Here is a 57671-nt window from a genome sequence, read left to right as displayed (position 1 = left end):
TCCGTATCACGCGGCTGCGGATCGTATACGCCTTCCAACGTCGTCGATTCGAAGAAGGAAACACCGTTGAGATACACATCGCCAAGATGTTTGTCCGGGTCCTTGCCGAACTTGGGCATTTCCAGCCAGTCACCGAAAATCGGGGTCGCGAATGGATTGAAATCCCCGAACATCGTATTATCAAGCACCACCGTCCATACATGCGGATGATCGGCCAATTCCGTCCAGCCCTGCACGCATTCCGAGCCTTTGATAACCGGCCGTGCTTCGCCTTCGGCTCCGCAGTAGGTGATGCGCTCATGTTCACTCAGACCGCCGCGTTTCGGATCGACTTGTTCGCGGTATGCGCCTTCATGCACGATTACCGTATCGCCCGGAGAGGCCATCTGCGCGGCCTTGGAAATCGTGGCGAACGGATGCTCCGCGTCGCCGCACGCAGCATCGTTGCCGGTTGGTTTGACATGGTATTCAAACTTCATTGCTGCATCTCCTTATCCAATATCGGATGTGGGAATACAAAGTCTTTCTCCTTTGGCGACATGCACGAACACACATCTTCATGTTTCGTAAATGCTTTAGCATTTCAGTCAAAGCATTGCTTGATTATATGACTTGACTTTCAAGAAAGTCAAATCACTTAACTAAATACTTAAATTTTTTGTTACGAAAGTTCTATATGCAAATATTTACGAAACTTTCGAATAGATTTAAGTATTCCAAAAGCAGGAAATTACAGGCTTCCGCCCAAACACGATTAACTGCGAAAACTATTTACGCTGTCCCCGGCAATAGCGTTATCATCGATGCTTCATTGGCCGACAAACTGACACTGTACTGGGGAGAGCTCTCTCACTGCGCCACTCGCACGCCCGGTTCCGTGACCGCCATCGCCGTGTTCCACAACGTCAAAGCGCGCCGTTGTTCATCACGCAGCCTTGGCCAATCGCAATCGGGTTCCAAAGTATAGTTCGGCAATTGGGCGAATATGAATGGTAGTTCCGGACGCTTGAGTAGCGCACGTCACTCCTGGATCAGCGACATCAACAGCTGCGCATAGCCATAAGACGCATGGGCGTTGGACTCCCTCTGACTCCGCCATAATGAAGGACCTCCGAGCGAATCGGAGGTCCTTTTTGTTTTCAACGCTTTCGTTCGTCAAAAGGCCATCGTCAGCAAACCGTCAACGTGCCAATCGTTCCGCGGCGGAGGCGATCGCCGCATCACTGGCCGTAGCCGAGAATCGCAGGTATTCCGGCGCTCCGTAGAACTCGCCGGGGCTGGCGACGATGCCGATTTCGGCAAGCTGGCGCAGATCCTCCCAGCAGTCGCCGGACTTGGCTTTCACCCACACGTACAACGCGCCTTGCGGCATGTCGGTGCAGTATCCGTATGCGCGCAGAGCACTCACCAGCATGCCCAGACGCTCCTGGTAACGGGAATGCTGGGTCTTGACCGCGTCGAAGTCACGCAGCCCGGCGGCCATCGCAGCCTGCACCGGTCCGGGAATGATCTGCCCGATCTGTTTGCGGTATGCCGCCATCGGCCCGATCAGCGATCGATCGCCAGCGATAAGCGCCGTACGATACCCGGCCATGTTGCTTTGCTTGCTCAGCGAATACAGCACCAATACGCCTTCGGCGGACCCGCCACACACATCGGCGCGCAAGGCGCACGGCGTGGAGGCAAGCGTATCCGCATCCGCTTCCGCAACGTCGTCTTCCCATTGCATCAACGCATAGCATTCATCGGACAGCACCACGGCACCAATCGCGCGCGCGGCACGCACAATACCGGCCATCTGTTCCGCGGACAGCACCTCACCGGTCGGATTGCACGGCGAATTGACCCAAACGGCCTTGACGCCCGGCACATCCTTCCAGGAATCCGCATCCGCCACGTCGTCGACCTTCAGCGTTTGCGCGCCGGCCAACTGCGTGCCGATCTCGTACGTCGGATACGACACCTTCGGCTGCACGACGACATCGCCTTCGCCGAAATGCAGCAGCGACGCCATCAACGCGACGCCTTCCTTGGAACCGACCGTCGGCACCGCATCGGCGCCGATCGCACGCAAATCGACATTGCGGGCGGCCGCGAACCACTCGTGAATGGCGTCACGCAAATCGGCGGTACCTGCCGTAACGGGATATCCGTACGCGTTCGGGTCGTTCGACGAGACCGCGAGCGCCTTACGCACCGAATCGGGAACGGGGTCGACGGGAGAACCGACGGACAGGTCGACCATGCCACCGAACGCGGCTTTCGCCGTACGTTTGTACGACGCGATGCGGGACCAGTCGTACGGCGATGAAAATTCATGAAAACCCATCCGTAAGGCTCCTTTTCAAGCGGAAATCACAACCATGTTCCAGCATACGGCAATCGACGTGCCGGCACATGCAACCGTTCCATACAAAAACCGGTTTGCCGCTGACGTGTGCAAACGTCAGCGGCAAACCGGTTAAAATCGACCGCGAATATTCCGCTTTACGCGCAATATGGAAGGCGGACGCATCAGCAAGACATGCTCACTGGTTCTGCGGCGGCAGGGCCGCGACCTGTTCCGGATCCTTGCCGATCGGACCGGCGGCGGAAGCGCCACCCAAATCGCCCACCTCGGCGAAGAAGTTGACAGCGGCATCCTTGTACCAAGCCCACTCCTCCGGCAGATCATCCTCGTAGAAGATGGCCTCGGTCGGGCACACCGGCTCGCAGGCGCCGCAATCGACGCATTCGTTCGGATTGATGTACAGGGAACGGGAGCCCTCGTAGATGCAATCGACCGGACATTCGTCCACGCAGGCCTTGTCCTTGACATCCACACACGGCTGGGCGACGACATATGGCATGGTTACCTCCTCAACAACACGTACCGTTCCAGATTACTCTTGCTTGGCAACTTCGAGTTCGCCAGTGCCGAGCCGGGCGTGGCGGTATCCGTAGCCGAAATAGATGGCGAAGCCGACGATGAGCCAGACCACGAAACGGATCCAGGTGAGCACGCTCAGATTGACCATCAGCCAGAGGTTGGCGATTGCGATCAGGATCGGCACCCACGGGTTGCCCGGGATCTTGAAGGAGCGTTCCAAATCGGGACGCTTCTTGCGCATGATCGGAATGGAGATGGCGACAAGCGTGAACGCAGAAAGCGTGCCGATATTCACCATGTCGGACAGGATGCCGACATTGCAGCAGGCCGCGATCAACGCCATGACCACACCGACGATGATCTGCAGACGCACCGGGGTGCCATGCTTGCCGGTATGGCTCAGACCGCGAGGCAGCAGGCCGTCACGGCTCATGGCGAACACCACTCGCGTCAGGCCCAGCAGCAGCACCATGACCACGGTGGCCATGCCGATGACGATGCCGAGGCTGATGATCTTCGCAGCCCAGTCGGCGCCAACCATCTTGAACGCGACGGCCAACGACGGGTCCTCCTGCTTGGCGAGGTCCTTGTAGGAGACCATGCCGGTGGTGACGATGGCCACGAGGGTGTACAGCACGATGATCAGTCCCATGCCCACGCCGATGCCCAGCGGAACGTTCTTCTTGGGGTTGACGGTCTCTTCGGAGGCGGTGGCCACGACGTCAAAGCCGAGGAACGCGAAGAACACCAAGGCGGCACCGGAGATGATGCCCGTCACGCCGTAGATGCTGGGCGACATACCGGTGGCCCACTGCCACAGAGGCTGCTCCATGACGGCGGAGAGGCCGGAGCCGTCGGTGGAGGCGGCCGGCTCGCTCGGCGGAATGAACGGGGTGAAGTTCTCTGCTTTGACGTAGAAGAAGCCGACGACCACGATGAACACCACGATGGCGATTTTCAGGATGGTGAGAGCACCGTCCACCCTCGCGCCGATTTTGGTGCCGAGTACCAGCAGCGTGGTGAAGAATGCGACGATGATGATCGGGGCCAGATCGAAGTTGAACGAGCCGATGGAGATATTGGTATTGATGTTCCAGCCGATCAGCTCGAAGAACTGGTTCAGGTACACTCCCCAGTATTTGGAGACGACCGAGCCGGCCATGAGCATCTCAAGAATCAGATCCCAGCCGATCACCCATGCCACGATCTCACCGACGGTGGTATAGGTGAAGGTGTATGCGGAGCCGGCCACCGGAATCATGGAGGCGAATTCGGCGTAGCACATCACGGCCGCGCCGCACACCACGCCAGCGATCAGGAAGCTCAGGACCACCGCAGGTCCGGCGTGGAAGGCGGCCGCCTGCGCGCCGATGGAGAAGATGCCTGCGCCCACGGCAACGGCCACACCCATGATGGCAAGATCCCACCAGGTCAGATCGCGTTTGAGCGCATGGCCGGACTCACCTGTTTCAGCCAGCGTCTGTTCGACGGATTTCTTGCGAAATACGTTCATGTCTCGTCCTTCTCTTCTTTCCGCCCGCGCGGTTTCACGCTCCACCTTCTAGAGCACAAGGCGCAAGTATAAGTCGTTTTCGTCACATTGACGGCGTGCGTGACGCTATTTAAGATTCATGCCGATGACGACCGGCTCGGGCACCAGTCGGATGCCGAACGCGGCCTCGACGCCGTCCTGCACGGTTTTGGCGAGGCGGGCGATATCTTCGGCTGATGCTCCCCCACGATTGGTCAACGCCAACGTATGCAGCGTGGACAGGCCAGCCGGAGCGTTTTCGTTGATTTTGAACCCCTTATGGAAGCCGGCATGGTCGATGAGCCAGGCCGCGGAAGTCTTGAAGCCCTGCCCGCCGCCCGGCAATGCCGCGTCGAAGCGCGGCGCGTCTTCGGGAAGCGTCTCGGCCTGCTGTGGCGTGAGAATCGGGTTCATGAAGAAGCTGCCGCAGCTATGGCGGTTGAAGTCCGGACCGTCATCGCCGTTCTGCTTGGATTGCGATTCAAGAGCGACATCGACCAGATTCGTCTTCTTGGTGCCCTGCATGGCCGGCGACGCATAGCGATGCGCGTCTTCCAGCATGCCTTTAGCCGCACGCACCTTCAGCACCGCGTTGCGGATGTCCGCGGTGTTCATGCGATCGCCCACGGCGACGTCCAACGCCTTGGCGAGCTGACCGTAACCGACCACGCCCGTATCGCTGTGCCGCAACGCGAACGTGACGGACAGCACCACGTATCGCGGCGTCGGGAAAAATTCCGCGGCCGGAGTCGCCGGAGCGCTGTACATGCTGGCTTTCAGCGCGCTCATGCGGTAGCCGAAGGCGAGCTGATCGTTGCGCAACGCCTTTACCGCACGTTCCTTGCGATCCCAAACCTCGACGCTGTCGACGCTGGTGGCGACCTCCTGACCGTACGCGCCGATGTTCTGCACTACCGATGCGCCGACAGTGCCGGGGATGCCGGACAGGCCTTCCACGCCCTCCAGGCCAAGGCAGACGCAATAATCGACGAAATCATCCCAATTGCAACCCGCTTCGACGTTGACGCGCACGACACGCCCATCGTCCTTCGGAGAAGACGTTCCATCCAGTACGTTGATGGAACGTCGCGCGTCGCGAACCACCACTCCGTCGAAGGGAGCGTCGTCCACGAGCATATTGGATCCGCCGCCAATCACGCACAGCGGCTTTCCTTTGGAGTCCGCGTCCTCGACTGCTTCGATGACGCCGTCACGTGTGGTCGGCTCCAGGAAAACGGCGATATGCCCGCCGACGCCGATGGTGGTGAGATCTGCAAAACTTGTCATAACGCTCCAGAGTAACAAAAAACCCGACCAAATTGGTCGGGTTCCGAAAGCTTGTTTCCGTTCAGCGGGTTTCGCGATGCACGGTCTGCTTGCCGCAGCGGGAGCAGAACTTCTTGAGCTCAAGACGATCCGGCGTGTTACGGCGGTTCTTCGTCGTGATGTAGTTACGCTCCTTGCACTCGGTGCATGCCAGCGTGATGCCCGGACGAATGTCGGCGCTCTTGCTTGCCATCTAGTTCACCTCTTGTGGTTCGTTGCTATACCGACATGCCGTCGGCCTTTGTAGCGAGAAAGAGACTCGAACTCTTGACCTTACGATTATGAGTCGTACGCTCTAGCCAGCTGAGCTATCCCGCCATGAGAGCCTCGAGTGAGAATCGGACTCACGACCTCTTCCTTACCAAGGAAGTGCTCTACCACTGAGCTATCGAGGCGTGGCGGATAGTGGATTCGAACCACTGAAGCACGAGGCGACTGATTTACAGTCAGTTCCCTTTGACCGCTTGGGAAATCCGCCGTGCTGCCTGTTTGGTTGAACCCCAACCGGCAACCCGTTTAGTATGGCACAAACCGGTCGACTTATGCAAATACGGCGTGTCGCGACGGTCAGAATCGACGCAAATCGTTGAAATTCCAACGATTCTTGCGAATCAGCGCCAAATCGGCATCCAACAGTGCTAGACAGCGCCAAACAACGAAGAAACCCCGCCTCCCACATCTTGCGAATCGCAAATATGTGGAAAACGGGGTTTCGACGGCTACGCGCCGCTCTCAGCCGAGGATGGCCAGGATGTCGCGGGCGGAAACGATGAGGTAGTCCTCACCCTGATAGTGCACCTCGGTGCCGCCGTACTTGGAGTACAGGACCTTGTCGCCGACCTTGACGTCGACCGGAATGCGCTCGCCGGCGTCATTACGACGACCCGGGCCAACAGCCAGGACTTCACCCTGCTGCGGCTTCTCCTTGGCGTTGTCCGGAATGAACAGACCGGATGCGGTCTGGGTCTCGGCTTCCGCCTGCTTGACGATGATCTTGTCTTCCAACGGTGTGAGTGAGATCGACACTGTGGACCTCCTCTTTCTTAAGAGAAATCGATACTTACCGCGCCGGGACCCGCTAGCAAGAGGCTGACGATCACTTACGGCGTCGTCCTTTTCGCGCTGAGACTTATCCTAGCGCGATTATTAGCACTCTGCCAACTCGAGTGCTAACGCTGTGAGAGAAATTATGGAAAAAGCCCAGAACCATTAAGGTTCCAGGCTTCGCAAACAAATGTCCAAGCGTTTCGTCAGGCGCTGCGACGGGCCAGAATCGCCTCGAGACCGGTTCCTAGGGAATCGGAGGTGGCATCCGGAGCGTCCACGTCGGCACGAACCTCGGCATCATGGAATCCCGAGACATCCACCGCCTTGAGATGCACACCTTCCTCCACACGGACGGCGGCCTCATCGGAATCCATGGCGCTGATCGCGCCGCTCGGTACAATCAAAGGCTCAGCTTCAGCCCCGCCATCCGAGACGGGTACGGCTTTGGCGACCTGCTTGGTGGATTTGATCTCCATGCTTTCCGGAGCGTCTTCGGAGATGTCGTTTCCGTCGCGCGGCGCTCCCAGCGAGAAGGAAATCAGATCCTGGGAGGCATTGGTCCGAACAACTGCGGAAGCCCCATCCGAATCCTCGCGTTCATCATGGATGGACAGTCCCACTTCCCCGTCCGTGGCCGATGAATCCTCCCTCTCAGCAGCATGCTGCGCATCGGCCTGAGAAGCGGCGCTCTCCCTACGCTTCAACATCGCGGCGTCACGATCGGCCTTGCCTTGGTCAATCGCCTGGCGAATCTCGCCGGCGGACACCACATCGGTCTTCACCTGCTCGTCATCGACGTTCCGTCGACCTGCGGACGACTCCCGTTCATCGAGCCTGGCGCGCTCCGCCTGTTCCTTCTGCGCACGACTGCGCTCGGCGGCGGCACGCTTCCTCATCCTGGAACGGTATCTGGAAACCTTCCGCTCCCATGCGACGGCCTGTTTGGACGCCCTGATGCCCAACGCCAGCACCACCGCCAGCAAAGCCGCGGGAATCAGCGCGAACAGCGGATTGAAATGCAACGCAAACGCGCATACCAGCACGACGACCGTAATCGTCAGCAAAGAAAGCACGATCATCCGCCTACGACGGATGGCGGCGCGTCGAAGAGCCCGGACCTGCGCGATCCGCTCCTCGGACATTCCACCCGCATGCGCCTGCGTGGACTGCATCAAAACCCCTTTCGCTTTCGCGACGGTATCATCGGAAAACCGTGTCCCGCTATCGGCATCAACCAGATGCAGCGACGGCGAAAAGCGGTCCTCGCGATGTTCGATCACCCTCTTCATGCCCTTGACTGTCCGTCTCGGAAGCCATACGGCCATAAGGATGACAACGATCGCAAGCACGACCACCGTGCTTAACGATTCATAACCCATATGTCACAAGAATAAGTGACATTCCGACAATCACGGCGACGAACCACCGGCGTGTCGGATTCTGAGCGTCAGCTGAATGGAATGGCGGACATCAGCCGCGCGGTGAAGCCGTTGGGCGCATCCTCCGCCATCAACACATAGCTTTCATGATCCCGCCACTGTCCGTTGACGTACATATACGCGCGACGTCTCCCCTCGTACGTCGCGCCGAGCTTGATCGCGACGTTCCGGGAACGCTCGTTCTCAGGCAGCATGTCGATTTCCATACGATGCAGATGGGGTCCCGTCGCATCGAACATCGCCCAATCCGCCATCAACGCGACAGCCATCGGCGCGTAGCCCCGTCCCGCGCACCGCTCATCCACCCAATAGCCGACCACACCGGAACGCATCGCGCCATAGCAGATCGCGCCCAACGACACTTGCCCGACAATCCGGCCATGATGCTCGATGGCGAACACGGCCCCACTGCCGTCACGTTCGTTGCGGCGCAGCCGCCGCATCCATTCCTTATACGAGATGGGCTTGCCATGCATCGGATCATTCGACTCCCATGGCTTGAGCCAGGCGTCGTTGCGCCACCGGACCTCGTTCCACTCGTCATAATCGGCCGACGTCAACGGGCGCAGACTCACTGGAACACGCATGCTGTGCGATTGGATGAACTCCGGCATATCGAAGGCATCCGCCCCCGGATGATGCAACATACCGCTTAAGGATTGAAAGAACGTCACCCATCCATTGTGCCCCACCCATGTCCCATCACCATTCCCACGCAACAGACCCGTGATACAACAAGGGTCATGGATACGCAAGGAAAAGCCATCAAGCCCGAGGACGCGGAATCACAGCGGGCGCTGAAGCAGCAATGGCGCCGAACCGCTCTGGCAAGGCGTAAAAGAACATCCATCGAACAGAGGCGGGAGGCGGGCCGGCTGCTCGCCATGCGCGCGCGGGAAGCGGCATTGGTCCGCCCCGGATCGACGGTCGCCGCCTTCGTCTCCATGGGCAGTGAGATCCCGATGACGCCCCTGCTGGAAACACTGTTCGACATGGACTGCCGTGTGCTGGTGCCGCGTCTGGGCGCCGGCATGGATATCGGCTGGAGCGAGTTGGACGGCATCGACGGTCTGCGGGAACAGCGCAACGCGGACGGCTCCGTCAACACGCACCGCCCGCAGGAGCCGGACAATGCCGCCGACGGGCCCGAGGCGCTTGCGGAGGCCGAGCTGGTCATCGTGCCGGCGTTCGCCGTGGACGAACATGGTTTTCGATTGGGACGCGGCGGCGGATGGTACGACCGCGCCCTGACGCACCGCAACGCGACGGCCCGCGTCATAGCCGTATGTTGGCCTTGGGAGCCAACGGACACGACGGTGCCGCACGAACCACACGACATCCCCGTCGACGGCACGCTCACCCCGGACGGCTACCACATCGTCCGCGGATAGGACGGTTACGGGACGGTCTCAGGGAACGTACTAGGATATGTCCCGTTAAGAAATTTGGGATTGCGCGCAAAGCGAGGACATCATGCCTACTTACCATTACCGTTGCAAGAGCTGCGATTACGATTTCACCAAGCAGCAGTCGTTCACCGACGATCCGATTACCGTATGCCCGGAATGCGGCAAGGAACAGGTCCGCAAGGTCTATTCCGCGGTTCCGATCGAGTTCAAGGGATCGGGTTTCTACCACACCGACAAATCCAAGTGATTCGGCAGGCGCGGAATCGGAAGCGACACGCCGGAGCCTGTGGATAACCCGCATTCTCCGACCACAACCCCTGATCCGGCTTGCGCCCTTTGCAAACATCAGGTCATCATCAGCGCATGATGACCTTTTTTCATGCCTTGATGGAACGGCCGCGACAGAATACCGGCAGCACGGCACGGACAAGGGGCCGTTCCACACGGAAAACGGAGCCGAACAGGAGCCGCCGAACCACGCGCGGAACCAGTGCAACGCCCAACGGCAGGCGACGCAGCACACGGCTGCATCGTGTCCTGGCCTCGGTCTGCGCCGGATTGGCTGTATTTGCGGCGCTACAAAGCGTGCGCCTGTCCTTCGCCATGCAACCCGTCGTGGTCACGACACAGGCCATCGCCAAAGGAGACTCCATCGAACGCGGAACAGTGGAGTTACGTAGCATTCCGTTCGATGACTCGCTGCACGGCGCCATCCATACCATCGACGACGCCGTCGGATCAATCGCGCAGGTGGATATCGGGAAAAACGAGGTTGTGATGACACCGATGGCACGCGCCTCACCCACCGTGCCGCAAGGGCATACCAGCGTGGAAGTGCGTCTGGCGAGCGCCACCGACGGTCTGCTTCCGGGCGATAGGGTGACGCTTTCCGGCGCCATGGCAGCCGGTTTAGGTATGACGGACGATTCCAACGCGTCCGGAGACCCGCCAGCAACGAAATTGAGCACACTCAGCTCCAACGCGTTGCTGACCGCCAAACCTTCGAAAGACGCTCAGGGCAATGCCATCGCGGTGTTCGCAATGCCTCCCGAAGAAGCGGCGATCGTGCTGCAGGCCCAGTCGTACAGCGCCATCATAGCGACCATCAACCGGCGTTCATGAGGGAATCCAGCGCGGCGAATTCAGCGGCCGCGTTCGGAGAAAACAGCCCAATGCGGTGGAAGCTCGCCGAGGATGCGCTTGTCGTCGTCCACCTCGCGCTGGCGTTCCGTAAGCGTGTCCGAAGGCTCAAGCTTGACACCATCGGCGTCGAACAGCTCCGTGCCTCGACGTACCACGCGCCTATGCACGCGCGCGGTACGTCGCGTGGGCGAATAACCAGGCTGCCCGGAAACGGCAGGTCCCGACGATTCGGATCCGGTCTCACCGGAAACAGACTGGACGCTCACTTGTCCTCCTGATACAAATCACCCAAGCGGGCCACGATGCGATCGACTTCCCTGTCGGGATTCACGAACGCGCCGACACTCCATACCGTCATCACCGACCAACCCAACGACTCGATGTCCTGCAGCAGCACGCGATGGCGCTCCCTGGTGGACTGCAATCCCATGAACTGCGCCTCATCGGTCAGCACGGCCAAGGCGAACGGCTTGCCCTTCAGTCCGACCACCAACGGCAGTTTGACGCCATTGTCGAAACCATAATCGACAGCCACATCCAAACCACGCTCGCGAATCCGCTGGGCGAGATCGTTGAACAGCACGTTCTCGCCGGATTCCTTGACCGCGGGGCGGACCACCGCATTGGCGTCAAGCTGCTCGGCCCAGCGCAGCACGGTTTTGAGCATCTTCGGCCCGTCCTGATGTAGACGGCTGTCGTCCATGTCTTCGGACGTGAACGCGGATACGATGTCCAGATGGCGATCGGGCACGGCCAAGGCGTCGAGCAGCATGCCGCGGCCGCCGTCGGATTCCACCGCGCCAAACTGTTGCAGCAGCCTGCCATGCGTGGTCTTGGCGTAGCACATAGCAAGAATGGCGTCTGTGGCGTGCGCGCCGGCCACGTCGTCGATGTCCACGATGCGCACGTGGCGCAGGAACATGCCCATGGCCTTGTCCTTGTTGGCAAGCGACTTGAGCTCAGCCCCCAACCGCATACGGAACGTATGGGTCAGCGCGACCACGGTGAGCACGTACGATGCGGGAACGATGGTGAATCCGGCCGCACGCTGGCCGATGATCCTCACCACCTCGTCGATCTCCTGCTGGCTCGATTCCACCAGACCGGAATTGATGACCGGAACGCCGTTGGCATCCGGCACGAAATGGTACAGCACCTCGCCCTGGGAGCCCTCGCGGGCCACATCGCACGTCACGCTGCCGTATCCTTCCGACTCGAGGAAGGCATTGAGCCTCGGCGCGCGACGGACCGGACGGTCTTCTATCTTCACGCTCGGCAGCAGCGAAATCAGCCTCCGCATGCCATCGGACGTGACGGTCTTGCGATGTGCGACCACCACGACCTGTTTGGCCCTGCTGATGATGCTGAGCAGCTCGATGGATGGGATATGCGCCGCCGCGTCGATGATGACGACGTCGGCGAGCGGGGCCACGTCAGTGACGGCGGCGAGCGTGGCCGGAGTCGCCACCAGAATCGGCTTTGCCGCGGCCAGAATCTGCGGATGCTCCCTGCGCAATCGGCTCAGCGGCACATTGCGGGAGCCCGCAAGCATGGTGTGCAGCAGATTGGCCTCCTGGGTGCGGGAGAACAGCATGTCGCACAGACGACGAATGGACTCCTGGGCGATCATCGGACCGACGGAACGCACATGCTCCACATCCACCTGCGTGAAGCGGTCGGCCGCCGCCTGCAAGGCGGAGCCGTCCTGATTGGAGATGATGGCGGAGGACTTCACGATGTCCTCGAACGCGGTGGTCCACCACGCCAGCTGCAGCTCTCCGCCGACGGCCTCATTCGGCACGCCGCGGTTGTTGAGGTCAGCCACGAGCTCGTCCAGACCGGCCGAATGGAACTCACGTTCCAGACGGGCACGTTCCGGCAAGGTGTCCAGCGCCTGCTTGTCGTCGTACAGCGCCTTCAGACGCTCCTCGACCTGATTGAAATCGACGGTTTCCAGATTTCCGCCCTGAGGGGTGGTCGACAGCACCATGTCCAACGAGGTCATGTCATTGGACAGCCTCTCTTGGGTATCGATGATGTCATCAAGCTTAGCGGGCAGCACCGGCCAACCGCCATGCGGCACGAACAGGTGCCACTGCTCGGCCTGCTTGGCGACCACGAGCAACGCCTCGTGCAGGTTCTCCACCTGCGCTCCGACACGCAACATCGCCTTGGCTTCCTTGATGTGCCGGCGGCGATCCCAGAATCCCATGGAACTGCCTTCGGCCTTGCGCTGGGACTTCGGTTTGGTGGCCTCGATCATGGAGTCGATGTCCCGCTCGAAGATCTCCGGCTGGAACACGTCAAGCACTCGGCGCAGGTTCTTGAGCACCATGACCTGCCGCCCCCATTCCTGCGCGGTCGTGGGAATGGGGAAACCACAGGTCTGCACGGTGCTGGCCACCTGTTCGCGTGTTGCGGGCAGCACCTTGCGTAGCAACTCGACCACGCGCTGGTACGCGCTGACCGCCTCATCCTCGGAATACAGCGATGCCTTGTACCAAGCGGTGTCCTGTTCGCCTATGGTGTATTCGCCGAGCTCGCCCGCACGGTACAGCTTCTGCGCCCACTCCTCCATCTTGTCAGCGATGGAATGGGCCGCCTTCTTGTCGAGGCGCACGTGCGTGGTCGGATGTGTGGGCAGCACCGCGATCTGGGCGAGGTTCTGGATGGTCTGGTAGGCGGATACGCCCCATTCCTGGTTGATGCCGTGAAGGTCGCCCAAGTATCTGGCCAGACGCGAACGCACGCCGACAAGCTCATCAGCTATCTGGTCAAAACGTGAGGTCGCGACGCCCGATTGGAAGCCGACGGCCGTGATCAGCTGCCTGTCGATCGCGGCATTGGCACCGTCATCGGCGATGTCCAGCAGCTGTCCGCTCATTTCGTTCGCTGCAATCGTCTGCATGAAACGACGTTTCTGATCGGTGACGCACGGCACGTACAGCACGGAATGACCCGCCATCACGCAACGGGAGGCGATTGCGGCCGACTGCTCGGCGGTGTTGTTGCAGGCCGCGCTGTCGACGAAGACCGAATGGCCATCGGCGGCAAGCTGCGCCGCATAACGGACGGTGTTGTCGACATCGCCGATCTCGTACTCACCGTGCGGGTCGGCATCGAATGGACTGTACGGCGGAATCTGGGATCCCTCCAACGACTCCATCGCCGACTCGTCTCCGGCGAGTGCATCCAGCACGGTGTTGCCGGTCGGTCCCTGCGCCAGCTGGTCGATGATCTGCTGGCTCTCCACCAGCATCTGCGACGAGGGATCCATGAAGCAGCCAAGTATGATGTGCCGCTCGATCTCGAAATCGGGGAACACCGTGGACGCGCGCGCCGTGATGGCGGAGAACACCGCCGAGGTCTCCGGCGTTCCGCTCTCATAGTTCGAACCGTCGAACAGCTTGCTCTCGTCCAGCACCACGTTGTTCTCACGCATCGCCGCGACAAAGGCGGCGTTCAAACGCACCCGGCCGGTGAACGCAATGACGGTGCCATCCTCTACGGTGCGCCCTTCCTTGCGTACCTCGACCGGATACATGAGCACCGGCATCTGGTTGCCCTTCCACAGGGCGACTCCGACCACCAGCGAAAGCTCGCCGACACCGCTGATGCGGTTCTTCGTCTCCTGGTCGTCGAGCACGCGTTCCACACGTCTCCCGGCGGCACGCAGCATGCCGTTGTCACGGAATAACGAATCCAGCGTGACGTGGCCGCTGGCGAACAGTTGCGCGATTCCCGAAGGATGCGCATGCGTCAGGTCAAGCTGGGCTCCCAGCTGGGTCACATCCTCGAGCGGGGATGGCGAAAGTCCGAGACGGTATTCCTCGCGCCATCCGCGGATACGATCCAATGCAGTGGTCGTCTCTTTGGTTTCGCTCATTGCAAACTCACTTCCCTACTGCCTTGCGATATTCCTCATATCCCGGGTTATGCGACAGCGCCGCGTCGATGTCCTGATTGCCCAATGCGCTCAGCCAGGCGTACAAATCGTCATACAGGGACGGGTTCATGGCCAGGAACGGCAGCAATTCCGGATGCCGTGCCATTTGGAACTGCACGGTGAAGTCATCGGTACGTTTGGCGTCATCGGAAGTCAGTCCGTCGACTTCAATGGTCTGCTCCTGCTTGGTGAGCCCGCCTTTGGAAACGCGATCAAATACCGAACCTGGTTCGAAGATGGGCTTGAACGCCGTGGTCTCGTCCTGCGCGGGCTGGGATTGCACAGCTTGGGGACGGAAGCGTTCGTCATCGTCGGTCCGTGTTTCCGCAGCCTCGACAGGAGCGACGTCCACCGGTTCCTGCGATTGCACGGCCGGTTGCCACACATCGGCGTCGGATGGCTCGGCTTCCGGCGTGCTCGGCTGGTCGTCGGTGGATTCGTCCGGCTTCCGCTCGCCCTCATCCGTATCAGGTCTGGTCGGCAATGCGACCGTCGCCGGGGTCTTCGGACGGGCTCCGAACAGCATGTCCACGGGAATCGTGTCATGTTTGGCATCGTTACGGGAGGTGTCGGCCGGAAGTGCCGGGGACTCGTTTTCGCCTTCATCCGCATCTTCGGTTGAGGCTGGCTCCACCACGGCCGCCTGTGCCGCGGCATCGGCGAACAGATCACGCGGCTTGTCCTCGACCGGAACGCTCTCCTGCACCAGGGAAACCGATGGGAAATCGTCGGCGGGCTGGGGCTTGTCAATTGGCGCGGGCGTGAATTCCTGCCGCTCGGCCTGGCGCATGGCCACGGCACGGTCGGTGATGCTGCGGGCGTGGAAGAACGCGGTCGGCTCGCCGGCGCGCAGGTTGAGAATGTCGTCCACGGACATGTCGGCCGCATCCGGCTCCTGAGGGGTCTCATCCGAAACCGCATACTCGAACAGGTTCGAAACCGTGTCATGTACGTCATTCGCGCCTTCGGACCCGGAATCGTCCTTCTCGTCCTCACGGCCGGCTTCGAACCTGAGACGGACATCGCCGAATTGCAGGGTGAGCGACGTGGAGTGCAGCGGGATGTCTTCGTTTACCGGCAGCCGCATCAGCTGTCCGCCATCGGTCACAACGAACGAGCCGTTGGTGGAATGCAGGTCGCGTATCGAAGCGTTCCCCTGTTCGTCGACGGAGAAAACGGCATGTCGCTTCGACATGGATTTGCTTGGATCCTGGATGTCAAGTCGGGAGAATCCATCCTCGGCCAATGGGCGTAGCGGTTTGCGTCCGATTTCGACGCTTTCGCCGTTATGAAGCACTTTCAAATCGTTTCCGTCAACACTGACGATCCATTGCCGCGCCATTCGTTGATCCTCGCCCACCGTGTCGGCCTTCCTTTCACACATTGCACTATCTGTCATTGTGTCATGATTCATCGAGAAAGTAAGGATTATGCATTGATAAATCGACAACTTCCGCCCATTTTACCCATTTCGGAACAGATCAGGGAAAAATGCGCCCGTATAAACGGGAAACCCCGCCGCCAAATGGCGGAACGGGGTTTCCACTATAGCTTGGTGATTGCGGCTTCAAGCCGCGAGAATCACTTGAGCTCGACGGTGGCGCCGGCTTCCTCGAGCTGGGACTTGGCCTTCTCGGCGTCTTCCTTCTTGGCCTTCTCCAGAACGGCCTTCGGAGCGCCGTCGACCAGAGCCTTGGCCTCAGCCAGACCCAGGGAGGTGATGGCGCGGACGGCCTTGATGACCTGGATCTTCTTGTCGCCAACGGCGGAGAGGATGACGTCGAACTCGTCCTTCTCTTCCTCAGCAGCAGCGCCAGCAGCCGGAGCGGCGGCGACAGCGGCGACCGGAGCGGCAGCCTCGACGTCGAACTTCTCTTCGAAGGCCTTGACGAACTCGGAGAGCTCAACCAGGGTCATCTCACCGAAAGCTTCGAGCAGCTCATCGTTGGTGTACTTAGCCATAATGGCTTCCTTTCATTCTTGGCGACGGGTTGATTGAAGAGGTATCCGTCACCTAAAACAATTTTTTTACTTTATTGGTTGCATCATTCATGCGGCAAGCCGCAATGAAATCAGGCAGCCTTTTCCTGCTTCTCGCGGAGCGCATCGATCGTACGCACGGCCTTGGTAGGCAGAGCGTTGAACAGGTACGCGGCCTTGGACATCGTAGCCTTGATGTCGCCGGCGAATTCGGCGAGCAGCTGCGGGCGAGACTTGAGGTCTGCCAGCTTCTTGGCGCCTTCGGCATCGTAGACGGTGCCATCAGCGAAGCCGCCCTTGATGATCAGTGCCTTGTTGGTCTTGGCGAAGTCACGCAGGGTCTTCGCAGCTTCGATGAAGTCACCCTTCACGAAGGTCACAGCGGTCGGACCGGCGAGAAGTTCATCAAGACCTTCGACGCCAGCTTCCTTGGCTGCGATGCGAATGAGCGTGTTCTTTGCCACAGTGTAGGAAGTATCGCGGCCTAGCTTTTCGCGCAGCTCAGAGATCTGCGGAACGGTAAGCCCGCGGTACTCGGTCAGGTAGATAGCATCAGCGTCACGGAACTTATCCGTAAGCTGAGCGACCACCGCTTCCTTTTCGGGCCTCTTCATGGCGTTCCTTCCTTAGTCAACCGTCGACTGCGAAATCCGGAACACCTGACAGGGCAATAAAAAAGCCCTGCACGCAGGCAGAGCAACATTCGACCGCTAAGCGGAAAGCCCTTGGTGGGCGTATGTTCTTCAACCTGCGCTGGCTTGGTAATCCAAACTTCGTGAGCGCTTGCACGCTCCAACCAACGGTCTGTGGTTTACAAGATGTTCAATCTACGGATTGGGGTGGACTGACGGCCCATCGGCGTGTCGCACAACGAATCCGCATCTACCCCATGCCAACCCATCTTGCGCCGGCGATGTACGAATCATCATATCCTGCATCATATTATTGATAACGGTTCTCATTTGTGGTATGGTGGTCAGCATAGGAGAAACGCAACCCCACGTCGGCATCGCCCGGCATCACATGCATCATGTAAGGAAAATCCCTTGTCCCGCATATGGAACATCATCACCGCCACCATCTGCACGGCACTGCTGCTGGCAAGTGCCGCCTGCGGAACCACGAACGACTCCGCACACGGCACACAGGACGGCACCCTCACCGTGACCGCCTCCATCAACCAATGGGGCACGCTCGCCAAGGAGCTGGGCGGCGATCTCGTAAAAGTGGACAGCATCATCAATTCCACCAACGTGGAAGCACATGACTACGAACCGACCACCGCCGACGTGAAACGCCTGTGCACCGCGAACGTCGCCATCGTCAACGGAGCCGACTACGACTCGTGGGCGCTGAAGGCAGCGACGAACGGCATCGGAACCATAGTGAACGCGGCACAGGCCGGCGGCAAGAAGGACGGCGACAACCCCCACGTGTGGTTCTCCGCCAAGGTCCGCACCAAAACAGCCGACGCGATCACCGCCGCATACCGCAAGGCGATGCCCGGCAAAGCCGACGAATTCGCCAAGCTCAACCGCGATTGGCATGACAGGGAAACCGAACTTGAGGAACGCATCGCCAAAACCAAGGAAGCGACCAAAGGCATGAGCTACGGCGCTACCGAATCCGTGGCACGCTACCTTGCCGACGACCTCGGCATGGTCGACCGCACGCCGACCGGATACACGCGGGCCGTCGCGAACGACAGCGAACCGACCCCCGGCGACATCACGCAATTCGTCAAAGCGCTGAAGACCAAACGAATCGCCATGCTCATCCTCAATCCGCAGGAAGCCAACGACCTGACCAAACAGCTCACCGACACCGCGAAACAGGCCGACGTGCCGGTAGTCGAGATCAGCGAACAGATGCCCGACGAATACGACAGCCTGCTGGACTGGATGAGCGCCCTCGTCAACGCCATAGGACACACCAGTTGACAGCCCACGTTCCGCCGACGCGAACATCTACAAAGAAGCGCCCGACTCCCTTTCAAGGGAATCGGGCGCTTCTCATATCAAGACTATGCGGCCGCCGAAATCGCAACACGTGCGATCGCGCCGGTCAAGCCATAGCGAATCACAGAATGGCGGTCACCACGAAGTCCAGGATGAACAGGATCGCCACGACCCAGATCACCGGATGGACCTCCTTGGCCTTCTTCTTGCAGGTCATCACGATGCAGTAGGTAATGAAGCCGCCGGCGATGCCGTAGGAGATGGAGTAGCTGAACGCCATGAACACGGAAGCGAAGAACGCCGGGATGGCCTCGGAGATGTCGCCCCACTCGATTTCCTTGAGCGAGGAGGCCATCATGCAGCCGACCACGACCAGCACGCCGGCGGTCGCGGCGGACGGCACGGCGGAGATGATCGGAGACAGGAACGCGGACAGCGCGAAGCAGATCGCCACGACCACGGAGGTCAGACCGGTGCGGCCGCCAGCGGCGATGCCCGCGGAGGACTCCACGTACGTGGTGGTGTTCGAGGTGCCGCAGATGGCGCCGATGGAGGTGGCGATGGAGTCGGCGAACAGGGCCTTGTCCATCTTGGAGGAGAAGCCGGAGCCGTTCTCCAGAGCCTTCTCGTCCTCCTCGGAGAAGATGCCGGTGCGGCGGCCGGTGCCGATGAAGGTGCCGATGGTGTCGAAGGTGTCGGACATCGAGAACGCGAAGATGGTCAGCAGGATGATCGGCAGCTTGGACACGTCGGAGAACAGCGCCGGGAAGCCGTCCTTGGTGAAAATCACGCCGAAGGTCTGCGGCAGCTGGGAGAAGGTGTCGGCGATGGACACGGAGTTGGCCATGGTGGTCTGGCCCATCGGAATGCCGATGACGGCGGTGATGATGATGGACAGCAGCATGCCGCCACGCACCTTGAGCACGGTGAAGATGATGGCGAGGACCAGACCGATGATGAACAGCCAGATGGTCGGATTGTTCATGACGGCCAGGCCCGGGGTCGCGGCCGTGGCCAGGCCCTTGCCCGCGGCCTTGGCATCCTTGGTGGTGAAGGTGAAGAAGCCAACGTTCAGGAAGCCGACATACGCCACGAACAGACCGATACCGCCGCCGATGGCGTTCTGCAGCAGCTCAGGAATGGCCTTGATGATCATCTTACGGATCTTGGTGACGGTGATGATGATGTTGATCAGACCGCACAGGAACACCATGCACAGGGTCTGCTGCCAGGAGAAGCCGAGGCCGAAGCAGACGGTGTAGGTGAAGAACGCGTTGAGGCCCATGCCGGCGGCCTGGGCGTACGGCACGTTGGCGAACAGGCCCATCACGAGGGTGCCGATGATGGCCGCGATGATGGTGGCCAGGAACACGCCACCCCACGGCATACCCGTCTGCGACAGGATCTGCGGGTTGACGATGATGATGTAGGACATGGCGAAGAACGTGGTCAGGCCGGCCATGACTTCAGTGGACGCGGTGGTGCCGTTCTCCTTCAGATGGAAAAACTTTTCCATTATCTCTTCTCTGTCTTGTTGTCTTGGGTTGATAGGAACGCGCACGTTCCGCACGCGCTCCGGCGAGAATCGCGACTCGCCGTGGAACGTAAGTTCCGAACGCGCTTACCCTAGCACCGCCATGGGTCATCGGGATTTCGTGGGCTGCGGGAGCGCTCTGCGCGTTGGTTTCGGAAACGGGTCCCGTATCGGCTGCAGTCGCTCATAGCAGCATGCACCCGAATATGAAAAATCCGTCCGTTGAGACAACTCAACGGACGGATTCCTTCGATTGTGGGGCAAATGTCGATCAGCCAAAACGTGCAATCAATGAATCGCACTACGTGCGATGCTTGTCTGCTGCTCGACGCTACCGCGCCGAGGCGACTCGGCTGACAGCCCACTGGGCTGTCAGCTTTTCGAGCCGCTACGTTTTGGCAGATCGACTGCGTCGATCAGCCAAAACGTCCCGATACGTAGCGCTCGGCTTCTTCGTTCTGGGGGTTGTTGAACATGGTGGTGGTGTCGGTGAAGTACTCCAGGTGGCCCGGCTGGCCCACGGCCTTCAGGTTGAAGAAGGCGGTGTAGTCGGCGATTCGGGCGGCCTGCTGCATGTTGTGCGTCACGATCACGATGGTGTAGTCGTTCTTCAGCTCGTTGATCAGATCCTCCACGGCCAGCGTCGAGATCGGGTCAAGCGCGGAGCACGGCTCGTCCATGAGCAGCACCTGCGGATGCACGGCCACGGCGCGCGCGATGCACAGCCTCTGCTGCTGGCCGCCGGACAAGCCGATGCCCGGATTATCCAGACGATCCTTGACCTCGTTCCACAGGTTGGCGCCGCGCAGGGCCCATTCGACCAAATCATCCGCGTCGGACTTCGAAATCTTGCGGTTGTTGAGTTTCACGCCGGCAAGCACGTTCTCTCGGATGGACATGGTCGGGAACGGGTTCGGACGCTGGAACACCATGCCGACGTCGCGGCGGACTGCGACCGGATCCACATCCTTGTCGTACAGGTTCTTGCCTTCCAGCAGCACCTCGCCCTTGCAGTGGGCGCCCGGAATGATCTCATGCATGCGGTCGAGCGTGCGCAGCACGGTGGACTTGCCACAGCCGGAAGGGCCGATGAACGCGGTGACCTTGTTGGCTTCGATGTTGATGTTCACATCCTCCACGGCCAGGAAGTCGCCGTAGTAGATGTTCAGATGATTGACATCGATACGTTGTCCCATTTGATTTCCTTAATTTGTGTGTGTTCGACTATGTGTGGCCGCGCTCAGCGTTCCGATTTGACGGCGAAGACCTTCGCCACGAGGCGTCCGATGAGGTTGAGGATCAGCACGATGAGAATCAGCACCAGAGCCGCGGCCCAGGCGCGTTCCATCGGGATGGTGGTGACGCATGCTGCGCTGGCGTTGGCCGGGCAGTTCGCGTTGAGCTTCGAATACTCCTGGTAGACGTACACCGGCAGGGTGGTCATCTGTCCGGAGAACAGGTTGAAGTTCGTGGAGGCGATGTAGCCCGCGGTCATCAGCAGCGGCGCGGTCTCGCCGATCACACGCGCGACGGCGAGGATCGCGCCCGAGACGATGCCGGGCAGGGCGGTGCGCAACACGATCTTCGTGATCGTACGCTGCTTCGTGACGCCCAACGCGTACGAGGCCTCACGCAGGTCGTGCGGCACGATCTTCAGCATCTCCTCGGATGACTTGACCACGGTCGGCAACATCAGCAGCGACAACGCAACGGAGCCTTCGAAACCGTTGATGGTGCCTGGGCCGATCAGAATCGTGAACATCGAAAAAGCGAACAGGCCCGCGACGATGGACGGAATGCCGCTCATCACGTCGACCAGCAGCGTGATGACCCTGGCAAGCTTGCCGCGGTTGGAGTATTCCACGAGATACACGGCACACATCAGGCCAATCGGAATGGAGATGAGCATGGCTCCGAAGGTGATCTCCAACGTGCCGATGATGGCGTGCAGGATGCCGCCGTACCCGCCGGACGGCGTCGGATTGCCGCCGACCACGCCGGTCATGTTGTAGCTCAGGAAGTTGAGATTCAGTCTCTTGACACCGTTGACGATGGTGGTGATCAGCACCGAGAACAGCGGAATCAGCGCCACGACGAACGCCACAGCGATGAGCACGCGCATGACGAGGTCCTTGCGCTTGCGGGCCGCGATGAAGGAACGGGTCGGCTTGAACTTGTCGAAGTCGATGACAGGAGCGCCGTCCATCGGCGAAGCGTCGTTATTTGCGACGGTCATCATGCACTCGCTTTCTCGGTGAGTTTACGGGCGGCGAAATTCACCACGAAGGTGATCAGGAACAGGACCAGGCCGGTGCCGATCAGCACGGAGACGCCCAGATTGTTGGCTTCCGGATACTGGGAGGCGATGTTCGCGGCGATCGTCTGGTTCTGCGAAGCCTGCAGCAGCTTGACGGAGTAGTTGAGGCCCGGAGACAGGATCATGAGCACGGCCATCGTCTCGCCGAGCGCACGTCCCAAGCCGAGCATGGATGCGGACACGACACCGGACTTGCCGAACGGCAGCACCGCAAGCTTGACCATCTCCCATTTCGTGGCGCCGAGGGCCAAGGCGGCCTCCTCCTGAAGACGTGGCGTCTGCAGGAAGATGTCGCGCGACATCGAGGTGATGATCGGCAGGATCATCACGGCCAGCACCACGGCCACAGTGGCGACGGTACGGGAAGGATTGGCGGCGGGACCGGCGAAGATCGGAATCCAGCCGAGATACTTGGCCACCCAGTTCCAGAACGGATAAATGGCGGGAACCAGCACCAGACCGCCCCACAGACCATAAATCACGGAAGGGATGGCGGCAAGCAGATCCACCACGTAGCTCAGAATCGTGGCGAGCTTCTTCGGCGCGTAATGCGAGATGAACAACGCGATGCCGACGGACACGAAGAAGGAAATCAGCAGCGCCAGTGCGGAAATCAGCACAGTGCCGAACAGCAACGGGCCGACATAGCTCCAGAAGCTGGTCGCCTTGCCGCCGGTGAAATTGCTGATGGTTTCGCTGTTGGCCTTCTGGTCGCCGCCGATCAACGGCCACGCTCGGAACAGCAGGAACAGCGCGACCGCGGCAAGTACGACGAGGATCAGGATGCCGCAGGCGTAGGCCACGCCTTTGAACACCTTATCCGCGTTCTTGCCGCTCACCGGCTGTTGCGCCGTTTTGCTTTGCGAACTCACGGGTTCTCCTTTGGTTTGCTTGCGATCGCTTTCCATCGTACGGCCCTGTATCCCGCCGTAGGCACCAGTTCAGGCCGCAGCCGTCATTGCAACGCGGCTGCGGCCTGAAACCTACGGTCAGTCGCCGTTCACCGAAAGCGATCCGCCCATTTCGAGGGGCTTACTTGGTCTCGATGGCGTCGATGGACTTGGCGACCTTCTGACGCATGGTGTCGGACATCGGAGCGGAACCGGCCGCGGAGGCGGCGGTCTGCTGTCCTTCGTCGCTGGTCACGTAGGTGAGCCAGGACTTGACGAACTTGGCGGTGTTGGCGTCCTTGTACGCCGGGCAGGCGATGTCGTAGGAAACCAGCACGATCGGGTAGGCGCCCTTCTCGGTGGTGTTGTGGTCAAGCTTGACGACCACACGGTTGTCGCCCTTGGCGGAATCGTCCAGCGGCGAGGAATCCACGACCTTGGCCGCAGCTTCGGCGGAGAACGGGACGTAGTCGTCACCGACCTTCACGGCCACGGTGCCGAGGTTGCCGGCCTGGGAAGCGTCGGCGTAGCCGATGGTGCCGTCGGCCTGCTGGACGGTGGAGATCACGCCGGAAGTTCCCTTGGCGCCCTGTCCGACCTCGTTCGGCCAGTTCTCACCGAGGTCATAACTCCAAGCGTCGCCAGCAGCGTCCTTGACGTAGCTCAGGAAGTTCTTGGTGGTGCCGGACTTGTCGGAGCGGTGCACCACGGTGATGTCGAGGTCCGGGAGATCAACCTTCGGGTTCTGGCTCTTGATGGCGTCGTCGTTCCACTTGGTGATCTTGCCGTCGAAGATCTTGGCGATGGTCTCGGCGTCCATATTCAGGGTCTTGCCCTTGCCGGACACACCCTGAAGGTTGAACACCACGGCGATCGGGGAGATGTAGACCGGAATGTCGAAGGCGTTTCCGGAGGCGCACACCTTCTTGGACTGCTCGACCTCATCGTCGGACAGGGCCGCATCGGACCCTGCCCACGCGGTGGCGCCGGTCAGGAAGGTGGAGACGCCGGCACCAGAGCCGGACGGATTGTAAGCGACCTTGGCATCCGGATTGGTGCCCTGGAAACCTGCGATCCAGGCTTCGACGGCGGCCTGCTGGGAGGAGGCGCCGGCGCCATTGAAGTTGCCGGAGACGGCTTCGGTCTTGGTGTCGAACTTGGTCGAAGTATCAGTGGAAGCGGTGGTGTTGTCACCACAGGCCGCGACGGAAGCCAGCATCACGATGCCGGACACGGAGGCGATGGAGCGCACGAGAATGGAGTTACGCATTATCTTTCCCTCTGTCAACATTCGGATGGCGTGTGTTTCTGGTATGTCGTTTTCTGTTGTCGCCATCGTTCTTCATGACAGTTCCAGCCTATTGGGCGTTTCGGGTGCCGAAAACCAAAAACGGTGAACGGAAGATGAACAGTCTTCGACACCTTCGTCGTTCCCGTCCGTTCCGCTCACCGTCCTTCACGTTCCCGCCCCGATATGAGGGTTCCCGGGAATGTGTGATGGCTTCCGATTTTTCGATTATTCGGCCGGCGCATCGATTTTGTAGCCGAGTCCGCGCACGGTGGTCAGATACTTGGGATGGCCCGGATCCTCCTCGATTTTGGCGCGCACACGCTTGACATGCACGTCCAGGGTTTTGGTGTCGCCGACATAATCGGACCCCCAGATGCGGTCAATCAGCTGATGACGGGTCATCACGCGCCCCTTGTTCTGCATGAGGTATTCCAGCAGCTCGAATTCCTTCAGCGGGAAGAACACGTTCTCTCCACGGACCGTCACCTCATGCTGGCCAATCCTCATGGAGATGTCGCCGCACACCAACGGAATGTCGTCGTCGGCGGTCTCGCCCGCTTCGGCGACCATCTGGTTGCGGCGCAGCACCGCGCGGATGCGGGCCAGCAGCTCACGGAAGGAATACGGTTTGGTGATGTAGTCGTCCGCGCCGATCTCAAGACCGACGACCTTGTCGATTTCCGCGCTTTTCGCGGTCAGCATGATGATCGGCACGCGGCTTTGCTCACGGATTCTGCGACACAGCGCGGTGCCGTCGAGTCCCGGCAGCATCAGGTCGAGCAGCACCAAATCGATGCCGCCTTTGGTGAACAGCTCCAGTCCCTCCTCGCCGGTGGCTGCGGCGGACACGTCATACCCCTCACGGGTCAGCTGGTAAACCAGCGGCTCTCGGTACGACTCCTCGTCCTCGACGATCAGAATCCGTGTCATCAGTGGTTCTCCTCTGTGTTCTCTGTGGTATTGGAGCTGTCTGGCCGCATTTCAGTGGATTGCGGATCAAGTTGTGAATCGGACTGCGAATCAGGCGCCTGCGGCAAAGTGATGGTGAAGGTGGATCCCTCCCCCTCGCGCGACCATACGGCGATGGTGCCGCCGCAGTCCTCGACGCAATGCTTGGTGATGGCCAAGCCCAGACCGGTGCCGCCGGTCTCACGCGAACGCGCCGGATCGACGCGGTAGAATCGCTCAAAAATTCTGCTTAACGAAGCCGCGGGAATGCCGATGCCCTGATCCACGACACGAATGGCCACCTTGCCGTTCTCGACGCCGATGCCGACAGCCACCGTGGTGCGTTCCGGTGAATAATTGATGGCGTTCTCCACCAGATTCTTCACCGCCGTTTTGATGGTTTCACGGTCGGCCACCACGAACGCGTCCAGCCCCTGTCCGGATTCCGCAGCCAATTCGCTGGCATCCGCGTGCGCCGGCACCTGCTGTCCGTTCACGGACAGGACCAGTCCGATATGCTTCGAATCGGCCTTCACCTGGTTTTCGGCGAGCGCCTCGCGTGCGACGGACAGCATGGACAGCCGTTCGGCGTTGAGCATCGCCGCAGCGCTTTGCGCCTTCTGCAGATCAATCAGACGATGCACCAGCTCCGTCAATCGCTCGGATTCCTTGGCGATGCGTCCGGAGAAATACCTCACGGCATCCGGATCGTCCGCCGCGTCGCCAATCGTCTCGGCAAGCAACGAGATCGCTCCGGCCGGGGTTTTGAGCTCGTGCGACACATTGGTGACGAAATCGCGGCGCATGGTTTCGAAGCGGCGCTGCTCGCTCATGTCGGAAACGAAAACCGCGAACAGGCCGTCGGCAATCTGTCCGACGCGAACGTGCAGATACAGCGTATCCTCCGGCAACGGCTTGCCTGCCTCGACTCCCCTGCCATTCGTATCCGGCACTCCCGCATGGACGCGGTCATGCAGGGGAATCGTCAGCTCGCGTTCGCGTACCATGCCGTCCGCAGACACTAGTTTCACGATGTCGCGAAGCTCCGCGAACGTCATCACCTGATCGTGGATGATGCCGAAACGTCGAGCTTCGGGCGACGCGTACCGGACCGTGGCCAGTGAATCGACGACGATCAGGGCTTCGGGCATGACGGCCACCAGATGGCGTTCCGTGGATTGCACCGGCACGCGGGAACCGAACAGCGACGTGTTCTTCGAAGCTCCGAACAGACTCGGATCGTTCGGGTCGACGCCGTCCTCGGCGGACCGGACGCCCTGCGCGCGGCCGATGGCGTACGCCACGACGAATACGACCACGGCGACAACCACCAGCACGGCAGCCACCTGCGGCGTCGTCAGCATCTGGCCCAACGTCATGAATTCACCTTCCGATCATCCTGCATTCTCCATCCAGACTAGCGGGTTCGCGCGGCTTTCGCGCATATGATTCCCTCGCGCCACCGGAAGTTTCCCCGCCGTTCACTTTTCAGGATGCGTTCAGGATGTGTTCGGGACATGTTTGGAATGCGTCGTGCCGGAATATGGAACGTCCCATCCTCCGATACCACGGAAGGATGGGACGTCAACAGGTCCGTATACGGCCGGCTACATACGCTTGACGATGTCCACCGTCAGCTTCGCCGCGGTATCCGCGTATTCGGAGATGTCGAATTCCTTGAAATCCTCGTAATCGGTGTCCGCGTTATCACTCAGCGCGCGAATCACCAGCGCGGGGACGTCGTTGCGCGCCGCGACATGCGCCACGGCGGCACCTTCCATCTCCACCGCGTCGGCGCCGGTCTCGCGAATCACCTGCTCGACCTTCTTCGGATCGTCGACGAAATAGTTGCCGGTGGCGATGATGCCGACGATATGGTGGATGCCCATGTCGTCAAGCGCCTGGTTGGCAAGTCCGATCAGACGTTCGTCGCTATGGTATTCCTCGACCGGATGGTCTGCGGTGCCGGGTTTGAACTGCCCCACCAGCCGCATGTCGGTGTCGAGGTAGCGCAACGTGTCGCCGAGCACCACATCGTTGACATGCAGATTCGTGTTGAGGTTGCCCGCGATGCCGGAGAAAATCACGGCGTCGGGCCGGTCCGTGTCGATGAGATGCTGCGTGGTGGCGGCGATGTTGACGGTGCCCATGCCTCCGACCGTAGCGACGACGTCTATGGAGGCGCCCTTGTTGGTTTCGATGGTGCCGCGCGTCACCTTGACGCCGGCCTCCTCGGTGACGGTGACGCCGTCCAGCGCCGCCGCGATATGGGCGATTTCCTCATCCATGGCGCCGATGATGGCGATTGCGGTCATACGTTTCCCCTTTATCTTGTTTGTCTTGGTCGTTTTGTCTTGCGATTGTCTCCGACGGCGTCACTTCCAGCGGCGCGCACCCACGGCATGGGCGAGCTCGCGCAGCAGTTGTTCTGTGGTCGGCCAGCTCAGACACTTGTCGGTAATGGATTTGCCGTAGACGAGTTTGTCAAGTGTCGCCGCGGGCTGGTTGCCGCCTTCGATGAAGCTTTCCATCATGATGCCGGTGATTCCCTGCTCCCCCGCCGCGATACGACCGGCGATGTCACGCACCACTTCGGCCTGGCGATGCTCGTCCTTGCCGGAGTTGCCATGGGAGCAGTCCACGATCAGGCCGTGCGCCGCGGCGGAATCGGCCGGCATCTCCGCACGGATGGTGTCCATGGCTTTGGCGATGGAATCCGCATCGTAATTGGGACCGTGCGAGGAGCCGCGCAACACCACATGGCAGTCGGGATTGCCGAGCGTCTTGACCACGGCCGCGCGGCCAAGATGGTCGATGCCGAAGAACGTGTGCTGCTGGGCGGACGCGAAACACGAATCGGCCGGGGCTTTGATGGAGCCGTCGGTGGCGTTCTTGAAGCCGATCGGCATGGACATGCCGGACGCGAGCTGCCGGTGCACTTGGCTTTCGGTGTTGCGCGCGCCAATCGCACCCCAGCTGACCGCGTCGGAAATATACTGCGGACTGGTCGGTTCCAGAAATTCCGTGGCCGCCGCCAATCCCTCGTCAAGCACGCCGAGCAACGTGCGGCGGGCCAAAAGCAGGCCTTTCCTGATGTTGCAGCTACCGTCGATGTCGGGATCGTTGATCAGACCCTTCCAACCGACCGTGGTGCGCGGCTTTTCGAAATACACACGCATGACGATGAGCAGTTCGCCATCCAGCTCCTTTTTCAGCGCGGCCAGCCGACGCGCATAGTCGAGCGCGGCCGCCGGATCATGCACGGAACAGGGACCGACGATCACCAGCAGACGGTCGTCCTGGCCGTACAGGCAGGCGCGAATCTCGTCACGCGAATAGGCGACGAGATCTCTCGCCTCGGCGCTCAAAGGCAGATCGCCCAGCACTTGGGCGGGAGTGGGCAGCACTTCGAATTCCAGCACGCGACGGTTCACGATGCGGCTGATGCCGACCTGATCCTCCCAACGCGGCACGTCGGTCTCCACCAGCGGATTCTTGCCCTCGTCCATGGCCTGCTTGATCGCACGAAGATCCTCAGGCGTGTTCAGCTGCTGCTGCATGGTCTTGCTCTCCTTGGTCCGTATTCCATCCCAAGGATAGCAACGGCGGTGCAGAACCTCCGTATTCCCGGTCTTCCGGCATCTTCCGACCATCTTCCGACGTACGGAACACGCCTTATCGCCGGAAGACCGGAAGTGGAATCGAATCAGGCCTTGAGACGACGACGCGCGTCGACCGCGTCGGCGAGCGTGTGCAGCAACTGCTCGGTACGGTCCCACGGCACGCAGGCATCCGTGATGGACTTGCCGTATTCGAGCTGGTCGAGCGGAGCCGGCTTCTGGTTGCCCGCCTTGAGGAAGCTTTCCATCATGACGCCGAGGATGCCCGGCTCACCGGCCGCTATGCGAGCGGCGATCTCCTCGACCACTTCGGCTTCACGGACCTCGTTCTTGCCGCAATTGCCGTGCGCCGCATCGATGATCAGACCGTGTTCGCTCGGACCGGACGCCTTGGAAGCCTTGAGATCGGCCAACGCCTGCGCTACGGAGGCGGCATCGTAATTCGGACCATGCGAGGAGCCGCGCAATACCAGATGGCAGTCGGGATTGCCCTTGGTCTCCGCGGAGATCACGCGTCCGTCGAGATTGATGGACAGGAAATGATGCTCGAAGGCGGCCGCATAGCATGAATCGGCGGCAGGCTTGATGGAACCGTCGGTGGCGTTCTTGAAACCGATCGGCATGGACATGCCGGACGCCAGCTCGCGATGCACCTGGCTTTCGGTATTGCGCGCGCCGATCGCGCCCCAGCTGATCAGATCGCAGATGTACTGCGGGGTGATCGGGTCAAGCCATTCCGTGGCCGCGGGCAGGCCGAGTCCCAACACGTCGGTGAGCACCTTGCGGGCCAGGAACATGCCCTTGCGAATGTTGAACTGGCCGTCGAGATCCGGATCGTTGATCAGGCCCTTCCAGCCGATGGTGGTGCGTGGCTTCTCGAAATACACGCGCATGACGATGACCAGGCGATCCTCAAGCTCGTTCTTGACGGCGGCGAGCTTCTCCGCATACTCGTGCGCCGCCTTGGGATCGTGAATCGAACATGGGCCGACGATGGCCAGCAGACGATCGTCACGACCGTGCAGCACGTCACGGATCTCCTGACGGGATTTCAGGACCAGGTCGCTCATCTCGTCGGTGAGTGGAAGCTCCTTGAGGAAATATCGGGGCGCGGGAATCGGGTCGAGCTGCCGGATATTGACGTCCACGGTCTCCGGAAACACGGCGCGCTCATCCAACAACTGCGCATCCTTCGAACTATCCGGACCGCGAAGACCTGCCATCGCTTCCATTCCTCCCCTGACATTGCACCCAGTAAGGCATCGAACATTACCGAAGTTACCTTAATGGATGTGACCGGAATATGGAAAACGCCGACTGCATGGTGGAATGCGATTCCATCGTGCAGTCGGCGTGTTTTGCGATTAATGTATTGGCGTCTTACGCCAAAGCGATGGGACCTTACGGTCCCAGGAAACGCCTTGCGGCGTTTCCCCTCGCTACGGGAGCCCACAGGGCTCCCGCTTAACGCTCGGCGCGTATTGGCCGGCGCGCGCTATTTGGCCAATGCGCCCATCGGATCCCATGCGGGGAGCATTTGGGCGGGCTCTTCCAGGGCCTTGAGGTATTCGTCGGGGAGGAGCGCCTTCGGGACGGCAACCTCGTAGACGTATTCGGTGAACCAGTCGTCGCTCATGGTGAAATAGCCCTTGTCGGCGATCTTGTCGCCCCAGGAATTCTCCACACGCCAACGACGAGTGGTGTGGCCATCATCCGCCACATCCACGCCGACGAAAGCCATAGCGTGGTTCATCGCGGAATCGCCGAAACGCACGCGGCCTTCCTTGTCCAAATCGAAATCGACATCGTACACACGACCGTATTCGAACAAATCAGTGGCCCACGCGCCGTTCACGCGGTCCATCATCGGATGGCAATCGGCACCGAACCACACCGGAATGCCCTGCTCCTCAAGAATGCGGCGCACGCAATCCTTCATGAACTGGTTCGGCACGTTGAGGTATTCGGTCGGATCTCCACCCGCCACATTGCCCAGATGCTCGATGCCGATCTTCTTGCCCTTGGCATGCTCACGGCGCGGATCGTCCACGAGACACACGTAGCTTTCCAAATCGGCGGAACCAACATACTTCTTCCAGAACTCGACCGGCGTAATCTCGCCGTCGCGGTGGAATTCGCCGTCCTTGTCGGTCCATTCCCAGTCGAAGCTCTTCGGCGGCTCGCCCAAATGAATCGTCAGAATGCGGTGGCCGGCAGCGGTGGCTTCGGCGATGACGCCGTCGATCGAGGACGGATCGGCGTACATGTGCGCCACGGCGGTGCGCAGCATGCGGCGCAGCTGCGTGTTCATCTCACCGGTGTTCTTGGACGACTCGGTCTCCGGATACAGGTCCTTCGGAACCGCGCCGTACTTCTTGTAGACGTTCATGGCCATGGTCCACTGGCCGCCATCGCCCATCACGTCGGCAAGCAGATGCTGCATCAAACGCGAGTCGGACGGCTCGCCCGCACGCACCAGCGCGGCCACATCCTTCAGGAAGTAGTTGACGCGCTCAAGCTTGTCGTAGTACATGGCGTAGTTCTGGGAGAACTCGAACTCCTTGAGGCCCATGTTCCGCTTGGCCACGAAACGGGCCACGTTCAGCGAGCTGAACAGCCAGCAGCGGCCGGAACGGTCCTGATGGGTGACGGTGCCATTGTCCACGACGGTGGAGAAGCGGCGCTGCATCAGACGCGCGCGGTCATAGTTGAGCGCCACTTTGTCAATGCCGGCCGCCGTGACGGCGTTCATGGCCATACGGTTATGCTCGCTCGCCTCGAAATCATCGACGAGCTTGTTCAATTCATCACAGCTCAATGGTGTGATGTCAGTCATTATCAGATTCCTCCTGGTTGTCATCATCAGAAACGAACTGTTCGTCCGCGGGCGAGTCCACCGTCGTGTCCGCCGCGTCGAATTCCACGGCATCCGCGGACGCCTCCTGCGTCTGCACGTCCCCGTTCTGCGCTTCGTCGGCAGCCGGCGCACCTTCGGACGAAGCACCGTCGTCGACGGCATTGACCACGGATAGGCCATTCGCGCCGAAACCGGAGAAGGCGTTGGCGAACATGGCGCGCAGCTCGGTGACGCGCTGCGTGATCTGCGATTCGCGGGCCTGCAGGTCGGCGATACGCTTCTGGATGCCTTCCATCTCCTTCTTGGCGGCTTCGCGACGCTCGTTGACCTGTTCGTCGGCGTCCTCGGTGGCCTGCTTGAGGATGCTTGCCGCGTTCGTGTCGGCCTCCTCGCGCTTGTTCTTGGCGTACGTTTCGGCTTCGTCACGGATGGTCTGGGCCTTGGACGTCAGCTCGTCGGCCTGCTTCTTGGCGACCTCACGACGCTCGTTCAGGTCGGCGAGCAGCTCGTTGACCTTCTTCGTGGCCTCGTCCTGCTGGTTCGAGATGTCGGCGCGGATCTGCTCCACCTCGGCATTGACCTGGCTCATGGTCTGGGTGCGGTGCACTTCGGCCTCGTCGGTGATCTCCTGCGCCTTCGACTTGGCGGCATCGGTGATTTCGGCGGCACGACGCTGCGCGTCGGTCATCATCTTGGACACCTGCTCGCGCACGTCGGCCAGTTTCTTGTTGGCTTCGGCGAGAGCGGATTCGATCTGGTCGTTGGTCTCGCTCTTCAGGCGGGAGATCTCCTCATTGGCGTTCTTGCGCTGTTCGGCGATCTTGCTGGTCGCCTCGGCACGCATGTCGGAGATCTCACGCTCCTGCTTGGCGCGTTCGGCGGCGAGACGCTTGTTATGCTCCTCGCGGGAATTGGTCAGTTCCAGATCCACGGTCTGACGCTGGGCGACCACGGCCTTCTGCGTCTCGCTGCGCATCTGCTCCACCTCGCGCTGGGCGCTGGCGCGCAGCTTGTCAGATTCCTCCTTGGCCTTGCCGAGCATGTCGGCGGATTTGGCTTTGGCGTCGTCCATCATGCGCTTGGAATCGATTTTGGCGTTGTTCAGCAGCGTTTCGGCCTGCAGCTGCACCGTGGCGCGCGCGGCGGTGGCGTCCTTCTTGGCGCGTTCAAGCAGTTCGGCGCTGGTCTGTTCGGCGCTGGCGAGCATCTGCTGGGCGTTGGCACCGAGAGAGGCGAAGGACTTCGGAGAGGACTTCTTGTTCTTCTCCTCCTGCAGCTGCGCCTGCAGCTCGAGGATGGTCTGGTCGTCGGCCTTGACCTGTTCACGCAGGCGGTTCACCGTCTCCTGCGCCGAGGCGAACGCCTCGTCGACCCTGTCCTTGTCATACCCCCTCAACACGATTGGGAACTGCTCAACCATGCCCTTTTCCTTTCACGAATTCCCTTATCTCGCGCATTTGGCCGCGCATACTCGCTCTGTACTTTAGCTCAGCCCATGCACGCCACGCAGACAGAACGCATTATTCTCACAGAGAGCACAGAAATCGTTCGAAAAGGGGGAATGGAAAGGATGGTCCGGCATGTCCGCCGACACGGCATGCCGCAATCGTTCAGCCGAGCAGAATATCCCCCGATGACGGCTGCAGGAAATATCGCACGGATTCGCGCAGCACGTCGTCGACCGCGGCCGTCTGCTGTTCGATCGACAGGCCGCGCTCGTGCGGACGTTCGTTGACGATCGGCAGGCTGACGAAACCCGACAGAATGCGCTTCGGCTGCGACGCCGACCAATCCAGCAGATGGTAGAACAGCGAATTGCAGACGAACGTGCCAGCGTCGGAACTCAACGTCGCGGGAATCTCATGCTTGGCGAAATCGCGCAGAATCGACCGCAACGGCAGACGCGTCCAATACGCGGCCGGCCCGTTCGGATCGATGGGACGCCGCTCCGGAATCACATTGTCCGCGTCCGGTCTGGCCGCGTCCATGAGATTCGTGGCGCATCGTTCCAGCAGGATGCCGCGGGACGTGCGCTTGAGCCCGGTGGCGATGACGATGTCCGGCTTGGTCCGTTCGATGGCTTCCAGCAGAGTGGGCCATGCGTTGGCGAAGCTCACCGGCAACGTGACGTTGGTGACGGTGATGGAGACGTCCTGCAGCAGGTCTTCCGAAATGGCCTGCGATATCGCCGGATCAGCCCATTGTTCAACGACCGCCGCCGGCACGAGCACGGCCGGATTGACGTCGATGCCTTCATATGGCGCGAAGCCGGAGATGACGATGTTGATCTGCTGCATGGTTTCCAGTGTACGTGGCGATACGCGATGCCGCATGACGGACGCGCCACGCGGCACGTGGTCGATTGGATCGGTGCCCGAATCAGCGGCTGTGCATCTGCGAGAACGCTTCGGCGAACACCGCGTGCATGCGCGCCTTGGCGGCCTCCTTGACATGTTCGGGGTCGAGGCTGTTCGCGATGCCTTCGGCTATCGGCATGTCGGACGGCGTGGTGATTTTGAGGTTCATCTCAGAACCTTCCACGATGGCCACCGGTTCGTCCGGCAGATAGTCCACCACCACGCGCGTATCGTCGGTCGGATGGAAATCGGGGTCGGCCGAAGCCAGTTCGTACGCCTTGACGATGGTGCCGAATCGGAAGGCCTGCGGGGTCTGCGCGCGGAAGGTGTTCGGACGGTCCGGCACGGATCCGACCACCTTGCGGTCGCCCAGGTCCTTCGTGAGCAGAATCGTGTCGGTGGACGCGAACGCCACGGTGGCCGCATTGAACTGGTCCAGCGCGTCAATGCAGCCGTCGATGGACCGCTGCTCGACGAACGGCCGCACGCCGTCGTGGATGAGCACCTTCGCACCGGACGGGATGCCGGACTGCCTGAGCAGGTCCAGGGCCGCGAGCGTGCTGTCCACGCGTTCGGCGCCGCCTGGCACGATGGCGCGCACTTTGGAATAACCGGCCTGGTCGATGAGCTCGCTCACCGTTTCCTCCACCCGGTCGTTGACCACCACGATGATGTCGCTGACCCGGTCGTTGTTCTCGAACGCCTCAATGCTCCAGCAAACGATCGGTTTGCCGCCCAACGACACCAGCTGCTTAGGATTGTCCTCGTCGAATCGCGTGCCGAACCCCGCGGCCAGCACCACGGCCACGACCGGCATTTTCTGTTCCTGCATCACTTCGCCCCTTCGGTTTTCCGTTTTCGATGTTTGTTTCGATGATCGCGATATCCGATTATTCGCGCACGATCAGCGCCAGCATGCGGCCTTCGTGCGTTTTCCCGGCAAGCGACGCACGGCGATGCGAGAACCACAGCGGATTCTCGTACGTGCACAGGCTGCGGCGGATCTTGTTGAAACGTTCGGCGAGCTGTGAATCACCCTCACCGTCGGCGGCGCAGATGCCGGCCAGCTCCTCGTCCTCCGACAGATACTGCGTGGCCGCGTTGACGCGCGGACGGGAGGATACGACGTTGTCGGCCGGCACGCCCGCCTTGGCGAGCTCCTGCAATGCGGCGGCGGCGATGTCGATGCCCGGCTGGCCGAAACGGCTCAACGTGAAGGTTCCCGGGAACTGCGCGTCGAATTCGTCCGCGATGTCTCCGCCCACCTCGTAGCAATCGCCGCAGATACGCGGACCGAGCGTGGCGACGATGCGCTCAGCCTTGGCTCCTTTGGCGACCATCTTCTCGACGGTGGCGCCGATCACGCCTTTCTGCAGGCCGCGACGGCCGCAATGCGCGGCGCCGATGACGCCGGCTTCGGGGTCGGCCATGAGCACCGGCAGGCAATCGGCGGCGAACATGCCGAGCGCCACGTGCCTGCGGGACGTCACCTGGCCGTCGGCTTCGATGACGGCCGGTTCGTCTTCCACGCTTTCCGCACCAGACTCCGAGCCGCCCTTCGTGCCGGACACGTCGAATCCGAACGGCTGGTTGATGGTGAACGATTCATCCACGTCCACCGCATCGCCGGAATGCACCTGGCTGATGAGGCTGATCTTAGCGCCGAGCACGTCGGCGAGCGCCACCCGATTGGCAAGCACGTGTTCCGGATCGTCTCCGGATTTGCCCCCGAGGTTGAAGTGCGCGAAATCGCCTTCGCTGGAGCCGCCAAGACGCGTGGTGTAGACCACTTTGATGCCGGGGGCCAGCATGATCGGGATGGTCACGGGAATCGGGTTGCCGTTCTTGTCGGTGGGGTCAATGGCGTTGGAATCGAGGATCGCGTCATCGTATTGTGTGCTGCTCATGTCTTGTTTTCCTTGGTTTTTCTGCGATTTGAAGGATTTCTGGCGATTGCCGGGCTGTGTCCGGCCTGGTTTCGTCCGTCCGTTTATTCGGCTTTCAGCGTCGGCTTCTTCGTGCGTGACCGGATGGCCGCGTTGACCGGAACTTCGCGTGGGCATGGCATGGAGAAGACGTGCGCCGGGTTGTTGATGGCTTCCACCCAGTGTCCGTCGGCGTCGCGGAAGCCGCCCGCCGGAACGGTGTAGGAGAAGGGCGCGGCGCCGGGCAGCACGAATTCGACTTCCTGTCCGGCTTCGATCTTGTTGCGGCTCATGATGGTCACGCGACCGCCGTCCTCCGGGCTCCAGGACAGCACTTCGCCGACCACGAGCCATGCACGGAAGTAGGCGGAGCGGTCGGTGCTCTGCTGCACCTTGCGCTCCGGATAGTAGAAGCCGGTGGAGTAGTCGCGGTGCGCCACCTTGTCGGGTTCGTCGAGCAGCCAGTCGGGCAGTTTGACGTGCGGTGCCGGACGCACTCCCGCATGATGCCAGCCTTCCGGCAGAATCTCGGCTGCGGTGTTCGACTTGCGGCGGGTGCTGCGCGCGTGGTAGCTCAGGTTGTCCGGCTCGCCGATGGCGATATTGCCGGACGAAGCGCCGCCGACGGGCATGCCGTCAAGGTCGGGTTTGCCAGCGAACGCCCCGTCGGCGTTGGCCATGATCGCATCCTCGGTTTCCGGCTTGCCGTAGTCGGGGTCGCCGGGCCGAATCACACGGTCGTGGAAGGGCTTCAGCTCGTTGCCGTCAGCGTCCTCGAAACCGCGCTGGACCATATATTCGTTGACGGCCGTCTTGTAGGCGTTGGTCATGGCCGCGATGTAGTAGGCGCTCTTGGAACGGCCTTCGATTTTGAGGCTCGTCGCGCCCGAATCGATGAGATCGTCGATGTGGGCGAGCATGTTCATGTCCTGCGAATTGAACAGGTACGCGCCTTCCGCGGTCTGCTCGATCGGGAAGTACCGGCCGGGACGCTTCTCCTCCACGATGGAATACTTCCAGCGGCACGGCTGCGCGCATTCGCCATGGTTGCCGTCGCGTCCGGTCAGATAGTTGGAGAACAGGCAGCGTCCGGAGAAGGCCATGCACATGGCGCCGTGGACGAAGCATTCGATGTCGAGGTCGTCGGGGATGCGCGCGCGGATGTCGCGCACGGCCTGCAGATCCATTTCGCGGGCCAGCACCACTCGGCGGGCGCCCAGCTCGTAGAACGCGTTGGCGGCCTGGTAGTTGGTCACACCGGCCTGCGTGCTCACGTGCAGTTCGAGGTTCGGAGCCACTTGCTTGGCCATGAGCATCACGCCGATGTCGGATACGATCAGCGCGTCCACGCCGGTGTCCTTCAGCTTGCCGAGGTATTCGCGCATGGCCTCCACCTCGTTGTTGCGCGGCAGCACGTTGAACGTGACGTACACGCGGGCGCCGCGCTCGTGGGCGTACCGTGCGCCCTCCTCGAAATCCTCGAGGCTCAGGTTCTTCGGCGCGCTGCGCATGCCGAACGCCTTGCCGCCGCAGTAGACGGCGTCCGCGCCGTAGTCGACGGCGGTCTTGAGACCCCTCAAATTGCCGGCGGGGGCCAGTACCTCAGGCTTGTTTCTTGTTTGCACGAATGTTCCTCTTACTCGTAAAAGACCATCAGATATTGTCGTAGATTCACGGGACAGGCGGATGCGAGTGGATTCCGCGTCACATGCCTTGCGCGATGTCGGCAAGCGTGTCCACGGCGTCGGCGAACTCCTCCACAGTGGTGTAGGAGTAGCTCAGGCGCAGGGAGTTGTCGGCGGCGAAATCGTAGATGTCGCCGGGGTTGAGCAGCACGCCCCGCTCTGCGGCCAGCTGGAACAGACGCCCCATGCGCATCGGCCGGTCGAAGGTGAGCCAGATGTAGAAGCCGCCGTCCGGCACGTTCCAGTGGGCGCGCCCGCCCAGTTTCGTACGGAGCGTTTCGAGCGCGCAGTCGCGTCGGCGGCGAAGCTCGCGTTTCAACCCGTCGACGTATTCGTCGTACATGCCGTTCGACAGGAATCGTGCGAATGTCCATTGGCTCAGCGCGCTCGCGCCGTAATCCATCTGCATCTTCACGTCGGCGAGCCGTTGCACGATCGGCTCGGCAGCGACCAGCCAGCCGATGCGCAGTCCGGGAGCGAGCGATTTGGACGCGCTGCCGAGCGTGACGACCATGCCGGTCTCGTCGAGCGCCTTCAGCGACGGCAGTGGTCGCGCGCCGAAATACAGGTCGCGGTAGGCTCCGTCCTCGATGATCGGCAGTCGGTTGGCCACGGAAAGTTCGATCAGCTCGCTTCGACGTTGTTCGCTCATGGTGACGCCGGTCGGGTTGTGGTTGGTCGGAATGGTGTACAGGATCGCGTTGTCCCTACGGCTGCGGGCGTCACGCGACGGCAGATGGTCGGCCGACGTGCCCGCGGCCCTCCCCTGCCGTTCCAGCAGCAGATTCCGCAGCGCGCGCACGTCCAGACCGTCGTCATCCATCGGCACGCCTTCCAAATGCATGCCTGCCGATTGGAACACCTGCAGCGACTTGATGTAGCTCGGGGATTCCGCATACACGGTGGTGCCGGCTGGCAAAAGACTCACGGAAATCATCTGCAACGCCTGCAGCGCGCCGGACGTGACCAGCACCTGGCTGGCCGTGCAGTCGACGCCGGTGGCCCGCATATGCGCCGCGATGGCCTCGCGCAGCTCGGGCAGGCCTTCGGGAGGCGGATAGCCGAGCGAGTCGATCTCATCCGCGGCCTCGCCGAGCACCTGACGCCACATGGCTTTCGGGAACAGCCGTGGATCGAGCTCGCCGGTACCGATGCGCGTCATGCCCGGCGTGAATTCGTAACGGTTGATGGCCTGGATGGTGTCGTTGTTGGCCTTGAAAAAGCCGGAATCCACGTAATCGGCCCAGTCGGGCGCGCCCGGCAGCATCAGCGACCACGTGTTGCTGACGATTCTGGTGCCCGCGCCATGCCGACCCTCCACGATGCCGTAATCGGACAGTTCGTTGATGGCCGCGATGACGGTGGAGCGGTTCACGCCGAACCATTCGGCGAGCGCGCGCTGCGACGGCAGACGCGAGCCGATCGACCAGTTGCCGCTTTGCACCTGTTCGCACATGTAGTCGACGATCTGCTCGGTGACGGGTTTGCCGGCGTCTCGGTCCGGCTTCCAGCCGATATTCAACGGTGCGATGCGTGCCATATCGTTCCTTGTACCACTGCTCTCTACGTTTGGTTGAGCCAAACTTCGTTTTTTGGCTGGTTGCTCATTATAGCAGCCACCATACAATATGACACTGGTTACGTTGTTTTACGTGCGATTGCAGATACGCACCAATCGCAAAAATAATCGATTTGGTTGGTTTTGGCTGGGTTGATAGCAACCAGCCAAATCTGTTTGGACGGAATACGAGGCGAGCATGGGATTCTTTTTCCAAGGATTGACGTTGGGATTGGCGTATGTGGCGCCGATCGGCATGCAGAATCTGTTCGTGATCGATTCGGCGCTCACCAAGCCGCGCCGCCGCGCGCTGCTGACCGCGCTGATCGTGCTGTGTTTCGACGCATCGCTGTCACTGGCCTGCTTCTTCGGCGTCGGCAAGCTTATGCAGGACCATGCGTGGCTGAAGCTGGGAGTGCTTGCCGTGGGAGGTCTGGTGGTCATCAAGATCGGCGCCGGACTGCTGTTCCCCCGCACAAGCGGCGACGAAGCGAGAAATCAACAATCGCAAGAGAACCCTCAGAATCCGCAGCCGCAGGGACTCGCGCAACGCATCAGCGCGAAGGCCGGCGGCAACGCGCTGCTGCATACCATCATCACTGCCGGCGTGGTGACGTGGTGCAATCCGCAGGCCATCATCGACGGCACGCTCATGCTCGGAGCGTTCAGCGCGACGCTCACCGTCGGCCAGTCCACGCCGTTCATCACCGGCGTGGAGACCGCTTCAGCGCTGTGGTTCTTCGGCGTCACCCTGCTGGTTTCGCTGTTCAGCCACAAGTTCAGTCCGAGAATCGTCACCGCGATGAACCGCGTGTGCGGCGCGGTGGTGATGCTCTACGGCGTCAAGCTGCTTGCCGACTTCGCGTTCGCGGTGCTGTAGACGCCGTTCGCATCACATCTCAGCCCATCTCAGCCGAGGAAGGCAAGCTCCTCGGGACTGAGTTCGAGCTCGTCCGCCTTGAGCGAGTCGAGGATGGTTTCGGGTTGGTGCGCGCCGGGGATCACGAACATGTGATCGCCCTTGGCCAGCTCCCAAGCCAGCACCACGCGCTGGTAGCTCACGCCATGCTTGGCGGCCACCTCGCGGAACGGGTCGAACAGGTGCTCGTCGTACGGATGACGGTAGCCGCCGAGCGGGCTCCAGCACACGAAGGCGAGGCCTTCCTTGGCGCAGTATTCCAGCGTGTCCTGGGTTTCCAGGTGGATCGGGGAATACTGGTTCTGCACGGCCACAAGTTTGTCGCCAAGAATCTCCTGTGCGATTTTGAGCTGTTCGATGCTCACATTGGACACGCCGGCCCACTGCGCGACGCCTTGGTCGAGCAGCGCCTTGATGCCTTCGCAGGATTCGTTGTACGGCACTTCCGGGTCGTGGCGGTGCAGGTAGAGCAGGTCGATCGAATCGACGCCGAGCGCCTGCGCGGACTGCTTGCCATATTCGATGAGATGCTCCGGCTTGCCGTCGCGCGGCCAGATCGGCTTGTCGCCGTCCCATGCGCGGCGCAGACCCACCTTGGTGGCCACGGTGACCTCGTCACGCGGGCCATTCCAGGTTTCCAAGGCCTCGCGCACCAGCTTCTCGCCGGTCTGCTCCTCCTCGCCCGGCGTGTAGTAGGCCCATGCGGTGTCGATGTGGCGGCAGCCGGCGTCCAGCGAGGCGTGCAGAGTTTCGATGCCAACGTCATGCCCGCGGTTGTTCTCGATGGTCAGCGGCATTTCGCCGTGGCCGATGGCGGTGGTATGGAACGGTCCGAGATCACGGAACAGCGTCATATTCTCTCCTTCGCGACAAGGCGCGTCACGACGATATGCCCAAGCCGGACGCGCCCGATCCCAAGTTCTTGCTCAGGTTCTTGATCCAATGGAAAAGCCTACCAATCGCCATGGGCGAAAGGCAGGCTTTCCTTGCCGTCCCGTCGAATGACCGTTCCATCGGACGAACGATGACGGCGCATGCGGCTTCACGCTCCGCGGGACGGCTTCCGTGGCTCAGCGGCCTCCAAGACCGCCGCCACCGCCGCCTCCACCGCCTCCGCCGAAGCCGCCGCCGGAGAAGGAGCCACCAGAGCCGCCCGACGAGGATGACGGCGCCGCCGCGGCAATCGTGGAACTGATCGACGCGAAGCCGGAACTCAGCTGGGAGCCGATATCGCCGATGCCTCCGACGAACCGCGTTCCGCCGAACGGACCGGACATGCCTCCCATGCCGGTCGACCCACCCCACGCATGGGAACGATACGTCCAATATCCGAGGGAATCGTAACCATACGTGTCAAGCCACCGCGGATCGTTAACCTCGGGATACGCCTTGGCGAACTCCCGAGCCACCTTGTCGGAGATACCGAAGGCGGCCGCATACACCAAGTACCAGTTCCACATCACCAAATCGAGCGCACCACGATCGGAGAAGTTGGAGAAATCCTCCATATAGCGTTTGAGGCCCAGGCATTCGCCCGCGTAGGTCTGTCCGGATTCGGTGAGTCCCTCTTTGCGCCCGGAAGCCAGACAGAACGCGCCAATGCAGACGAACGGTATGCCGAGGCACAGCGCCACCGCGATATTACCGGTGGCGTTGAGCAGCGCACCGGCCAGACCGACGATTATGGACAGGATGCCCATCGGCAGCCACAGTCCGCTGGTGCTTCTGACCGCGTTCAGCTTCAGGAATTCAATATCGCACGCATTGGTGAAATGCTCCATCTCCTGATAGCCGTTCTCCCAATCGGAGCAGGCGGTCTTCATCTGGTTGAAGTCGAACACCGGAGAGCCCACCCGTGCGGAGATGCGGATCAGCAGCTGCAGGCAGGCATCCTCGGACCGGCTCAGCCCCAAGGTTTCCTTATGGGACAGCGCATCCGGCAGAATCACCAGCGTGGTGGTGGTCGATGCGGCGCCGGCGCGGTTCGGGTCAGAGGAAATCATGCGCGCCATGTCCGCCGCGTTCGCCCGGCTCAGGTCGATGCCCCGATACAGGCTGGACGGCCCCGGATACACGGCGAGCGCCTTCTTGACCACCAGCGCCAGCACCGTTGCCGTCAAGGCACGCGACGATCGCTCTCCCTTGGCGTCATCCACCACGTCGATCAGATGCGCGGCGGACGCGGGACTGACCTGCGGACGTTCGCGCCAATACTCGATGCCGCCGCGGTAAGTGGCCTCGCGATTCGAGGAGAGCATGCCACGGATCGCCAGCACGCAGCACAGCACGCCCAGCGCAAGGCAGACCAGCCAGCCGGCGACGGTCAGACGCGCCTTGTTCCGCTGGCTGTCACGCCACCGCTTCTCCTTGCCCGCCTCCGTGGATTTGAGCTCGTCCAAGTAATCGCCGGATTCGGCGCGTTCGACGCCGTCCGCACCGTCGTTGTCGAACGCCGCTACGAGGTCGACGTACTGTTCGGTGCGCAGGTCGTCGACGGTGAAATGCAACGTGCCGTCGGCGTCGCGCGACGTTTGGGACGTGGCCTCGGTATGCAGCCACGCCCATGAATCGTCGGAGCCGATACCCTCGGGGAAGCGTACGGTGGCGGTGACCTTGCCGACCGGCACCGGGTTGTCTTCGGGGAACATCTCCCATTGGAGGCTTGTCACGTCGTCATGCCGCGTGGCCATGTCATGGAACGTCATGGACACGTCGAATCTGAGGCTGCTCTGTCTGACGGTGGCGGGGATGTTCCATCCGATTTCGATTTTCCGCTCATCCCCCGAACCGTTGGGGTTGAGTCCGTCGGTATTGGAATCGAACGGCTGCGGATAGTTGGAACCGTACGTGGTGTCGGCGATGTACCAGTGTCCCGCATACTCCGAATTCCATTCGCTGTCGGATATGCCGTTCGGCAGTTTCGGATCGATTCGTGTGTACTCCTCGCCTGTGGAGGCGTTCGTCACGGAGATGTCGGTGATGTTCGTCAGATCCTGGTTGCGCAGTTTGAAGGTGATGTACAGCTGTTTCCACGGTTTGGCATCGCCGTCGTCGTCTTCACGTTCTTTCAGCTGGTAGTCTAGATGCTCCGTGAATCTGATGTCGCCGTTGCTTTGCAGCCGGGCGTCGAAATCGACGGAACGGCAGCTCAGATCCGCCTCGTCGCCGGACGCGAAGAACGCCACAAGCACCACGGCGACCACCGCCACGAACGCGACGATCGCGGCGACTATGCCTCCTTTGACACGGTCCTTATCCACGTGCCATCACCTTCTTTCCCTCATATCTCATATATCCACTTGCATCGCACGGACCACTCATCTCATCGCCCTCCGAACGAGCCGCCACCGCCGTCGAAACCGCCGCCGCCATTGAAGGAACCGCCCGACCCGCCGTCGAAGCTTGAGCCGCCGGAGGATGGCGCCGCATCGACAATCGTGCTGCGCACGTCGGCGAAGCTGGAGCTGAGCTGCGCGCCGAAATCACCATAATTCGCGCTGAACGACGACACAGCCGCGACGCTTGCGCCTATCGCGGCGCCGGTGGATACGTCCATGACGCTGCTGGAATGCAGCGGCATGTACATGTACGACGAGCCGGCATGCTCGTCCAGCCACTGCGGATCGGCCACTTCCGGATATGCCTTGGCTAACTGCGCCATCGCCTTGTCGGCAATGCCGAACGCGGTGGCATACACCATGTACCGGCCCCACAACGTCATATCAAGCACGCCACGGTCGGTGAAATCGCTGAAATCAAGCAGATATCGCTTCAGCCCAACCACTTGGCCGCCATACTTCTGACCGCGTTCCGTCAATGCGTCAAATTTGCCGTACACCAACGAGAACATGCACGCCAGCACGACAGGTACGCAGACGATCGCCGTCACGGCGATCTCACCTCGTCCCCCATACTTCACGCCCTGATAAAACGCGAAAACCAAGCCAAGAATGCCGACCAGGCCATTCAGCAATCCCCTCGTCGAATTGACGGCAATCAGATTGTCGAATTCCTTGGAGCAGGCGTCGTCGAAATCCCGCAGCAGTCTGTAGCCCTTGCTGTAGCGTTTGAACGCCTTGTTCATCTGTTTGAGATCGAACACCTGCGCATCCTTCAACCGCGAGGACGCCTTGAGCAGGATGTCGAGCGCCGCACGTTCGGACGAGCTCAGCAGCAACGAGTCGATGTCATCGTGCACGACAGGCATGATGACGATCGTGCTGGTCTTCTTCATCTTGCGTGCGGTCGCGGCGTTCGAGCCGAGCATCCCGGCCACCGATGCGGCATCGGTTGCGGTCAGGTCGATGCCGTTGTACAGTTTCGCAGGTCCCGGATAGATGGCGATTGCGCCCTTCGACGCGAGCGACATCACGGTGGCGGACATTTGCCGGTTGACCAGCTTCTCGTCGTCTTTGGTCTTGCCGGAACCGAGAATCGCGAAGGACTCGCTCATGACATCGTCCATCCTCGCCGCGGCCGCCGGACTCATGTGGGGCAGGTCGCGGCAGTATTCGATATCGCCTTTGTACTGCGACTTGCGGAAGCTGGTGATACCGAGGTACAGCGATCCCGCAATGAACGCCAGTCCGATCAGCGCCGAACCGACCCAGCCGGTCACACGCTTGGTGGCTTCATCATGCCGCTCGTCGCGCCACTCCTTCTCCCTCTGGGTTTCGTAGTCGATGAGCTCCTGCTTGCGTTCGCCGCTCGTCTTGCGTACCACGTCCTGCGATTTCGCGACATCGAACATGGCCACGACGTCCAGATAGTCGCCGGACCATATATCGTCCGCAGAGAAGACCAGAGACCCGTTCCTGCCACGTTTCGTGGTGGACGAGTTCCTGGTATGCAACCACGCCCAGGAATTCTTCTTATCGACACCGTCGGGGAACGTGACCGTGCCGGTCACTTTGCCGATCGGCACTCCGTTCTCCCAACCGAACGGCTCCCATTGGAAGGAGACGACGTCATCGTAGGCGGTGCTCACGCCATGCATGGTCATGGACACGTCGAATTTGAGGCTGTCAGCGGATGAGGTTTCCGGAATATTCCAACCGATTTCCACAAACTTCTTAGATGACGATGAATCGGCCTGCAAACCGTCGGTCTCAGGATCGAAAGGCTGGGGATCACTTAAATCAGTGACGTCCACGATGTACCACTGGCCTGCGTATCTGGCGTTCCAATTGGTGACATCATCGGGAAACGCAAAATTGCCTTGGACGTACGTCTCGTTGTTGGTGACGTCCTTCACGCTGATATCGTCGATATTCGTCAGATCGCTGGAGTGGAGCATGTACCGCTGGTACATCTGTTTCCAATCGCGGCCACGGTCTTTCAGCTTCATATCGATATGCTGCGTGATCTTGAGGTCGCCATTCCTAAGCACCGTGGCGTCGTAATCGAGCGTACGGTAGCTCAAATCCGGTTCGACTCTGGCAGACACCAACTTCAGACCCAGAAAGGCGGCGCCCAATAGCAGTGCCGCCGCGGCCACCGCGAACAGCACGCCGACCAACGCACGTTTGATATTCATATGCTCTCTCTTGGCTCTCTAAGCGGACGGGCCGCGAGAAGCCGACGTACCGCATATGCGAAAAAGGGAGCACCGGCGAAGTATCCATCCCGTCGGCGTTCCCTTTCTTCCGTATGGAAACGCTGTATGGAAATGCTCAGAACTGGACCTGAGGGGCCTGACGGTCCGCCTCGTCGATCTGGAAGTAGGACGCCTGCTTGAAGTGGAACAGTCCGGCGATGATGTTCGAAGGCACGACCTCGATCTTGGTGTTGTACTTCTGCACCACGTCGTTGTAGAACTGGCGCGCGTAGGCGATCTTCTCCTCAAGCGCCTTGAGCTGGCCCTGCAGATCCAGGAAGTTCTGGTTGGCCTGCAGCTGCGGATACGCCTCCGCCACCGCCTGAAGGTTCATGATCGCGCGGCTGAGTTGGTTCTCGGCCTGGATGCGCTGCTGCACGTCGCCGGATTGCGCCGCCTGAAGCGCGTTGGCTCGGGCCTGGGTCACCTGGGTGAGCACCTGCGATTCATGGGCCGCATAGCCTTTGACCGTCTGGACGAGATTCGGGATGAGGTCGGCGCGTTGCTTGAGCTGCACGTCGATCTGCGACCAGCCGTTCTTCACGCGGTTGCGCAACGTGACCAGACCGTTGTAGGCGGAGACGCCCCACAAAATGACCAACACAATGACAACGAGTGCAATAATGCCGAATATCATGAGAAAATCCTTGCTTCTTCGCTTGTTTGGTTGTTTTATTTTCTCATGAGGGCTACACAATTCGGAATTATGTCTATTATTTTGGCATATTCGTAAATCGATTGACGCAAATGTTTGCATAGCATGTCGAATATGAGAAAACCCACCCCTTACGGAGTGGGTTTTCATCGTTTTATCCGACGATCGCGTCAGGTCCTGCAACTACGGACGGCCTTACGGCCGCAGCCTGCTGGCTCGCCTGTCGGCTCGCACTGAGCCTAAAAACAGCTCTGCTGTTTTCTTAACGGCTCAGTCTTCGAATGGATCAAAGTCGCGGCGCACACGGCGGCGCGGACGCTCGGAGCGCTCCTCACGATCGGCGCGATACTCGTCGTAGTTCTCGTCGGCGGCGTAACGCGGGTTGCGGTCGTCACGACGGCCGCCACGACGACGCTCGGAACGACGGTCATCGCGATCATAATCGCGGTCACGATCATCACGATCGGAACGACGACGACGCGGACGATCATCGTAATCGCGGTCGTCACGATCGGAACGACGACGGTCGTCACGGTCATAGTCACGGTCACGATCATCACGATCGGAACGACGACGACGCGGACGATCATCGCGATCGTAGTCGCGGTCACGGTCATCGTCGCGGTCGGAACGACGACGACGCGGACGGTCGTCGTAATCGCGGTCGTCACGGTCATCGGAACGACGACGGTCGTCACGACGGCCACGGCCGCCACGACGATCATCACGATCGCCACGGTCGCGGCGCGGAGCGGAGGATTCCTGATCCTCGAAGCCCGGGATGGCCAGCGAAATCTTGCCACGGTCGTCGACGCCCTGCACGACCACCTCGACGGTGTCGCCTTCCTTGAGCACGTCCTCGACGGCGTCAATGCGCTCGCCATTGGCCAGGTTACGGATCTGGGAGATGTGCAGCAGGCCGTCGGTGCCCGGGGTCAGGTTCACGAAGGCGCCGAACGACGTGGTCTTCACGACCTTGCCGTTGTAGGTCTCTCCGGCTTCCGGCACGTGCGGGTTGGCGATCTGGTCGATGATCTGCTTGGCCTTCTCAGCACCTTCGCCGCCTTCGGAAGAGATGAACACGGTGCCGTCATCCTCGATGGCGATCTCGGCGCCGGTCTCCTCCTGGATCTGGTTGATCATCTTGCCCTTCGGGCCGATGACCTCGCCGATCTTCTCCACCGGAACGCTGGTGGTGATGATGCGCGGCGCGTACGGGCTCATCTCGGCCGGACCGTCGATGCACTCGTTGATGACCTCGAGGATGGTGGTGCGGGCTTCCTTAGCCTGCTGCAGGGCGGACGCCAGGATGTCGGCCGGAATGCCGTCAAGCTTGGTGTCGAGCTGCAGGGCGGTGATGAATTCGGAGGTGCCGGCCACCTTGAAGTCCATGTCGCCGAAGGCGTCTTCGGCGCCGAGGATGTCGGTCAGTGTCTTGTAGATGTGCTTGCCGTCCACATCGCCGGACACAAGGCCCATGGCGATGCCTGCGACCGGAGCCTTCAGCGGGACGCCAGCGGCGAGCAGGGACAGGGTGGACGCGCACACGGAACCCATGGAGGTGGAGCCGTTGGAGCCGATGGCCTCGGACACCTGACGGATGGCGTACGGGAACTCCTCGCGGCTCGGCAGCACCGGCACGAGGGCCTTCTCGGCGAGGGCGCCATGGCCGATCTCGCGGCGCTTCGGGGAACCGACGCGGCCGGTCTCACCGGTGGAGTACGGCGGCATCTCGTAGTTGTGCATGTAACGCTTGGACTGCGGACCGGACAGTGCGTCGATCTGCTGCTCCATCTTGAGCATGTTCAGCGTGGTGACGCCCAGGATCTGGGTTTCGCCGCGCTGGAACAGGGCGGAGCCGTGCACGCGCGGCACGATGTCCACTTCGGCGGACAGGGTGCGGATGTCACGCAGGCCACGGCCGTCGATGCGGTAATCCTGGGTCAGGATGCGGCGGCGCACGATCTGGCGCTGCAGCTCCTTGAAGGCGTTGCCGATCTCCTTGTCCTTCTCGGCATCGTCCATGTCGGTGAACTCGCCGGCGAGGGTGGCCTTGACGCCTTCCTTGATTTCCTTGATGCGATCCTGGCGCGGCAGCTTCTCGGCGATGGACAGGGCCTCGTCGAGGTCGGCATGCGCAATCTCGTCGATGCGGTTGTACAGATCCTCGGTGTACTCCGGGAAGAGCTGGAATTCCTTGGTTTCCTTCGCGGCCTTGGCCTTGAGCTCGTTCTGGGCCTCGCAGATCACCTTGATGAACGGCTTGGCGGCCTCGAGACCACCGGCGACGACTTCCTCGTCCGGCTTGGTCTGGCCTTCGTCGTAGATGAGGTGCCATGCGTTCTTGCCGGCACCGGCTTCGATCATGGCGATGGCGACGTCGCCGTTTTCGACGACACGGCCGGCGACCACGATTTCGAACACGGCGCGCTCACGCTCGCTCCAACGCGGGAAGGCGACCCACTGGCCGTCGATCAGGGCCAGACGCACGCCGGAGACCGGGCCTTCGAACGGCAGACCGGAGATCATGGTGGATGCGGAGGCCGCGTTCAGCGCGACGACGTCGTAGGCGTCGTCCGGGTTGACGGCGAGCACGGTTTCGACGACCTGCACCTCGTTGCGCAGGGTGTGCGGGAACAGCGGACGCAGCGGACGGTCGATGATGCGGCAGGCCAGGATGGCTTCGGAGCTCGGACGGCCTTCACGGCGGAAGAACGAGCCCGGGATCTTGCCGGCGGCGTACATCTTCTCTTCGACGTCCACGGTCAGCGGGAAGAAGTCGTAGTTCTCCTTCGGGCTGGAGCCGGCGGTGGTGGTCGACAGAATCATCGAATCATCGTCAAGATAGGCGGCGACGGCACCATCCGCCTGCTGGGCGAGACGACCGGTCTCGAAGCGCAGCGTGCGCTTGCCAAACGAACCATTATCGATTACGGCTTCAACAGCCTTGATTTCGGGACCCTCCATAGGGTTCCTCCTTTGTTTTCTTTTCTTGATACCTACTATCGGCAGTCCTCTTCAGCGGACTCCAACCGATTCCTACATGCGTGACGCGGCGTTACCTCCGCCGCTTCCTCATCTCTAGATTCTAGACCTCGTACGCCCCAAACCTTCGGGCTTTCAAACTGTCTGTTCCTCGAACTCGGCTGTCATGCAAAAACGCCCGGGCGCCATAGTGACGCTCGGGCGGAAGAATGTTATCGGCGCAGACCCAGACGCTCGATCAGGGAGCGGTAACGGTTGATGTCGACGCGCTTGAGGTAATCAAGCATACGACGACGGTCGCCGACCATCAGCAGCAGACCACGACGGGAGTGGTGATCGTGCTTGTGCTCCTTGAGGTGCTCGGTCAGATCAGCGATGCGCTTGGTGAGCAGTGCGACCTGGACCTCCGGGGAGCCGGTGTCACCCTCGTGGGTTGCGTAGGTCTTGATAATTTCCTGCTTTTCCTCAGCCGTAAGTGCCACGGCATCCTCCTTGTATTGCTACGCGGTGCTGCCGGCCCAATGCCGACGCGCTCTCTATCCGCGGGCGAAACACGCCAAGGGAACATCTTACACGACGGGCGGACCAAAACCGCAGGACAGACGCACACGGACACGCATCGGCAAGACGCCGGCCGGAAACGCGTCTCATCACGCCATGGACGTCAATATGCCGCCGAACATCACAATGGAGAGAGCGGCCACTTCGATGACGAAGAACAGCAGGAACGAAGCCCAACTACGGGTGAGCACATTGAGTTTGGATTCCTTCCTGATGCACACCAGCAGGCCCACCCACAGCACCGCGTAGACGGCGACGCCGAAGCCCGCCGCGAGGATGCCGAGGTTGGCCGCGTTCGCCAATCCCGATGCCCCGCCGTACATCACGTAGGTGGCGTTCCAGAAATTGAAGCTCAGCAGGCATACGCCGGCGATGAACTGCTCCGCGGCGAGTCCCACCACGAAAACGCCGCCCCACAGCCATTTCTTCGTATCGGCGACCATCAGCCCAAGTCCGGTAAGCGCCGCTACGGTGACCGTCCAGGAAATCAGCGCCACGCCTTTCGGATCGAGGAATCCGAGATGCTCCACCATCCATGTGGCATCCCTGACCGCAACGACGCGCCCCAGCCAATACGGCGCGATCATCGCCACCAAAGCCAGCGCCATGAACAGCGCCCAACGGATCGGATGCGATTTGCGGCGCTCGATGTCGGCCAGGGACAGGTCGGACTGTTCGATGGACGCCGTCGGATGTTTGGAAACGTCGACGGTCTCAACCACGCCGCCCACGACTTCCGTTGCCTTGTTGTCTGCCTTCTGCCCCATATTCGCTCCGTATATCGCTTTTCCGCCGCAATCGCCGTGCCGCGACCGCCACGCCGCCCGTCACGGCGCGTACGGCATATCCAGCGCCCGGCAATCGCATGCCCATATGCGAAAGGCGTGCCTTGCAGCACGCCTTACTTCTTCTCTGACGATGTTCTGGAGCGGATGACGGGAATCGAACCCGCGTAATCAGTTTGGAAGACTGAGGCTCTACCATTGAGCTACATCCGCGCACCATTTTGCGCCGATTTGCATCGACACGAAACGACTCGAGCTATTATACACACTTCCACAACTTTTGCAAGTGGCCGACGCGTGCTTTCAGAATTCGAGCGTCACCACCGCGGATGCGATGGGCCCGTCATGGCTCAGGGAGATGCAGACGTCGTACGACGGATGCCGTTCGTCCGAAGGCAATCCAAGCGATTGCAGCATCCTGCGTTGCACTTCGGGCGACAGCACGACGTGGGGCACGCCGTGGGAATCGTCAAGGATCTCGATGCGCACCCACGGGAAATTGTCCAGCGTGTACGGATATTCGATTGTGCCGTCGCTTCCGGCATGGCGCGATATCGCGGCGCACCACGCCTTCAGGAACGCCTCCTTGCCCGCCCATCGGGCCGCCAAATGCACGGCCTCCTCATCATGTTTGATCTGCGCGCGTTGAGCCGTCTGCCATATCTCGCGCATGGAGAACAGGCCACGCATGCGCGACCCGGGCTCGTCCAACTGTTCGGCGAATGACGGCACATCCACCACGTCATGCCCCAAACCCAGCATTTTCCCGCCTTTCCGAAGGGTCGCATGGAATCGCCCCAAAACACCTAGCCTGCCAATATGGCAGCACATATGACAAAGAGGGGCAATACCCCGTGCAACAAGGTACTGCCCCTCTCTGGGAGATTCATTGGAATTCGTCCGAATCACTGCGCGAACGGATTCCAATGAGACCGCGCTCAGGCCTCGAAATAGCCGGATGCGCCGAGTCGCGCGTTCGGATCGAGCAGCATGGCCTTCTCCACCTCGTGCGAGTCGTAGCCGCGCTTGTCCTCATGGAAACGGCGGTTGTCAATCGGCTCGTACAGGGCGGCACGACCCATCATGCCCTCCTCGAGGCGACGCTGGCCGGCAGCCAGGCGAGCGTTGGCACGTTCACGCCACTCGTTCAGCGCCTCGGCACCGGCGGTGTTGGCCACGGAGGCCTCGAACGCGCCCGGGTTCACGATCGCGGCGAAACCGGAGACATGGCCGAAGCCGAGCGACGTGGCCAGGCCCGCCTTGACGGAGCCGACGTGCAGCGGCTTGCGCAGCCAGACCATATGGTCGTCGCGCGCGAGCTTCGGATCCACGCAGTCGAGGGCCGCGTTCGCCGGAATCACGCCGGACTTGAACAGCTGGGTCAAGCCGTTGACCTGGAAGATGCAGGCGCCGCCCTTGGCGTGGCCGGTGAGCGTCTTCTGCGAGATCACGAACAGCGGGTTGCCGTCGGTGCGGCCGATGGCGTGGGCCAGCGTGTTATGCAGTTCGGATTCGTTCGGATCGTTGGCGTTGGTGGACGTGTCGTGTTTGGACACCACGGCGATGTCGTCCGGCGTGACGCCGAGCTTGGCGAGGTCGTGCACGAGCTTGGAGTCCTTGCCGCCCATGCCCGCCGCGAGCGCGCCCAGTCCCGGAGCCGGGATGGAGGTGTGCGCGCCGTCCGCATAGGAGTGGACGAATCCGACCACGCCGGCGACCGGCAGGCCGAGCTTCAGCGCGATATCGCCACGGGTCAGCAGGATGGTGCCGCCGCCCTGGGATTCGACGAAGCCGCCACGGCGACGGTCGTTCGCACGGGAGAAGAAGCGCGCGTCGATGCCCTTGGCGTACATCTCCTCGGAGTTGGCGGTGGCGTTCATGTTGCCGAAGCCGATCACGGATTCCACGCCGATGTCGTCGATCGCGCCGGTGATCACGAAGTCGGCCTTGCCCAGTGCGATCTTGTCGGCGCCCTCTTCGAGGGAAACGGCCGCGGTGGCGCAGGCGGAGACCGGCTGGATCATGTTGCCGTAGCCGCCGATGTAGGACTGCATCACGTGCGCCGCGACGACGTTCGGCAGGGCCTCCTGCAGGATGTCGGTCGGGATCTCGTGGTTGAGGAAGCGGTCGAGGTACAGCTTGCGCATGGAGGACATGCCGCCGAAGCCGGTGCCCTGGGTGGAGGCGACCATGGACGGGTGCACCGCCTGCAGGATCTCCACCGGAGTGAAGCCCGCGGACAGGTAGGCGTCCACCGTGGTGACGATGTTCCACAGGGCGATCTTGTCGACGTCGCCGACCATGGAGGCGGGGATGCCCCACTTGACCGGGTCGAAGCCCTTCGGGAACTGGCCGCCGACGGTACGGGTCATGGCCGCGCGGCGAGGCACGCGGATCATGGAGCCGGCGTGGCGGGTCACGTTCCACTCGCCGGATTCGTTGTCCGCGGCGATGGTGGTGTGGGCCTCGTCGAGCTTGACATACTCCTCGGCGATCTCGCGGGTCGGCACGGAGAAGGTCACGTCGTGGTCCAGGAAGACCTCGGCCTCCTCCTCGTCGGCGCCGTCCTTGTAGTCGTTGCCCATGCCCTCTTCGAACGGACGGATACCGGAACGTGCCACGACCTCGTCGTGGTAGCGTTCGGCGATGTCCTCTTCGGGCACCAGGTTGCCGTCGGTGTCGTACCAGCCCGGCTTCGGGCTGTCGTTCCACGTGAGCAGTCCCATGTTCCAGGCCAGTTCGAGCACAGCGCCGGCGGACAGGTCGACCTTGCCATCGGAGTGGATGCCCAGCTCGGCCTCAAACCGGGTACGGCCGGAGCCCCACGGACCCAGCTCGCCGACGGAGACGATCACGATCTCGTCCTCCGGGCGTGCGGTGACGTTCTTCCAATCGGACAGGTCGACCGGAGCCTGCTGCGGGACGTGCGGGCTCGGCAACGCCTTGATGAGCGCGCCGGCCTGCTTCGCATCGGCTTCCTCGGTCTGGGCGGCGGCCGCTGCGGCGGCCTTCTCGGCGTCGGCCATGGCTTCAGCACGCAGCGCCTTGATGTCGATCGGTTCGGAGCCCAGTCCGCCGGTCAGATCCACATCGAGCGGAGCCTTCACGGCGGCCTCGCGGGATTCGCGGGTGGCCAGGTCCAGCAGCTTCACCGCGATTTCGGCGGTGGAGTAGGTCTTCAGACCATGGCGTTCCACGACTTCGACCAGCGGATCGTTGCCGCCCATCAGGCCGGTGCCACGCACCCAGCCGATCTTCGGATGGGCGAAGGTCACGCGGCTGGACCACACCTTTTCGGCGCGGGCGCGGTTGACGATCGCGTCGAAGGAGCTCTTCACCTCGCCGTAGGCGCCGTCGCCGCCGAAAATACCGCGGTTCGGGGAGCCCGGCAGGATCACGTGCAGCTTGTGCTGGACGTCCGTGTCGGCACCGATCTTCGCCAGACCGGTGATCGCACGTTCCACGCCCCACAGCATGAGTCGCGCCTGGGATTCGAACAGTTCGCCCGAATCGGCCAAGGTGCCGTGCACCGGCGGGGCCGCGAACGGGAAGAACAGGCTCGGCTCGTAGGCGGGCTTCAAAATCGTGGTGGTCGCGCCGGAGGTCTTCTTCTGCACGTTGCCGACCCAGTCCACCAGTGCGTCCACATCGCGGTAGCTGGAGAGGTTCGCCGGCACGAGCCACAGCTTGGCGTCGCCCGCCGCATGCTCGCGGTAGGCCTGCTTGGCCCATGCCTTCACGCTCGGCTTGAAGCTGTGCGAAGTGGCGACCACGGTCGCGCCGCCGGCAAGCAGGCCGTTGACCACCTGCGCGGCGATGGAATTCGGGGCCACACCCGTCACCACGGCCACATCACCTGCGAAACGGCTGCTCGCGGCGTCTTCGGAAGCGGGTTCCAGAGCTTCGGCGGCCACACGCTGGTAGGCGGACTTCAATTCGGCATCATCGGTCTTGTCGGCGTACCACTTGGCTTCGGCGGCAACCGCCTTGCCCAGTCCGACGAAGCTGCCGGAGAGCACGGATGCGTTGCCATCGTAGTAGGCGCGGGCAAGATCCTCGCGGGCGGAGGCCCAGCGATCGTCGAACAGAATGGCCTTGCGGGCGTCGAAGCGCGGCTCGACCTGCTTCGGCCAGTCGGAGCCAAGCTCGGCTTCGACGGCGGCGACCACGGCGGCGTTCTCATCGGTGCCATCCTCGGGCGCCGGAGCGGCGACGCCGAGCTGGTTCAGCACGAACTTCGCAGTGGATGCGAGCACGCCGTCGGCACCGGTGACCTTGGCCGCAAAGGCGTCAAGCGCGGCGGAATCGACCACTGCGCCGCCGGCGGCACCACCGGCGCTCGGCATGGCCACAGCCACGCCCTTGTCGGAGGCGACCTTCTGCACGGCCGCATCGATCAGCGCGTTCGCGGCAGCGGCGTTGGAAGCGGCGTCAGTGGGCAGCGACGCAAGGTCACCGCCACGAGAGCTGGCACCGTCACGGGTTTCGAGCACCAAGGCGGCGACCACATGGGAGGCCCAGCCTTCGCCGAGCTGCCAGGTGTCGGTCACGCGCTTGGTGATCTGGCCCAGCTTCACGCCGGCGGCACCGAACAGGCCACGCACGCGATCGCGCACGATGTCGGAAAGCACCGGGCCGAAGGCCTTGTAATTCGGGGCGACCTTGTTCACCAGGGCACTCAGCGCGTTCACGGTCGCTTCGGCGGCACCGTCGACGGAGGCCACACCCAGCTCGGAGCTGATGTCCATGAGCAGCTGGTTACGGCGAGAGGAGACACCGTTGGTGAGGGTGTCGGTGGTGTCGGAATCGCCGATCTGGTCGGGGCGCACCTTGGCGGAGTAGGCCAGCAGCATGGCGATGGCGTCGGATGCCTTGAAGGGGATGTCCGCGACGGCGGCACCGGACGGCGCGCCCGCCGGAGCCTCGGGAACCGCCGGAGCGGCCGGAGCCTGGGCGGCCGGGGCCGGGGCCGCGGCCTGTGCCACCGGAGCGGCAACGGCGGCCGGAGCGCTCTGTTCGACCGGCTCATCGTCGGCTTCCGGAACCAGCGAATCGGAATCGGTCATGTATACGCGGCCTTCGTCGCGGCCGACGTTGTACACGGTCACGTCGCGGCCCGCGAACTGCGGCAGGCGCAGGGTCTTGGCACCGAGGTTGGCCAGCGTCGGCGCATTGCCGAGACCGACCTCCACGTATTCCTCAACGCCGAGGCCACCCTGTTCGGCGGAACCGAACAGCAGCGCCTGGGTCTCGATCCAGCGCACCGGGGAGGCGAACTGCCAGCTCAGCAGTTCGGTGAGCAGCAGCCGACCGAGCTTCTGGTCGTCCTCGGCGTAGGAGTCCCACACCTTCGGATCGTCCAACGCGGCCTTGATGCGCTCGGAAGGCACCACTTCAAGAATCTTGGCGGCGAATTCCTTGGTCATTTCGAACGGCACAGCGACCAGGTTCGGAATGTAGCGTCCGACCAGACGGCCACGGTAGTCGATGTACTTCGGCAGCAGGGCGTCGAGCTTGTCGCGGAACTCCGGCACGCCCTTGCGCAGCAGCGTGGAGTGGAACGGCACGTCGATGCCCGGCACCAGCATGAACGCCGGCTTGCCGCCGTATTCGGCGACGCGACGCGCGGAATCGGCCTTCAGGGCCTTCAGACCGGCAATGGTGCCGGCAACGGCGTACTGCTGACCGGCCAGGTTGTAGTTCACGATCTGCAGGAACTCGCCGGAGGCCTTGGACACGGACTCGACGTACTCGCGCACGCCGTCGTCGCCCACACCGAACTGGTTCGGACGCAGGGCACCCATACGGTAGTTGGAACGGCCCTTCTCATCACGCGGAATGAGGTGATGCATGGTGGAACCGCGGTGGAACACGAGCTCAAGCACGGTCTCCAGCGGAATCACACCGGCGAAGGAGCTCAGCGCGTTGTATTCGCCCAGCGAATGGCCCGCGAAGTACGCCGGCCAGATGTCGGCGCCGGCTTCGCGCAGACGTGCGGTCTGGGCGAAGGCCACAGTGGCGAGCGCCACCTGGGTGAATTGGGTGAGGTTGAGCAGGCCTTCCGGATGACGGTAGGTCACGCCGTTGGCGGTCAGTTCCTTCGGGTTGTCACGCACGACGGCGAGGATCGAGAATCCGAGCTTCTCGCGGGTAAGCTTGTCGGCGCGTTCCCACACATCGCGGGCGGCCGGGGACTTGGCGCGTTCGTCGAGCACCATGCCCTGCTTCTGGATGCCCTGGCCCGGGTAGACGAAGGCGGACTTCGGCGCGCGCACGATGGCGGTGGCGCGGGAGACGATGTTGCCGTCGATGCGGCTGGTCACCTCAAGCACCATGCCGGCGTGTGCCACGCGGCCAACGCGTTCGATGGAGATCTCCACCTCGTCGTCGAGCTGCACCATGCCGTACATGTTGTAGGTCCAGCCTGCGATCTCGTAGTGCGCGCCCTTCTCGTCGAGCGCCTGCACGGCGTACTGGGCGGTGGCGGACAGCCACATGCCGTGGACCAGCGGAGCAGCCAGTCCGGAGACGGCGGCGCCA

The 57671-nt window shown here is 61.6% G+C and carries 45 protein-coding genes and 4 tRNA genes (2 of these 49 cut by a window edge); 5 read left to right on the top strand and 44 right to left on the bottom strand.

Features of this window, described 5'->3' with window-relative positions; translation table 11 throughout:
- From AC1ATL_RS01880 to AC1ATL_RS01825, 12 genes are all read right to left on the bottom strand, one after another.
- Nucleotides 1-479 carry the 5' end (the start) of a right-handed parallel beta-helix repeat-containing protein gene (locus AC1ATL_RS01880; RefSeq protein ID WP_476568038.1) on the bottom strand. Its footprint begins 1564 nt before the window's first position, so the window shows 479 of its 2043 coding nt (coding positions 1-479); its start codon is at nt 477-479; its stop codon lies beyond the left edge, outside the window.
- Nucleotides 480-1180: 701 nt separating this feature from the next.
- Nucleotides 1181-2329 (bottom strand): succinyldiaminopimelate transaminase, encoded by a 1149-nt coding sequence (gene dapC, locus AC1ATL_RS01875; protein ID WP_151263251.1) that lies wholly within the window; start codon nt 2327-2329, stop codon nt 1181-1183.
- Nucleotides 2330-2528: 199 nt separating this feature from the next.
- Nucleotides 2529-2849, bottom strand: a complete 321-nt coding sequence (gene fdxA, locus AC1ATL_RS01870) for a ferredoxin (RefSeq protein ID WP_476568035.1) — start codon at nt 2847-2849, stop codon at nt 2529-2531.
- Nucleotides 2850-2882: 33 nt separating this feature from the next.
- Complete coding sequence (locus tag AC1ATL_RS01865; RefSeq protein ID WP_476568033.1) at nt 2883-4382, bottom strand: amino acid permease; 1500 nt, start codon at nt 4380-4382, stop codon at nt 2883-2885.
- A 105-nt stretch (nt 4383-4487) separates the two neighbouring features.
- The gene (locus tag AC1ATL_RS01860; RefSeq protein ID WP_476568031.1) at nt 4488-5687 is read right to left on the bottom strand and encodes an FAD-binding protein; all 1200 of its coding nucleotides are present in this window, start codon (nt 5685-5687) and stop codon (nt 4488-4490) included.
- Between the two features lie 61 nt (nt 5688-5748).
- A complete protein-coding gene (rpmG, locus tag AC1ATL_RS01855) occupies nt 5749-5919 on the bottom strand; it encodes a 50S ribosomal protein L33 (protein ID WP_003807891.1) in 171 nt (56 codons plus the stop codon).
- Between the two features lie 51 nt (nt 5920-5970).
- Nucleotides 5971-6044, bottom strand: a tRNA-Met gene (locus AC1ATL_RS01850).
- Nucleotides 6045-6049: 5 nt separating this feature from the next.
- A tRNA-Thr gene (locus AC1ATL_RS01845) sits at nt 6050-6121 on the bottom strand.
- A 1-nt stretch (nt 6122) separates the two neighbouring features.
- Nucleotides 6123-6204: transfer RNA gene (locus tag AC1ATL_RS01840), tRNA-Tyr, on the bottom strand.
- A 254-nt stretch (nt 6205-6458) separates the two neighbouring features.
- Entirely contained in the window at nt 6459-6752 is a 294-nt protein-coding gene (groES, locus tag AC1ATL_RS01835; protein ID WP_011742802.1) for a co-chaperone GroES, read from the bottom strand.
- Between the two features lie 224 nt (nt 6753-6976).
- A complete protein-coding gene (locus tag AC1ATL_RS01830; RefSeq protein WP_476568028.1) occupies nt 6977-7945 on the bottom strand; it encodes a hypothetical protein in 969 nt (322 codons plus the stop codon).
- A 275-nt stretch (nt 7946-8220) separates the two neighbouring features.
- The gene (locus tag AC1ATL_RS01825) at nt 8221-8826 is read right to left on the bottom strand and encodes a GNAT family N-acetyltransferase (RefSeq protein ID WP_432623355.1); all 606 of its coding nucleotides are present in this window, start codon (nt 8824-8826) and stop codon (nt 8221-8223) included.
- Nucleotides 8827-8955: 129 nt separating this feature from the next.
- Here AC1ATL_RS01825 and AC1ATL_RS01820 point away from each other — a divergent pair, with 129 nt between their 5' ends.
- From AC1ATL_RS01820 to AC1ATL_RS01810, 3 genes are all read left to right on the top strand, one after another.
- Nucleotides 8956-9603 carry a 5-formyltetrahydrofolate cyclo-ligase gene (locus tag AC1ATL_RS01820; protein ID WP_476568026.1) on the top strand — a complete coding sequence of 216 codons (648 nt, stop codon included), beginning with the start codon at nt 8956-8958 and terminating at the stop codon, nt 9601-9603.
- A gap of 82 nt (nt 9604-9685) precedes the next feature.
- Complete coding sequence (locus AC1ATL_RS01815) at nt 9686-9868, top strand: FmdB family zinc ribbon protein (protein ID WP_026646530.1); 183 nt, start codon at nt 9686-9688, stop codon at nt 9866-9868.
- Nucleotides 9869-10236: 368 nt separating this feature from the next.
- On the top strand, nt 10237-10743 hold the full coding sequence (locus AC1ATL_RS01810) for a flagella basal body P-ring formation protein FlgA (protein ID WP_476568024.1): 507 nt from the start codon (nt 10237-10239) through the stop codon (nt 10741-10743).
- A gap of 20 nt (nt 10744-10763) precedes the next feature.
- Here AC1ATL_RS01810 and AC1ATL_RS01805 read toward each other — a convergent pair whose 3' ends face one another.
- The 5 genes from AC1ATL_RS01805 to rplJ form a co-directional block, all read right to left on the bottom strand.
- Entirely contained in the window at nt 10764-10931 is a 168-nt protein-coding gene (locus AC1ATL_RS01805) for a BAG family molecular chaperone regulator 5 (protein ID WP_476568358.1), read from the bottom strand.
- Between the two features lie 95 nt (nt 10932-11026).
- Nucleotides 11027-14650, bottom strand: a complete 3624-nt coding sequence (locus tag AC1ATL_RS01800; RefSeq protein ID WP_476568022.1) for a helicase — start codon at nt 14648-14650, stop codon at nt 11027-11029.
- A gap of 7 nt (nt 14651-14657) precedes the next feature.
- Nucleotides 14658-16052, bottom strand: a complete 1395-nt coding sequence (locus AC1ATL_RS01795; protein WP_476568020.1) for a variant leucine-rich repeat-containing protein — start codon at nt 16050-16052, stop codon at nt 14658-14660.
- Between the two features lie 239 nt (nt 16053-16291).
- Complete coding sequence (rplL, locus tag AC1ATL_RS01790; protein ID WP_034876649.1) at nt 16292-16672, bottom strand: 50S ribosomal protein L7/L12; 381 nt, start codon at nt 16670-16672, stop codon at nt 16292-16294.
- A gap of 110 nt (nt 16673-16782) precedes the next feature.
- On the bottom strand, nt 16783-17304 hold the full coding sequence (gene rplJ / locus AC1ATL_RS01785; RefSeq protein WP_026646536.1) for a 50S ribosomal protein L10: 522 nt from the start codon (nt 17302-17304) through the stop codon (nt 16783-16785).
- Between the two features lie 432 nt (nt 17305-17736).
- Here rplJ and AC1ATL_RS01780 point away from each other — a divergent pair, with 432 nt between their 5' ends.
- On the top strand, nt 17737-18630 hold the full coding sequence (locus AC1ATL_RS01780) for a metal ABC transporter solute-binding protein, Zn/Mn family (protein ID WP_476568017.1): 894 nt from the start codon (nt 17737-17739) through the stop codon (nt 18628-18630).
- Nucleotides 18631-18769: 139 nt separating this feature from the next.
- Here AC1ATL_RS01780 and AC1ATL_RS01775 read toward each other — a convergent pair whose 3' ends face one another.
- The 17 genes from AC1ATL_RS01775 to AC1ATL_RS01695 all read right to left on the bottom strand — a co-directional run bounded on the left by AC1ATL_RS01775 (nt 18770) and on the right by AC1ATL_RS01695 (nt 39612).
- The gene (locus tag AC1ATL_RS01775; RefSeq protein WP_476568015.1) at nt 18770-20164 is read right to left on the bottom strand and encodes an NCS2 family permease; all 1395 of its coding nucleotides are present in this window, start codon (nt 20162-20164) and stop codon (nt 18770-18772) included.
- 434 nt (nt 20165-20598) lie between these two features.
- The gene (gene pstB, locus AC1ATL_RS01770) at nt 20599-21378 is read right to left on the bottom strand and encodes a phosphate ABC transporter ATP-binding protein PstB (protein ID WP_026646539.1); all 780 of its coding nucleotides are present in this window, start codon (nt 21376-21378) and stop codon (nt 20599-20601) included.
- A 44-nt stretch (nt 21379-21422) separates the two neighbouring features.
- Nucleotides 21423-22421 (bottom strand): phosphate ABC transporter permease PstA, encoded by a 999-nt coding sequence (gene pstA / locus AC1ATL_RS01765; protein WP_476568013.1) that lies wholly within the window; start codon nt 22419-22421, stop codon nt 21423-21425.
- Nucleotides 22418-23371 carry a phosphate ABC transporter permease subunit PstC gene (pstC, locus tag AC1ATL_RS01760; RefSeq protein WP_476568011.1) on the bottom strand — a complete coding sequence of 318 codons (954 nt, stop codon included), beginning with the start codon at nt 23369-23371 and terminating at the stop codon, nt 22418-22420. The genes pstA and pstC overlap by 4 nt, the downstream gene beginning before the upstream one ends.
- Nucleotides 23372-23531: 160 nt before the next feature.
- The gene (gene pstS, locus AC1ATL_RS01755; protein ID WP_476568009.1) at nt 23532-24659 is read right to left on the bottom strand and encodes a phosphate ABC transporter substrate-binding protein PstS; all 1128 of its coding nucleotides are present in this window, start codon (nt 24657-24659) and stop codon (nt 23532-23534) included.
- 246 nt (nt 24660-24905) lie between these two features.
- Nucleotides 24906-25610, bottom strand: coding sequence for a response regulator transcription factor (locus AC1ATL_RS01750; RefSeq protein WP_476568007.1), 705 nt, complete (start codon nt 25608-25610; stop codon nt 24906-24908).
- The gene (locus tag AC1ATL_RS01745) at nt 25610-27007 is read right to left on the bottom strand and encodes a sensor histidine kinase (protein WP_476568005.1); all 1398 of its coding nucleotides are present in this window, start codon (nt 27005-27007) and stop codon (nt 25610-25612) included. The genes AC1ATL_RS01750 and AC1ATL_RS01745 overlap by 1 nt, the downstream gene beginning before the upstream one ends.
- Nucleotides 27008-27235: 228 nt before the next feature.
- Complete coding sequence (gene mtnN, locus AC1ATL_RS01740; RefSeq protein ID WP_476568003.1) at nt 27236-27943, bottom strand: 5'-methylthioadenosine/S-adenosylhomocysteine nucleosidase; 708 nt, start codon at nt 27941-27943, stop codon at nt 27236-27238.
- A gap of 60 nt (nt 27944-28003) precedes the next feature.
- Nucleotides 28004-29188, bottom strand: a complete 1185-nt coding sequence (locus AC1ATL_RS01735) for a 3-deoxy-7-phosphoheptulonate synthase (RefSeq protein ID WP_476568001.1) — start codon at nt 29186-29188, stop codon at nt 28004-28006.
- A gap of 146 nt (nt 29189-29334) precedes the next feature.
- A complete protein-coding gene (locus AC1ATL_RS01730) occupies nt 29335-30471 on the bottom strand; it encodes a 3-deoxy-7-phosphoheptulonate synthase (protein WP_476567999.1) in 1137 nt (378 codons plus the stop codon).
- A gap of 272 nt (nt 30472-30743) precedes the next feature.
- The gene (locus AC1ATL_RS01725) at nt 30744-32084 is read right to left on the bottom strand and encodes a C1 family peptidase (RefSeq protein ID WP_476567997.1); all 1341 of its coding nucleotides are present in this window, start codon (nt 32082-32084) and stop codon (nt 30744-30746) included.
- Nucleotides 32077-33525, bottom strand: coding sequence for a cell division protein (locus AC1ATL_RS01720; protein ID WP_476567995.1), 1449 nt, complete (start codon nt 33523-33525; stop codon nt 32077-32079). The genes AC1ATL_RS01725 and AC1ATL_RS01720 overlap by 8 nt, the downstream gene beginning before the upstream one ends.
- A 190-nt stretch (nt 33526-33715) precedes the next feature.
- Nucleotides 33716-34402, bottom strand: a complete 687-nt coding sequence (locus AC1ATL_RS01715; protein ID WP_476567993.1) for a pyroglutamyl-peptidase I — start codon at nt 34400-34402, stop codon at nt 33716-33718.
- A gap of 82 nt (nt 34403-34484) precedes the next feature.
- Entirely contained in the window at nt 34485-35294 is an 810-nt protein-coding gene (locus AC1ATL_RS01710; RefSeq protein ID WP_476567991.1) for an IspD/TarI family cytidylyltransferase, read from the bottom strand.
- A 58-nt stretch (nt 35295-35352) separates the two neighbouring features.
- Complete coding sequence (locus AC1ATL_RS01705) at nt 35353-36369, bottom strand: purine nucleoside phosphorylase YfiH/LACC1 family protein (RefSeq protein ID WP_432623402.1); 1017 nt, start codon at nt 36367-36369, stop codon at nt 35353-35355.
- An 83-nt stretch (nt 36370-36452) separates the two neighbouring features.
- A complete protein-coding gene (locus tag AC1ATL_RS01700; protein ID WP_476567989.1) occupies nt 36453-38012 on the bottom strand; it encodes a peptidase U32 family protein in 1560 nt (519 codons plus the stop codon).
- A gap of 79 nt (nt 38013-38091) precedes the next feature.
- Nucleotides 38092-39612, bottom strand: coding sequence for an aminotransferase-like domain-containing protein (locus AC1ATL_RS01695; RefSeq protein ID WP_476567987.1), 1521 nt, complete (start codon nt 39610-39612; stop codon nt 38092-38094).
- Between the two features lie 217 nt (nt 39613-39829).
- On the opposite strand from AC1ATL_RS01695, the gene AC1ATL_RS01690 reads away from it, so the two are divergent.
- Entirely contained in the window at nt 39830-40510 is a 681-nt protein-coding gene (locus AC1ATL_RS01690; protein ID WP_476567985.1) for a LysE/ArgO family amino acid transporter, read from the top strand.
- Between the two features lie 29 nt (nt 40511-40539).
- Here the strand turns inward: AC1ATL_RS01690 and AC1ATL_RS01685 are convergent, their stop codons facing one another.
- From AC1ATL_RS01685 to AC1ATL_RS01640, 10 genes are all read right to left on the bottom strand, one after another.
- Entirely contained in the window at nt 40540-41403 is an 864-nt protein-coding gene (locus AC1ATL_RS01685; protein ID WP_476567983.1) for an aldo/keto reductase, read from the bottom strand.
- Between the two features lie 216 nt (nt 41404-41619).
- Complete coding sequence (locus AC1ATL_RS01680) at nt 41620-43809, bottom strand: DUF2207 domain-containing protein (RefSeq protein WP_476567981.1); 2190 nt, start codon at nt 43807-43809, stop codon at nt 41620-41622.
- A 62-nt stretch (nt 43810-43871) separates the two neighbouring features.
- Nucleotides 43872-46085 (bottom strand): DUF2207 domain-containing protein, encoded by a 2214-nt coding sequence (locus tag AC1ATL_RS01675; protein WP_476567979.1) that lies wholly within the window; start codon nt 46083-46085, stop codon nt 43872-43874.
- Nucleotides 46086-46221: 136 nt separating this feature from the next.
- Entirely contained in the window at nt 46222-46782 is a 561-nt protein-coding gene (locus AC1ATL_RS01670) for a LemA family protein (RefSeq protein WP_476567977.1), read from the bottom strand.
- Nucleotides 46783-47070: 288 nt separating this feature from the next.
- Nucleotides 47071-49767: a polyribonucleotide nucleotidyltransferase gene (locus tag AC1ATL_RS01665; RefSeq protein ID WP_476567975.1), complete on the bottom strand. Its 2697-nt coding sequence runs from the start codon at nt 49765-49767 to the stop codon at nt 47071-47073.
- A gap of 230 nt (nt 49768-49997) precedes the next feature.
- Nucleotides 49998-50267, bottom strand: a complete 270-nt coding sequence (gene rpsO, locus AC1ATL_RS01660) for a 30S ribosomal protein S15 (RefSeq protein WP_003807806.1) — start codon at nt 50265-50267, stop codon at nt 49998-50000.
- Between the two features lie 168 nt (nt 50268-50435).
- Nucleotides 50436-51113, bottom strand: a complete 678-nt coding sequence (locus tag AC1ATL_RS01655; protein ID WP_432624305.1) for a hypothetical protein — start codon at nt 51111-51113, stop codon at nt 50436-50438.
- 157 nt (nt 51114-51270) lie between these two features.
- Nucleotides 51271-51344: transfer RNA gene (locus AC1ATL_RS01650), tRNA-Gly, on the bottom strand.
- Between the two features lie 90 nt (nt 51345-51434).
- Nucleotides 51435-51893: a holo-ACP synthase gene (locus AC1ATL_RS01645; RefSeq protein WP_476567972.1), complete on the bottom strand. Its 459-nt coding sequence runs from the start codon at nt 51891-51893 to the stop codon at nt 51435-51437.
- Between the two features lie 176 nt (nt 51894-52069).
- Nucleotides 52070-57671: the 3' portion of a fatty acid synthase subunit beta domain-containing protein gene (locus AC1ATL_RS01640; protein WP_476567970.1), read on the bottom strand. 3722 nt of this gene lie beyond the right edge of the window; the window shows 5602 of its 9324 coding nt (coding positions 3723-9324); its start codon lies beyond the right edge, outside the window; the stop codon is at nt 52070-52072.

The organism is Bifidobacterium sp. LH_743 (assembly GCF_056355775.1).
The sequence above is the reverse complement of the archived record's forward strand: the minus strand, read 5'-3'. Positions and strand labels throughout refer to the sequence as shown.

What these genes read in the sequence shown, in the direction of transcription:
- dapC (WP_151263251.1), bottom strand. Translation starts at nt 2,329, where the DNA reads ATGGGTTTTCATGAATTTTCATCGCCGTACGACTGGTCCCGCATCGCG.
- fdxA (WP_476568035.1), bottom strand. Translation starts at nt 2,849, where the DNA reads ATGCCATATGTCGTCGCCCAGCCGTGTGTGGATGTCAAGGACAAGGCC.
- AC1ATL_RS01865 (WP_476568033.1), bottom strand. Translation starts at nt 4,382, where the DNA reads ATGAACGTATTTCGCAAGAAATCCGTCGAACAGACGCTGGCTGAAACA.
- AC1ATL_RS01860 (WP_476568031.1), bottom strand. Translation starts at nt 5,687, where the DNA reads ATGACAAGTTTTGCAGATCTCACCACCATCGGCGTCGGCGGGCATATC.
- rpmG (WP_003807891.1), bottom strand. Translation starts at nt 5,919, where the DNA reads ATGGCAAGCAAGAGCGCCGACATTCGTCCGGGCATCACGCTGGCATGC.
- AC1ATL_RS01830 (WP_476568028.1), bottom strand. Translation starts at nt 7,945, where the DNA reads ATGCAGTCCACGCAGGCGCATGCGGGTGGAATGTCCGAGGAGCGGATC.
- AC1ATL_RS01825 (WP_432623355.1), bottom strand. Translation starts at nt 8,826, where the DNA reads ATGCCGGAGTTCATCCAATCGCACAGCATGCGTGTTCCAGTGAGTCTG.
- AC1ATL_RS01820 (WP_476568026.1), top strand. Translation starts at nt 8,956, where the DNA reads ATGGATACGCAAGGAAAAGCCATCAAGCCCGAGGACGCGGAATCACAG.
- AC1ATL_RS01815 (WP_026646530.1), top strand. Translation starts at nt 9,686, where the DNA reads ATGCCTACTTACCATTACCGTTGCAAGAGCTGCGATTACGATTTCACC.
- AC1ATL_RS01800 (WP_476568022.1), bottom strand. Translation starts at nt 14,650, where the DNA reads ATGAGCGAAACCAAAGAGACGACCACTGCATTGGATCGTATCCGCGGA.
- AC1ATL_RS01795 (WP_476568020.1), bottom strand. Translation starts at nt 16,052, where the DNA reads ATGGCGCGGCAATGGATCGTCAGTGTTGACGGAAACGATTTGAAAGTG.
- rplL (WP_034876649.1), bottom strand. Translation starts at nt 16,672, where the DNA reads ATGGCTAAGTACACCAACGATGAGCTGCTCGAAGCTTTCGGTGAGATG.
- rplJ (WP_026646536.1), bottom strand. Translation starts at nt 17,304, where the DNA reads ATGAAGAGGCCCGAAAAGGAAGCGGTGGTCGCTCAGCTTACGGATAAG.
- AC1ATL_RS01775 (WP_476568015.1), bottom strand. Translation starts at nt 20,164, where the DNA reads ATGGAAAAGTTTTTCCATCTGAAGGAGAACGGCACCACCGCGTCCACT.
- pstB (WP_026646539.1), bottom strand. Translation starts at nt 21,378, where the DNA reads ATGGGACAACGTATCGATGTCAATCATCTGAACATCTACTACGGCGAC.
- pstA (WP_476568013.1), bottom strand. Translation starts at nt 22,421, where the DNA reads ATGATGACCGTCGCAAATAACGACGCTTCGCCGATGGACGGCGCTCCT.
- pstS (WP_476568009.1), bottom strand. Translation starts at nt 24,659, where the DNA reads ATGCGTAACTCCATTCTCGTGCGCTCCATCGCCTCCGTGTCCGGCATC.
- AC1ATL_RS01750 (WP_476568007.1), bottom strand. Translation starts at nt 25,610, where the DNA reads ATGACACGGATTCTGATCGTCGAGGACGAGGAGTCGTACCGAGAGCCG.
- AC1ATL_RS01745 (WP_476568005.1), bottom strand. Translation starts at nt 27,007, where the DNA reads ATGACGTTGGGCCAGATGCTGACGACGCCGCAGGTGGCTGCCGTGCTG.
- mtnN (WP_476568003.1), bottom strand. Translation starts at nt 27,943, where the DNA reads ATGACCGCAATCGCCATCATCGGCGCCATGGATGAGGAAATCGCCCAT.
- AC1ATL_RS01735 (WP_476568001.1), bottom strand. Translation starts at nt 29,188, where the DNA reads ATGCAGCAGCAGCTGAACACGCCTGAGGATCTTCGTGCGATCAAGCAG.
- AC1ATL_RS01730 (WP_476567999.1), bottom strand. Translation starts at nt 30,471, where the DNA reads ATGGCAGGTCTTCGCGGTCCGGATAGTTCGAAGGATGCGCAGTTGTTG.
- AC1ATL_RS01725 (WP_476567997.1), bottom strand. Translation starts at nt 32,084, where the DNA reads ATGACTGACATCACACCATTGAGCTGTGATGAATTGAACAAGCTCGTC.
- AC1ATL_RS01720 (WP_476567995.1), bottom strand. Translation starts at nt 33,525, where the DNA reads ATGGTTGAGCAGTTCCCAATCGTGTTGAGGGGGTATGACAAGGACAGG.
- AC1ATL_RS01715 (WP_476567993.1), bottom strand. Translation starts at nt 34,402, where the DNA reads ATGCAGCAGATCAACATCGTCATCTCCGGCTTCGCGCCATATGAAGGC.
- AC1ATL_RS01710 (WP_476567991.1), bottom strand. Translation starts at nt 35,294, where the DNA reads ATGCAGGAACAGAAAATGCCGGTCGTGGCCGTGGTGCTGGCCGCGGGG.
- AC1ATL_RS01705 (WP_432623402.1), bottom strand. Translation starts at nt 36,369, where the DNA reads ATGAGCAGCACACAATACGATGACGCGATCCTCGATTCCAACGCCATT.
- AC1ATL_RS01695 (WP_476567987.1), bottom strand. Translation starts at nt 39,612, where the DNA reads ATGGCACGCATCGCACCGTTGAATATCGGCTGGAAGCCGGACCGAGAC.
- AC1ATL_RS01690 (WP_476567985.1), top strand. Translation starts at nt 39,830, where the DNA reads ATGGGATTCTTTTTCCAAGGATTGACGTTGGGATTGGCGTATGTGGCG.
- AC1ATL_RS01685 (WP_476567983.1), bottom strand. Translation starts at nt 41,403, where the DNA reads ATGACGCTGTTCCGTGATCTCGGACCGTTCCATACCACCGCCATCGGC.
- AC1ATL_RS01675 (WP_476567979.1), bottom strand. Translation starts at nt 46,085, where the DNA reads ATGAATATCAAACGTGCGTTGGTCGGCGTGCTGTTCGCGGTGGCCGCG.
- AC1ATL_RS01670 (WP_476567977.1), bottom strand. Translation starts at nt 46,782, where the DNA reads ATGATATTCGGCATTATTGCACTCGTTGTCATTGTGTTGGTCATTTTG.
- AC1ATL_RS01665 (WP_476567975.1), bottom strand. Translation starts at nt 49,767, where the DNA reads ATGGAGGGTCCCGAAATCAAGGCTGTTGAAGCCGTAATCGATAATGGT.
- AC1ATL_RS01655 (WP_432624305.1), bottom strand. Translation starts at nt 51,113, where the DNA reads ATGGGGCAGAAGGCAGACAACAAGGCAACGGAAGTCGTGGGCGGCGTG.
- AC1ATL_RS01645 (WP_476567972.1), bottom strand. Translation starts at nt 51,893, where the DNA reads ATGCTGGGTTTGGGGCATGACGTGGTGGATGTGCCGTCATTCGCCGAA.